This is a genomic window from Lysobacter sp. Root667, from assembly GCF_001427715.1.
Taxonomy (GTDB): domain Bacteria; phylum Pseudomonadota; class Gammaproteobacteria; order Xanthomonadales; family Xanthomonadaceae; genus Lysobacter.
The window spans coordinates 243,895-297,907 of the sequence record NZ_LMHF01000010.1 but is presented as its reverse complement, the minus strand read 5'-3'; the positions used below and the strand labels follow the sequence as shown (position 1 = coordinate 297,907).

General features: G+C 68.1%; 60 protein-coding genes and 2 tRNA genes (2 of these 62 running past the window's edge). 33 read left to right on the top strand and 29 right to left on the bottom strand.

Features of this window, described 5'->3' with window-relative positions; genetic code table 11:
• Positions 1 to 73, top strand: partial view of a hypothetical protein gene (locus ASD78_RS09220; protein ID WP_056100487.1) — the end only. 1,430 nt of this gene lie to the left of the window's left edge; the window shows 73 of its 1,503 coding nt (coding positions 1,431–1,503); its start codon lies off the left edge, out of view; it ends in the stop codon at positions 71 to 73.
• A gap of 366 nt (positions 74 to 439) precedes the next feature.
• A complete protein-coding gene (locus tag ASD78_RS09215) occupies positions 440 to 1,423 on the top strand; it encodes an NAD(P)-dependent oxidoreductase (RefSeq protein ID WP_055904598.1) in 984 nt (327 codons plus the stop codon).
• Between the two features lie 17 nt (positions 1,424 to 1,440).
• Here ASD78_RS09215 and ASD78_RS09210 read toward each other — a convergent pair whose 3' ends face one another.
• On the bottom strand, positions 1,441 to 2,121 hold the full coding sequence (locus tag ASD78_RS09210; protein WP_056100484.1) for a YoaK family protein: 681 nt from the start codon (positions 2,119 to 2,121) through the stop codon (positions 1,441 to 1,443).
• A 50-nt stretch (positions 2,122 to 2,171) separates the two neighbouring features.
• Positions 2,172 to 2,576 (bottom strand): DUF3224 domain-containing protein, encoded by a 405-nt coding sequence (locus ASD78_RS09205; RefSeq protein WP_055904592.1) that lies wholly within the window; start codon positions 2,574 to 2,576, stop codon positions 2,172 to 2,174.
• 683 nt (positions 2,577 to 3,259) lie between these two features.
• Here ASD78_RS09205 and ASD78_RS21190 point away from each other — a divergent pair.
• Positions 3,260 to 5,683, top strand: a complete 2,424-nt coding sequence (locus tag ASD78_RS21190; RefSeq protein ID WP_056100481.1) for a PKD domain-containing protein — start codon at positions 3,260 to 3,262, stop codon at positions 5,681 to 5,683.
• Here ASD78_RS21190 and ASD78_RS09195 read toward each other — a convergent pair.
• Positions 5,605 to 6,648, bottom strand: coding sequence for a lipid A deacylase LpxR family protein (locus tag ASD78_RS09195; RefSeq protein WP_056100478.1), 1,044 nt, complete (start codon positions 6,646 to 6,648; stop codon positions 5,605 to 5,607). The genes ASD78_RS21190 and ASD78_RS09195 overlap by 79 nt on opposite strands.
• Before the next feature lie 379 nt (positions 6,649 to 7,027).
• On the opposite strand from ASD78_RS09195, the gene ASD78_RS09190 reads away from it, so the two are divergent.
• Positions 7,028 to 7,723 (top strand): glutathione S-transferase N-terminal domain-containing protein, encoded by a 696-nt coding sequence (locus ASD78_RS09190; RefSeq protein WP_056100475.1) that lies wholly within the window; start codon positions 7,028 to 7,030, stop codon positions 7,721 to 7,723.
• 10 nt (positions 7,724 to 7,733) lie between these two features.
• On the opposite strand, the gene ASD78_RS09185 is transcribed toward ASD78_RS09190, so the two are convergent.
• The 4 genes from ASD78_RS09185 to ASD78_RS09170 form a co-directional block, all read right to left on the bottom strand.
• Positions 7,734 to 8,885, bottom strand: coding sequence for a DUF2235 domain-containing protein (locus ASD78_RS09185; protein WP_056100472.1), 1,152 nt, complete (start codon positions 8,883 to 8,885; stop codon positions 7,734 to 7,736).
• A 73-nt stretch (positions 8,886 to 8,958) separates the two neighbouring features.
• The gene (locus tag ASD78_RS09180) at positions 8,959 to 9,543 is read right to left on the bottom strand and encodes a nucleoside 2-deoxyribosyltransferase domain-containing protein (RefSeq protein ID WP_082575514.1); all 585 of its coding nucleotides are present in this window, start codon (positions 9,541 to 9,543) and stop codon (positions 8,959 to 8,961) included.
• A 66-nt stretch (positions 9,544 to 9,609) separates the two neighbouring features.
• Positions 9,610 to 10,428, bottom strand: coding sequence for a hypothetical protein (locus ASD78_RS09175; RefSeq protein ID WP_055904574.1), 819 nt, complete (start codon positions 10,426 to 10,428; stop codon positions 9,610 to 9,612).
• A 78-nt stretch (positions 10,429 to 10,506) separates the two neighbouring features.
• A complete protein-coding gene (locus ASD78_RS09170) occupies positions 10,507 to 11,925 on the bottom strand; it encodes a PLP-dependent aminotransferase family protein (RefSeq protein WP_056100469.1) in 1,419 nt (472 codons plus the stop codon).
• A gap of 85 nt (positions 11,926 to 12,010) precedes the next feature.
• Between ASD78_RS09170 and ASD78_RS09165 the strand changes: the two genes are divergently transcribed.
• Positions 12,011 to 12,928, top strand: a complete 918-nt coding sequence (locus ASD78_RS09165; protein ID WP_056100466.1) for a DMT family transporter — start codon at positions 12,011 to 12,013, stop codon at positions 12,926 to 12,928.
• 19 nt (positions 12,929 to 12,947) lie between these two features.
• On the opposite strand, the gene ASD78_RS09160 is transcribed toward ASD78_RS09165, so the two are convergent.
• The 9 genes from ASD78_RS09160 to ASD78_RS09125 all read right to left on the bottom strand — a co-directional run bounded on the left by ASD78_RS09160 (position 12,948) and on the right by ASD78_RS09125 (position 18,957).
• Positions 12,948 to 13,184, bottom strand: coding sequence for a hypothetical protein (locus ASD78_RS09160; protein WP_056100462.1), 237 nt, complete (start codon positions 13,182 to 13,184; stop codon positions 12,948 to 12,950).
• A 289-nt stretch (positions 13,185 to 13,473) separates the two neighbouring features.
• Positions 13,474 to 14,688, bottom strand: coding sequence for an RtcB family protein (locus ASD78_RS09155; RefSeq protein ID WP_056100459.1), 1,215 nt, complete (start codon positions 14,686 to 14,688; stop codon positions 13,474 to 13,476).
• A gap of 63 nt (positions 14,689 to 14,751) precedes the next feature.
• Positions 14,752 to 15,657 (bottom strand): hypothetical protein, encoded by a 906-nt coding sequence (locus tag ASD78_RS09150; RefSeq protein ID WP_156087677.1) that lies wholly within the window; start codon positions 15,655 to 15,657, stop codon positions 14,752 to 14,754.
• Positions 15,658 to 15,661: 4 nt separating this feature from the next.
• A complete protein-coding gene (locus ASD78_RS09145; RefSeq protein WP_056100451.1) occupies positions 15,662 to 16,792 on the bottom strand; it encodes a slipin family protein in 1,131 nt (376 codons plus the stop codon).
• 393 nt (positions 16,793 to 17,185) lie between these two features.
• A tRNA-Leu gene (locus ASD78_RS09140) sits at positions 17,186 to 17,251 on the bottom strand.
• Between the two features lie 2 nt (positions 17,252 to 17,253).
• Positions 17,254 to 17,323 (bottom strand) — tRNA-OTHER (locus tag ASD78_RS09135).
• A gap of 403 nt (positions 17,324 to 17,726) precedes the next feature.
• Positions 17,727 to 17,849, bottom strand: coding sequence for a hypothetical protein (locus ASD78_RS21675; RefSeq protein ID WP_255355382.1), 123 nt, complete (start codon positions 17,847 to 17,849; stop codon positions 17,727 to 17,729).
• Positions 17,850 to 17,974: 125 nt separating this feature from the next.
• Positions 17,975 to 18,547, bottom strand: coding sequence for a cysteine hydrolase family protein (locus tag ASD78_RS09130; protein WP_055904553.1), 573 nt, complete (start codon positions 18,545 to 18,547; stop codon positions 17,975 to 17,977).
• A complete protein-coding gene (locus ASD78_RS09125) occupies positions 18,544 to 18,957 on the bottom strand; it encodes an antibiotic biosynthesis monooxygenase (protein WP_235566474.1) in 414 nt (137 codons plus the stop codon). Before ASD78_RS09125 ends, ASD78_RS09130 begins: the two co-directional genes overlap by 4 nt.
• 75 nt (positions 18,958 to 19,032) lie before the next feature.
• Here ASD78_RS09125 and ASD78_RS09120 point away from each other — a divergent pair, with 75 nt between their 5' ends.
• The gene (locus ASD78_RS09120) at positions 19,033 to 19,473 is read left to right on the top strand and encodes an Lrp/AsnC family transcriptional regulator (protein ID WP_056100445.1); all 441 of its coding nucleotides are present in this window, start codon (positions 19,033 to 19,035) and stop codon (positions 19,471 to 19,473) included.
• A 79-nt stretch (positions 19,474 to 19,552) separates the two neighbouring features.
• On the opposite strand, the gene ASD78_RS09115 is transcribed toward ASD78_RS09120, so the two are convergent.
• A complete protein-coding gene (locus ASD78_RS09115) occupies positions 19,553 to 19,879 on the bottom strand; it encodes a hypothetical protein (RefSeq protein ID WP_056100442.1) in 327 nt (108 codons plus the stop codon).
• A gap of 184 nt (positions 19,880 to 20,063) precedes the next feature.
• On the opposite strand from ASD78_RS09115, the gene ASD78_RS09110 reads away from it, so the two are divergent.
• The gene (locus ASD78_RS09110) at positions 20,064 to 20,651 is read left to right on the top strand and encodes a sigma-70 family RNA polymerase sigma factor (protein ID WP_055904544.1); all 588 of its coding nucleotides are present in this window, start codon (positions 20,064 to 20,066) and stop codon (positions 20,649 to 20,651) included.
• Positions 20,648 to 21,127: a hypothetical protein gene (locus tag ASD78_RS09105; RefSeq protein WP_055904541.1), complete on the top strand. Its 480-nt coding sequence runs from the start codon at positions 20,648 to 20,650 to the stop codon at positions 21,125 to 21,127. The genes ASD78_RS09110 and ASD78_RS09105 overlap by 4 nt, the downstream gene beginning before the upstream one ends.
• A gap of 9 nt (positions 21,128 to 21,136) precedes the next feature.
• Here the strand turns inward: ASD78_RS09105 and ASD78_RS09100 are convergent, their stop codons facing one another.
• The gene (locus tag ASD78_RS09100; protein WP_055904538.1) at positions 21,137 to 21,733 is read right to left on the bottom strand and encodes a glutathione S-transferase family protein; all 597 of its coding nucleotides are present in this window, start codon (positions 21,731 to 21,733) and stop codon (positions 21,137 to 21,139) included.
• Positions 21,734 to 21,925: 192 nt separating this feature from the next.
• On the opposite strand from ASD78_RS09100, the gene ASD78_RS09095 reads away from it, so the two are divergent.
• On the top strand, positions 21,926 to 22,480 hold the full coding sequence (locus ASD78_RS09095; RefSeq protein ID WP_055904535.1) for a sigma-70 family RNA polymerase sigma factor: 555 nt from the start codon (positions 21,926 to 21,928) through the stop codon (positions 22,478 to 22,480).
• 235 nt (positions 22,481 to 22,715) lie between these two features.
• Positions 22,716 to 22,937, top strand: a complete 222-nt coding sequence (locus ASD78_RS09090) for a RebB family R body protein (protein WP_235565844.1) — start codon at positions 22,716 to 22,718, stop codon at positions 22,935 to 22,937.
• A gap of 25 nt (positions 22,938 to 22,962) precedes the next feature.
• Here ASD78_RS09090 and ASD78_RS09085 read toward each other — a convergent pair whose 3' ends face one another.
• Positions 22,963 to 23,529 (bottom strand): hypothetical protein, encoded by a 567-nt coding sequence (locus ASD78_RS09085; RefSeq protein ID WP_056100438.1) that lies wholly within the window; start codon positions 23,527 to 23,529, stop codon positions 22,963 to 22,965.
• On the opposite strand from ASD78_RS09085, the gene ASD78_RS09080 reads away from it, so the two are divergent.
• From ASD78_RS09080 to ASD78_RS09050, 7 genes are all read left to right on the top strand, one after another.
• A complete protein-coding gene (locus ASD78_RS09080) occupies positions 23,522 to 23,983 on the top strand; it encodes a hypothetical protein (RefSeq protein WP_055904527.1) in 462 nt (153 codons plus the stop codon). The genes ASD78_RS09085 and ASD78_RS09080 overlap by 8 nt on opposite strands.
• An 86-nt stretch (positions 23,984 to 24,069) precedes the next feature.
• Entirely contained in the window at positions 24,070 to 26,313 is a 2,244-nt protein-coding gene (locus tag ASD78_RS09075) for a hypothetical protein (RefSeq protein WP_056100435.1), read from the top strand.
• Positions 26,314 to 26,395: 82 nt separating this feature from the next.
• On the top strand, positions 26,396 to 26,614 hold the full coding sequence (locus ASD78_RS09070; RefSeq protein ID WP_055904520.1) for a hypothetical protein: 219 nt from the start codon (positions 26,396 to 26,398) through the stop codon (positions 26,612 to 26,614).
• A 33-nt stretch (positions 26,615 to 26,647) separates the two neighbouring features.
• Complete coding sequence (locus ASD78_RS09065) at positions 26,648 to 27,226, top strand: hypothetical protein (RefSeq protein WP_156087676.1); 579 nt, start codon at positions 26,648 to 26,650, stop codon at positions 27,224 to 27,226.
• A gap of 73 nt (positions 27,227 to 27,299) precedes the next feature.
• Positions 27,300 to 27,620, top strand: a complete 321-nt coding sequence (locus ASD78_RS09060) for a RebB family R body protein (protein ID WP_055904514.1) — start codon at positions 27,300 to 27,302, stop codon at positions 27,618 to 27,620.
• Positions 27,621 to 27,705: 85 nt separating this feature from the next.
• Positions 27,706 to 28,065, top strand: coding sequence for a RebB family R body protein (locus ASD78_RS09055; RefSeq protein ID WP_055904510.1), 360 nt, complete (start codon positions 27,706 to 27,708; stop codon positions 28,063 to 28,065).
• Between the two features lie 451 nt (positions 28,066 to 28,516).
• Complete coding sequence (locus tag ASD78_RS09050; RefSeq protein ID WP_055904905.1) at positions 28,517 to 29,272, top strand: Crp/Fnr family transcriptional regulator; 756 nt, start codon at positions 28,517 to 28,519, stop codon at positions 29,270 to 29,272.
• Here the strand turns inward: ASD78_RS09050 and ASD78_RS09045 are convergent.
• Positions 29,269 to 30,003, bottom strand: coding sequence for a YafY family protein (locus tag ASD78_RS09045; RefSeq protein WP_200944146.1), 735 nt, complete (start codon positions 30,001 to 30,003; stop codon positions 29,269 to 29,271). The genes ASD78_RS09050 and ASD78_RS09045 overlap by 4 nt on opposite strands.
• A gap of 202 nt (positions 30,004 to 30,205) precedes the next feature.
• Positions 30,206 to 30,925, bottom strand: a complete 720-nt coding sequence (locus ASD78_RS09040; protein ID WP_082575513.1) for an arylesterase — start codon at positions 30,923 to 30,925, stop codon at positions 30,206 to 30,208.
• 164 nt (positions 30,926 to 31,089) lie between these two features.
• Here ASD78_RS09040 and ASD78_RS09035 point away from each other — a divergent pair, with 164 nt between their 5' ends.
• Together ASD78_RS09035 and ASD78_RS09030 are read left to right on the top strand one after the other, a co-directional pair.
• The gene (locus ASD78_RS09035; RefSeq protein WP_055904504.1) at positions 31,090 to 31,761 is read left to right on the top strand and encodes an ABC transporter ATP-binding protein; all 672 of its coding nucleotides are present in this window, start codon (positions 31,090 to 31,092) and stop codon (positions 31,759 to 31,761) included.
• Positions 31,758 to 34,253, top strand: a complete 2,496-nt coding sequence (locus tag ASD78_RS09030) for an FtsX-like permease family protein (RefSeq protein WP_056100430.1) — start codon at positions 31,758 to 31,760, stop codon at positions 34,251 to 34,253. The genes ASD78_RS09035 and ASD78_RS09030 overlap by 4 nt, the downstream gene beginning before the upstream one ends.
• A 54-nt stretch (positions 34,254 to 34,307) precedes the next feature.
• Here ASD78_RS09030 and ASD78_RS09025 read toward each other — a convergent pair whose 3' ends face one another.
• Positions 34,308 to 34,565, bottom strand: a complete 258-nt coding sequence (locus ASD78_RS09025; protein ID WP_055904498.1) for a hypothetical protein — start codon at positions 34,563 to 34,565, stop codon at positions 34,308 to 34,310.
• A gap of 149 nt (positions 34,566 to 34,714) precedes the next feature.
• Here ASD78_RS09025 and ASD78_RS09020 point away from each other — a divergent pair, with 149 nt between their 5' ends.
• The 3 genes from ASD78_RS09020 to ASD78_RS09010 all read left to right on the top strand — a co-directional run bounded on the left by ASD78_RS09020 (position 34,715) and on the right by ASD78_RS09010 (position 37,320).
• Complete coding sequence (locus ASD78_RS09020; protein ID WP_056100426.1) at positions 34,715 to 35,824, top strand: class I SAM-dependent methyltransferase; 1,110 nt, start codon at positions 34,715 to 34,717, stop codon at positions 35,822 to 35,824.
• Positions 35,821 to 36,522: a pseudouridine synthase gene (locus tag ASD78_RS09015; protein ID WP_056100422.1), complete on the top strand. Its 702-nt coding sequence runs from the start codon at positions 35,821 to 35,823 to the stop codon at positions 36,520 to 36,522. The genes ASD78_RS09020 and ASD78_RS09015 overlap by 4 nt, the downstream gene beginning before the upstream one ends.
• 81 nt (positions 36,523 to 36,603) lie before the next feature.
• A complete protein-coding gene (locus ASD78_RS09010) occupies positions 36,604 to 37,320 on the top strand; it encodes an HAD family phosphatase (RefSeq protein WP_056100419.1) in 717 nt (238 codons plus the stop codon).
• A gap of 116 nt (positions 37,321 to 37,436) precedes the next feature.
• Here ASD78_RS09010 and ASD78_RS09005 read toward each other — a convergent pair whose 3' ends face one another.
• Both ASD78_RS09005 and ASD78_RS09000 read right to left on the bottom strand, forming a co-directional pair.
• Entirely contained in the window at positions 37,437 to 37,979 is a 543-nt protein-coding gene (locus ASD78_RS09005; protein WP_056100416.1) for a DUF1415 domain-containing protein, read from the bottom strand.
• A 10-nt stretch (positions 37,980 to 37,989) separates the two neighbouring features.
• Positions 37,990 to 38,472 (bottom strand): YajQ family cyclic di-GMP-binding protein, encoded by a 483-nt coding sequence (locus tag ASD78_RS09000; RefSeq protein WP_055904483.1) that lies wholly within the window; start codon positions 38,470 to 38,472, stop codon positions 37,990 to 37,992.
• 144 nt (positions 38,473 to 38,616) lie between these two features.
• Between ASD78_RS09000 and ASD78_RS08995 the strand changes: the two genes are divergently transcribed.
• From ASD78_RS08995 to ASD78_RS08975, 5 genes are all read left to right on the top strand, one after another.
• Positions 38,617 to 39,672 (top strand): NAD(P)-dependent alcohol dehydrogenase, encoded by a 1,056-nt coding sequence (locus ASD78_RS08995; protein WP_056100413.1) that lies wholly within the window; start codon positions 38,617 to 38,619, stop codon positions 39,670 to 39,672.
• A gap of 171 nt (positions 39,673 to 39,843) precedes the next feature.
• A complete protein-coding gene (locus ASD78_RS08990) occupies positions 39,844 to 40,371 on the top strand; it encodes a hypothetical protein (protein ID WP_056100411.1) in 528 nt (175 codons plus the stop codon).
• Positions 40,372 to 40,475: 104 nt separating this feature from the next.
• The gene (locus ASD78_RS08985; RefSeq protein WP_056100408.1) at positions 40,476 to 41,360 is read left to right on the top strand and encodes a DMT family transporter; all 885 of its coding nucleotides are present in this window, start codon (positions 40,476 to 40,478) and stop codon (positions 41,358 to 41,360) included.
• A 116-nt stretch (positions 41,361 to 41,476) separates the two neighbouring features.
• Positions 41,477 to 42,301, top strand: coding sequence for a hypothetical protein (locus ASD78_RS08980; protein WP_156087674.1), 825 nt, complete (start codon positions 41,477 to 41,479; stop codon positions 42,299 to 42,301).
• A gap of 92 nt (positions 42,302 to 42,393) precedes the next feature.
• A complete protein-coding gene (locus ASD78_RS08975; RefSeq protein ID WP_056100405.1) occupies positions 42,394 to 42,843 on the top strand; it encodes a DUF1801 domain-containing protein in 450 nt (149 codons plus the stop codon).
• Between the two features lie 89 nt (positions 42,844 to 42,932).
• Here the strand turns inward: ASD78_RS08975 and ASD78_RS08970 are convergent, their stop codons facing one another.
• Both ASD78_RS08970 and ASD78_RS08965 read right to left on the bottom strand, forming a co-directional pair.
• Positions 42,933 to 43,730 carry a LytTR family DNA-binding domain-containing protein gene (locus ASD78_RS08970; protein WP_056100403.1) on the bottom strand — a complete coding sequence of 266 codons (798 nt, stop codon included), beginning with the start codon at positions 43,728 to 43,730 and terminating at the stop codon, positions 42,933 to 42,935.
• Positions 43,727 to 44,815, bottom strand: a complete 1,089-nt coding sequence (locus tag ASD78_RS08965; protein ID WP_056100400.1) for a histidine kinase — start codon at positions 44,813 to 44,815, stop codon at positions 43,727 to 43,729. The genes ASD78_RS08970 and ASD78_RS08965 overlap by 4 nt, the downstream gene beginning before the upstream one ends.
• Positions 44,816 to 44,993: 178 nt before the next feature.
• Between ASD78_RS08965 and ASD78_RS08960 the strand changes: the two genes are divergently transcribed.
• The 5 genes from ASD78_RS08960 to ASD78_RS08940 all read left to right on the top strand — a co-directional run bounded on the left by ASD78_RS08960 (position 44,994) and on the right by ASD78_RS08940 (position 49,984).
• Positions 44,994 to 45,428 carry a nuclear transport factor 2 family protein gene (locus tag ASD78_RS08960; RefSeq protein WP_056100398.1) on the top strand — a complete coding sequence of 145 codons (435 nt, stop codon included), beginning with the start codon at positions 44,994 to 44,996 and terminating at the stop codon, positions 45,426 to 45,428.
• Between the two features lie 148 nt (positions 45,429 to 45,576).
• Positions 45,577 to 46,500 (top strand): PD40 domain-containing protein, encoded by a 924-nt coding sequence (locus tag ASD78_RS08955; RefSeq protein ID WP_162250152.1) that lies wholly within the window; start codon positions 45,577 to 45,579, stop codon positions 46,498 to 46,500.
• A 232-nt stretch (positions 46,501 to 46,732) separates the two neighbouring features.
• Complete coding sequence (locus ASD78_RS21185; protein ID WP_200944145.1) at positions 46,733 to 48,139, top strand: ATP-binding protein; 1,407 nt, start codon at positions 46,733 to 46,735, stop codon at positions 48,137 to 48,139.
• Positions 48,140 to 48,805: a response regulator gene (locus tag ASD78_RS21180; RefSeq protein WP_056100393.1), complete on the top strand. Its 666-nt coding sequence runs from the start codon at positions 48,140 to 48,142 to the stop codon at positions 48,803 to 48,805. It begins immediately after the preceding gene.
• An 87-nt stretch (positions 48,806 to 48,892) separates the two neighbouring features.
• Complete coding sequence (locus ASD78_RS08940; RefSeq protein ID WP_082575511.1) at positions 48,893 to 49,984, top strand: S41 family peptidase; 1,092 nt, start codon at positions 48,893 to 48,895, stop codon at positions 49,982 to 49,984.
• Positions 49,985 to 50,102: 118 nt separating this feature from the next.
• On the opposite strand, the gene ASD78_RS08935 is transcribed toward ASD78_RS08940, so the two are convergent.
• The 3 genes from ASD78_RS08935 to ASD78_RS08925 form a co-directional block, all read right to left on the bottom strand.
• Complete coding sequence (locus tag ASD78_RS08935) at positions 50,103 to 50,549, bottom strand: hypothetical protein (RefSeq protein WP_055904442.1); 447 nt, start codon at positions 50,547 to 50,549, stop codon at positions 50,103 to 50,105.
• Positions 50,550 to 50,717: 168 nt separating this feature from the next.
• Positions 50,718 to 52,055, bottom strand: a complete 1,338-nt coding sequence (locus ASD78_RS08930) for an amidohydrolase family protein (protein WP_082575510.1) — start codon at positions 52,053 to 52,055, stop codon at positions 50,718 to 50,720.
• Between the two features lie 209 nt (positions 52,056 to 52,264).
• On the bottom strand, positions 52,265 to 52,903 hold the full coding sequence (locus ASD78_RS08925; protein ID WP_055904439.1) for an OmpW family outer membrane protein: 639 nt from the start codon (positions 52,901 to 52,903) through the stop codon (positions 52,265 to 52,267).
• A gap of 530 nt (positions 52,904 to 53,433) precedes the next feature.
• Here ASD78_RS08925 and ASD78_RS08920 point away from each other — a divergent pair.
• Positions 53,434 to 54,013, top strand: the 5' portion of a protein-coding gene (locus ASD78_RS08920; protein ID WP_055904435.1) for a DUF2884 family protein. It continues 209 nt past the right edge of the window; the window shows 580 of its 789 coding nt (coding positions 1–580); its start codon is at positions 53,434 to 53,436; the stop codon falls past the right edge of the window.

The window sequence follows — 54,013 nt, the reverse complement described above, 5'->3', positions numbered from 1 at the left end:
GGCACCTGCAACAGCACCCGCGACGGCACCCGCGACGGCACCCGCAACAGCTCCTGCATCGCCTCCGCATTAGCGTCGCCGCGTCCGACTGCATCGCGCTCAAGCGAAAAACGCCGCCTATCGCAGGCGGCGTCGCCAGCAGGCAGCAGGCCGCCCCAGTCGCCGTCTATAGACGAACCTGGGCATCTCCCAGTGGTAGCGGATCGTTATCACCCGCACCGCCAAGCCGATCGCAGCAGCATCGGCACGCTCCCCCACAGCCGCGCGCCGGCTCGCGGCCTGTCGCATGCGGCCGTGCCATACCCTCACGGTCATGGTCTCGCCATCGCTGGCCCGTTGCGACCTGAGCCGCCGCGCAGGGACATGACGCCCGCGCTCGCGATGAGGGAGAATGACGCCACGGGCCGCCGTCGCGTCCCGCGCCTTCGGAACGCCCCGCATGAAAATCCTGGTCACCGGCAGCGCCGGCCACCTCGGCGAAGCGCTGATGCGCCGCCTGCGCCACGACGGTCACGAAGCCCTCGGACTGGACGTGATCGCTTCCGCCTACACCGACGCGGTCGGCTCCGTGGTCGACCGCGGCCTGGTCGCGCGCTGTATGCGCGGGGTCGACGCGGTCCTGCATACCGCGACCCTGCACAAGCCGCACGTGGCTACCCACAGCCGCCAGGATTTCGTCGACACCAATATCTCCGGCACCCTCAACCTGCTTGAGGAAGCGGTGTCCGCCGGCGTCGGCGCGTTCGTCTTCACCAGCACCACCAGCGCTTTCGGCCGCGCCCTGACCCCGCCGCCGGGCGCGCCCGCGGCCTGGGTGACCGAGGATGTGGTGCCGGTGCCGCGCAATATCTACGGCGTGACCAAGATCGCGGCCGAGAGCGTGTGCGAGCTGTTCCAGCACAAGCAGGGCCTACCGGTGCTGGTGCTGCGCACCTCGCGCTTCTTCCCGGAAGAGGACGACCTCAAGTCGGCGCGCGACGCGTTCGAGGACGCCAACATCAAAGCCAACGAACTGCTGTACCGGCGCGTCGACATCGAGGACGTGGTCGATGCCCATCTGCTCGCGATCGAACGCGCGCCGGCGATCGGCTTCGGCCGTTACATCATCAGCGCGACCACGCCGTTCACCCGCGACGACCTGCAGCAGCTGCGCGAGGACGCACCGGCGGTGGTCGCGCGTTATGCGCCAAGCTACGAGGCCGAGTATGCGCGCCGCGGCTGGCGCATGTTTCCGGGCATCGAGCGCGTCTACGTCAACGAGCGCGCGCGCACCGAGCTGGGCTGGCGCCCGCGCTACGACTTCGCCTACGCACTGCAGCGCCTGCGTGCGGGCGAGGACGTGCGCAGCGATCTGGCCCGCGCGATCGGCCGCAAGGGTTATCACGCTGAAACGTTCGCCGAAGGGCCCTATCCGGTCGATTGAGCGCCGATCGGCACCGTTCAGTCGGACAACGGCGCTGGCGGGTGGAGGTGGCGGTACAGGGCGTAGAAAATGCCGGTGATACCGGTCAGTGCGGCGGGCAGGTACAGGGCGTCGTAGCCGAAGCCGCGGAACGAGAGCGCGCCGATCAAGCCGCCGGCGAAGAAGCCCGCGACGATCAGGGCGCTCAGCGACAAGCGTTGCCGCGACAACGGCCGCCGTCGCAGGGCATGCCCCAGGCCGATGCCCAGGTCGGTGATCATGCCGCTGAGGTGTGTGGTACGGACCACCGAACCGCTGTAGGTGCTCGCCATCGCGTTCTGCAGACCGCAGGCGACCGCGGCGAGCAGAGCGCCGAGGATCTGTTCGCGATGGAACAGGGGCACCGCCGCGAACAGCAAGGCCGATTCGATCGCCAACGCAACGCCGTAGCGACGTCCCAGACGCAGGGTGCTGTCCTGCACGATCATGCCGCTCAGCGCGGCACCGGCGAAGAAGGCCAGGATCATGCCCGACAGATGCGCCGCCGCGCGCAGGTCGGCGCCGGCCAGTGCCGCGGCGAGCAGGGAGGTGGTGCCGGTGAGGTGGGTGATTGCCTGGTGTTCGAACCCCAGGAAGCCGATCACGTTGACCATGCCGGCGACGCAGGCCAGCGAACTGGCGCCCAGCCAGACCCAGCGCGGCAGATGCTGTAGACCCACTCAAGCCTCCTGGGTGTGGGTGAGGTCCGCTGGCCGCACGCACGCCTCGCTCATGGTTCGGTCGGCAGGCTGTAGTCGAAGTCGTAGTAGTGCATGCCGTCGGCGATCTCGATCGCCATGGTGCCGCTCAGGCCGGTCAGCTCGTCGCTGCCGGAATCGGGCACGACCTGCAGGACCAGATTGGGCGTGCCGCGATCCATGACGGCGCTGTGCTGCAGCACGAAACTGCCGCGGCGGCCGCCCAGCGTGCCTTCGACGCGCTCCATCGCGACATAGCCAGCCGAGCCGGCGACCACGCTGCGGAAGGCCAGCATCTGGCCCTGGCTGCCGCCCTCGAGTTCGCCGTGGTAGTGCTTGTCCAGCCACATGCGGCCGATGTACTGACCGGCGGCGGCATCGTCGGCGGGTTGCGGAATCATCTTGACGTCGAAGACACCGCGGATACGCGTGCTCATGGCCTGTCCTTGCATGTGCGCGTGGTCCGCGCGAAGCATCCGATGCTCGCTCCGGCCGTGGCAGGCGTCAATCGCCGCCGTCGACCACCGGCCATGCATCGGTCGCGAACCGACGGACGGCCGCGCATTGCGTGCCGTGCCACCCGATCGCCGGCAACGGTCTGATCCCGGCATTCAACGTGCCTTGCACACTTGTTGCTGATACAGCTCGACGACACGGCACATAAAAGATGCATTTCGACGGAGTTTCCGGCCCAAACGGCCAGGTTAAAGGCAGATTGCAACAAACCGCCACTACCATCGCCGGCGTGAACGCGGCCAACCGCGGACGCATCGCACACTGGCGCCCAGCGGCGCATCGCGTTGTGACGCCGGCCGCAGTTGCGTGGCCGCAAGGCGACGATGATCCGCTGCATTGTTGCCGGGCCCCCGAAGACGGCGCAGTCCGTCGGGGGGCGCGAACACGCATCGCAGGCGCTGGGGACGCTTGCGGGCGATTGCACCGGCGGCTCGCAAGGGCCGCGCCGTCGGTGAACTGCAATTCGTCACGCCGGCGCGCAGCGTCCGGCGGCGATCGGAACCGCGTACGCGGCCGGGCCTGTGCCCGCCGCGCGCCTCGCCCTGATGACAGCGATCCGGTGCGACCCGCGCGCATCCCCTTGCAACCAATCAGGAAGATTCCAGTGAACAAGACGCACAAACAACGGCCGGGCCGCGGCGCGGCCGCGACGCTCGCGCTGGCCGCAGCGTTCGCGATCGCCCCCAGCGCCGGCGCCGCGCAGCGCACCCTGCAATTGGCGGAAGACGGTACGGTCACCGAGCGCATCGCGCCCGCGCGCGCCGCCTCGATGCTGGCCGCGCCGAGCAACCGCGTATGCCGGCCGGGCGCCAAATGGATACGCCTGGGCTTCAAGTCGCTGGAACTCAAGCCTTACGACTCCCTGGTCATCCGCAGCTCCGGCGGCGATGTCTACAGCTTCGAAGGCAATCACTGGAACGGCCGCGCCTTCCACGCCCGCGCGCTGCGCGGCGATTGCGTCGACATCCAGCCCTACTTCGGCAACCCCGACAGCGGCTACGAGGTGGAAAGCTACGACTACGGCCTGAGCGCGCTGGAAGCGACCCCGGTCGTGGTGGCCGGCGCCGGCGACATCTGCGACTCCAGCGGCAACGCCTGCGCGGGGACCTCCGACCTGATCGTGGCGATCGCCCCGGTCGCGGTGTTCACCGCCGGCGACAATGCTTACAGCAGCGGCACGCTCAGCGAGTACAACAACCGCTACGCGCCGACCTGGGGCCGCTTCAAGGAGTTGACCAGCCCGACGCCGGGCAACCACGAGTACAACACCACCGGCGCCAGCGGCTACTTCGACTATTTCAACGGCGTCGGCGCCCAGACCGGTCCGGCCGGCGACCGCAGCAAGGGCTATTACAGCTGGGACGTGGGCGAGTGGCATTTCATCGCCCTCAACACCATGTCCGGCGGCACCGTCGCCAGCGCTCAGGTGACCTGGCTGCAGAACGACCTGGCAGCGAACACCAAACCCTGCACCGCGGCCTACTTCCATCACCCGCTGGTGAGCCGCGGCAACTACACCGGCTATAGCCAAGTGAAGCCGTTCTGGGATGCGCTGTACGCGGCCAAGGCCGACCTGGTGCTGGTCGGTCACGACCACAACTACCAGCGCTACGGCAAGATGAATCCGAACCAGGCCGCGGCTAGCGACGGCATCCGTCAGGTCCTCATCGGCACCGGCGGCCGCGCCTTCTACGGCCTCAACGGCAGCCATCCGATGCTGGAAGCCAGCAATGCCAGCACCCACGGCGTGCTCAAGCTGACCCTGAGCGCGACCGGCTACACCGGCGAGTTCGTGCCCAAGGCCGGCAGCAGCTACACCGACAGTTTCAGCGGCACCTGCAACAAGGGCGCACCGCCGGCCAACAACATGACCCTGGACGCGGTGCGCGACGTGACCGTGAAGTCGAACGGCACCCGCGACAATGGCGCCATCCTGTACGCCGACGGCGACGATGCCGGCCTGCAATTGCGCGGGCTGATGGGCTGGAACCTGAGCGCCGCGGCCGGCCTGGACATCACCTCGGCCACGGTCTCGCTCAACGTCAGCAACCTGTCCACCGGCGCCTACGACCTGTACCAGGTCACCGCTGCGTGGACCGAGGCCGATGCCACGTATGCCGGCGCGACCCTGGGCACCAAGCTGGGCGCGGTCACGCCCAGCGGCACCGGCGTGCGCACCATCGCGCTCAACGCGGCTGGCGTGCAATTGGTCGAAGACTGGGCATCGGGCGCGGTCGCCAACCACGGCGTCGTCCTGGTCAACACCTCCGGCGTCATCGACGGCGTCGACTGGAGCTCGCGCGAAGGCGCCTCGGCTCCCAAGCTGACCCTGAGCTACAACGGCAGCGGCGCCAACGCGGCGCCGGTCGCGAACTTCAGCGCGGCGGTCAGCGGCTTGAGTGCAAACTTCACGGATAGTTCCACCGACAGCGACGGCACGATCGTCTCGCGCGCCTGGAGCTTCGGCGACGGCACCACCTCCACCGCGACCAACCCGAGCAAGACTTACGCGACCGCCGGCAACTACACGGTGAGCCTGACCGTGACCGACAACGGCGGTGCGACCCATACCAAGACCGCCACGGTCACGGTGACCGCCGGCGGCGCGCAGACCTACAGCAACACCGCCGACTACACCGTCAGCGACAACGCCACGGTCGACAGCCCGATCACGGTCTCCGGCCGCAGCGGCAATGCCCCGAGCAAAGGTGGACCTGGTGGCTCCGGACGGTTCGCTCTACAACATCCACAACCGCAGCGGCGGCAGCGCCGACAACGTCAACAAGACGGTCACGCTGAACCTTTCGAGCGAAGCCTTGAACGGCACCTGGAAGCTGCGCGTCAACGACAACGCCAACGGCGATGTCGGCTATATCGACAGTTGGAGCGTGACTTTCTGAGCGCGCGCGACAAGGCGAACGCTCCGGCGGTGCCGGGGCGTCCGCGGTCTCAGAGCGAGCGGCTGATGGTGAAGCTGCCGAAGACCGGGGTCTGCTTCTGGCCCTCGAATTCGCGGGTGCGGTGGTAACGCGCCAGGGCGAACTTCCAGCGTCCGTACATGAAGGCCATGCCATAGCCGGCGTCGGCGACGAAGGGCCGTTTGTCGACGCTGTGGCTGTCGCGGAAGCTGTTCCCGTCCAGGGTGATGTCGTACAGCACCCAGCGTGCGTCCACGGTCAGGAACAGGTGCGCACCGAACTGGTTGGGGCCGCGGGTCCTGCGCGTCGGCGCGGTGTTCTCGCCGGCCGGACGCAGCGGCGTGCTGCCGAAATCGTCGGGCAGGTGGCGGCCGAAGCGCCATTCGGCACCGAGGTTGGCGTAGGTCGCCAGGTTGCCGACGCTGCCGCCGTAGTGGCCGATCGCGTCCCAGCCCCAGGGGCCGTTCTCTTCGTCGCCGGCCGAATAGCGGCGCATGCGCTCGTGGACCAGGCGCACCACCGGCTCGTCGTGGAGCTGGTTGTCCCAACCCTGGAAGGTCTCGTCGCCGAGCAGCTTGTGGACTTCGTTCTGCACCTGCTTACCGTAGGCCGAAGGCCCGACGATGCCGAACTGCAGCTGGGTGGTGCGCAGCCGGTCGCCGTTGCGCGCGTTGTAGCCCAGGCTGGCGAGCAGCGCGCCGGCGTAGGGGCGGTCGTCCTCGATCAGGTCGCGGCGGCTGTAGTCGGTCGGGGTGAAGATGCCCTGGGCGAAGCTCACCACCATGTTCTGTTGCTCGAAGCCTTCCGGCGTGAGCGCGCTGACGTGGCGATTGATCCAGCGCGCCAGGCGCGGCAGGCAGGGATCGTCGGTGTAGTCGACCAGGTTGGGCGAGACCAGGGTCAGCTGCACGCCGTTGCTGTAACCCTGGTCCTGACCGCCGAACAGGTCGTTGTCGACGCGGAAGTTGACGGTGGGCGGGAGCTTGGTATGGCCGGTGACGCAGGTTTCGCGATCGGCGGCGTGGGCGCAGGCGGCGCTCAGCAGAAGGAACAGCAACAGGGCAGTGCGGCGCATGGGCGGGGACTGAAAGCGTGAGCTGATGGGCGTGCGGATGTCGCGAGCCGCGCAGTGCGGCTGCGTTCGCGACCCGTCGGCTCCGGATGGGGGCGTCCCCGCTGCAAAGGAAGCGCAGGAATGCGACGCAGCGTCCCACCGGTGTGTTCCGTTGCGGGCGCGCGGCCCTTATGCTCGAAAATCGGTACTCGGCATCGACGAGATGCAGGAAGATGCATCGGACGAGCTTGACCGCGCCGGGACTTCGTCGTCGAGGTTCGCAGGATCAAAGTCCGCGATGCTGAGGCCAGCATGTCAAAGCCCGCATGTCGAAGCATGCACGTCGAAGCACGCACGTCGAAGGCCGCGACCCCCATTTCTCCCACGCCGGAGCCTGCACATGATCGATCTGTATTTCTGGCCCACGCCCAACGGCCTCAAGCTCAAGCTATTCATGGAGGAGTCCGGGCTGGCGCACCGGATCGTGCCGATCAACATCGGCAAGGGTGAGCAGTTCGAGGCCGAATTCCTGAAGATCTCGCCCAACAACAAGATTCCGGCCCTGGTCGATCACGACCCGCCCGGCGGCGGGGCGCCGCTGTCGCTGTTCGAATCCGGCGCGATGCTGCAGTACCTGGCCGAAAAGACCGGGCGCTTCCTGCCCGCCGATCCGCGCGGCCGCGCCGAGACTCTGCAGTGGTTGTACTGGCAGGTCGGCGGCCTGGGGCCGATGGCGGGGCAGATCGGCCACTTCAATATCTACGCGCCGGAGAAGGTGCCGTACGCGATCGACCGCTACACCCGCGAGACCCATCGCCTGTACGGCGTGCTCGACCGGCAACTGGCCGGGCGCGCGTTCATCGCCGGCGAGTACTCGATCGTCGACATGGCCTGCTACCCCTGGATCGTGCCGCATGCCTCGCACGGGCAGTCGCTGCAGGACTTCGCCGAACTGCGGCGTTGGTTCGAGGCGATGCGCGAGCGTCCGGCCGTGCAGCGCACCTATGCCGAGACGCCCCAGTCCTACGCGCCGAACACCCAGGTCAGCGACGAGGAGCGCCGGATCCTGTTCGGCCAGGGCGCGCCGTCGCGTTGAATCGCGGCCTTCAGCGCACCAGCACGACGTCGTCGCGCAGGTTGCTCGGGCGATAGGCCGAACACAGGCGCAGGCGCTGGTACACGCTCTCGTGCACCAGCGCGCCCGGGCGCAGGATGCGCGCACGCGCGCGATGCGGGCGCCAGTGCCGCTCCCAGCGCCCGTCGGCGCTCTGCGACCAGCGCGGTATCGGCAAGCGTTCGGACAGCTGCCACAGCCAGTGATGGATCTCGTCGTGACGCGGCGCCAGCGCGAACCGCTGCATCGCTTCGTCGTCGCTCAGGTCGGGCAGGCCGGCCTCGGCGCGTGCCTGGGCATCGGTCAGCAGGCCCGCGGCCTCGGCCTCGCGCAACATCCAGGCCAGCGGAATCCGCGCCAGCTCGATGTCGCGACCGCCGGTGGGGTAGCCGCCGCCGACATCGCCGTGACCGCCCGCGAACCAGACTTCGCGCACGTCCTGCTGCGGCGACGGCTTCGGCGTCCACAGGTTCTGGACGAAATTGCCGCGGTGCTCGTCCAGCGCGACCGCATGGCGCACCGTGGCGACGATGGGGTTGGACGCGGTATGGCTGTAGACCCGCGGCAGCCACGGCAGGCCGACCGAGCTGACCGTGTCCCACAAGCCGAGGAAGTGCACCGGCACGCGTCGCGAGTAGCTCTTGCGGAAACTGCGGATGCGCCGGAAGTAATCGCGCAGGGCCTGCTGGCGCCGCGGCGAGGCCGCATCGGCCTGCGGCGGGAATGCGGGCAGGCTTTCGTAGGCCTGCCACGCGAATGCGACCATCTCGCGCATGCCCGGATGCAGCAGTCCCACGGTAGCGAGCATGCCGGCCAGCACCCGCACCGAATAGGCGCCTCGGCTGAAGCCGAACAGGTAGAGGCGGTCGCCTTCGCGATAGACGTCGGACAGGAATTGGTAGGCCGCGCTGACGTGGCGCTGCAGCATCCAGCCGCTGCCGGAATCCAGGCCCATCAACGCGCGCCGACGCAGCGGCCCGAGCACGCCGATCGGTTCCAGCGTACCCACGCCGGGCTGATAGTAGGTCAGCTGCGCGGACGATTTCTCGATCAGCCGGTACAGCCGCTGCACATGGGTGCGGGCGTCGGCGGGGGAGTTGTTGGTGCCGTCCAGGCAGACGACGATATTGCGCGGTGCGGTCATGAACTGCCTCGCGTGGGCCGCTCATTATGGCGCGCGCCCATCGCACAGACTGCGACGGGGTGCCGCCCCGCGCTCAGCGCTGACGCCGCAGCTCGGCCAGGCGCTGGCGCACGCCGGCGATCAAGGCGTCCAGGGATTCGTAACGCGGCACGCCGTAGCTGTCGGCGGTGATGTCGACATTGCCCTTGCGCCAATAGCCTTGCGGGCAGGCCAGCAGGACCTTGCCGGAGGGCGCGTGCAGGCCCAGTTCGAGCAGGGTGATGGGGCTTTGCGAGGACGGCGCGAAGTACATCAGGATCACGTCGGCGCGGTTGAGCGCGGACAGTTCCCATTCGACCTGTTTGCGGAACTCCGGCTCGGCGGCCGAGGGCTTCCAGGCCGGATTCCAGTCGTCGCGGCGCGGATTGAGCAATACCACGCCCTCGTCGGCCAGTGCCCGTTCGACCCGCGCCTGCCAGTTCTCCGAACCGCCCATGTCTATGCTGCCGGCCAGGAACACCTTGATCCGCTCGTCGTCGGGCAGGGCCTGCGGGGATTTGATCGTGACCGACGCGGTCGTGACGGGTTCGGCTGCGACGGGTTCGGCCGCGGCAGGTTCGGCTGCGGCAGCAGGCAGCGTTGACAACAGCAGCAGCGGCCAGAGCAATAGGGCTTTCATCGCGACCTCGGGCGAAACGGCGGGACGCACCTTTCGGCGCGCCCGCAGTCTAGCCCAGGGCCAGCTCTATTCCAGTACGCCGGTCAGCGCAGGCTTCCAGCATTTTTTGGCGATCGCCTCGAAGCCGCTGGCCACCGGATGGATCTCGTTTTCCCATTGCGAGACGGTCTTGAGCGTGTCGCGCGAATCGACCAGACGCATGTTGGCGTTCTGCGACACGAACGCACGCAGCGCGCGCGCGAACTGATCGACCAGCCAGGTCGTGAGCACGCGCTGGCGCTTGGGATCGGTCAGGCCGACGTTGTCCAGGAACGGCTTGACCCACGGCCCCATCGTGAACGGGCCGAGCTTGAACGCCTTGCCGCTGGGGAAGATGTAGTCGTAGGTGTGGACGTAGATGATGGTGTCGCGCGACAGGAGGTCGCGGATCTGCACCACTTCCTTCATGTCCTTGATCGCATAACGCAGCGCGTGTTCGAAGGTCTCCAGACGGATGTGGTCGAACACCTCCGGCGGAATCTCGCCCCAGGGCCCGGCGCCCGTGGACTGCGGTTGCGCGGCGGTCTTGACGAACTCGCGCAGCTCCTCGCCGACGATGTCGTTGCCGCCGTTGGACAGCAGGATCGCGTCGAAGCCGAAGGTGCCGATCTCGCGCTGGATCCGCGGCAGCGCCGCCTTCCACATCGCGCTGTCGCGACCGGCCACGCCTTCGCGCAGGAACAGCGTCTTCTTGAACAGGCGCGCGATCTGCTTGTTTAGGTCGGTCGGATGCGGCACGTACTGAAACCAGGAGTCGCCGAAACACAATGCGCGCTTGGCGTCGGGATGCTTTTCTATCGCCGCCGGATACTTGCTCAGGACCAGATTGTTGTTGCCGATGTTCATGCTGCACTCCTTGTGCGGGTGGTTCCTTCATGCTCCAACGCCGGCCGCGGGGGCGGCCGGACAGCGCCCGCGGCCCGTTTAGCCGGCCAGATCGCCGGCCAAGGCGCCGACCGTACGCAGCGCGGTTTCGACCGGCTCGCCCCAGGGCTGGCCGCAGCTCAGGCGCAGGTGATGGCCATAGTCGCCGCGATTGGAGAACAGATGACCGGGCAGGATGCCGATGCCGCGCGCCATTGCGGCCTCGAACACGGCCTGGCCCTCGATCTGCGGCGGCAGTTCGATCCACAGCGCCATGCCGCCGGCCGGCGCGCTCACGCAGGTGCCTTGCGGCCAATGCAGCGCGATCGCTTCGCGGTAGCGCTGGGCGTTGACCGCCAGCTCGCGGCGCAGGCGGCGCAGCCCGCGCTCGAAGTCGTGACGCGCCAGGTATTCGACGATGGTGAGCTGCGACAAGGTCGAGGTGGCGACGGTGGAGAAGCACTTGGCGCGCAGCAGCGCCGGCGCCCAGCGCCCGCCCAGCATCCAGCCGACGCGCAAGCCGGGCGTCAGCATCTTGGAATAGGAGCCGCAGGTGATGACGCCGCCGCGTTCGTCGTAGCGGCGTAGCGGACTGGGGCGCTCGCCGGAGTACGACAACTCGCCGTAGAGATCGTCCTCGATCACCACCGTGCCGTGCGCGGCGCAGGCGGCGACGATCGCGCGCTTGGCCTCGTCGCTGGTCAAACTGCCGACCGGATTGTTGAAATTGGGCACCAGCACCGCCGCGCGCACCGCGTGCCGCTCCAGCAGTTCGGACAAGCGGTCCGGGTCTATGCCCAGGCCGGGGCGGTTCGGCACTTCGATCACGCGTAGGCCCTGCTCGGACACCGCCTGCAGCAGGCCGTAGTAGGTCGGGGTTTCGACCAGGACCACGTCGCCGGCGCGCGCCACCGTGCGCAGGGCCAGGCTGATCGCTTCCATCGCGCCGGCGGTGATCACGATCTCGTCGGGATCGACGTCGACGCCGCATTGCACGTAACGCTGCGCGATGCGTTCGCGCAGTGCGGCCAGGCCCTGCGGGATGGCGTAGCTGAGCGCGGCCTGGGCGTTGCGCCGCATCACCCGCGAGGCGGCGGCGGCGAGCGCGGCGGTCGGCAGCAGCGAGGGCGCGGGCGTGGCCGCGTGCAGCGAGATCAGGTCGCAACGGCCGAGTACGTCGAGCACGCCCAGCAGGGCCGGGTTGCGGATCGGCTGCGGCGCGCGGGCGCGATGGCGAGCGCTGGCGCGCGGCATGGGCGCGGCCGGTGCGCGCACGTAATAGCCCGAACGCGGACGCGCCTCGATCAGGCCTTCGCGTTCCAGCTGCAGATAGGCCTCGACCGCGGTGGCCAGGCTGATGCGCTGGTCGCGGCCGAGGCGGCGCAAGGACGGTAGGCGCTCGCCGGCGCGCAGGGTGCCGCGCTGGATCTGATGGCGCAGGCGTTCGGCGAGCCGTTCGTAGAGCAGGTCGCTGGCCATGGCGTGGGGCCGCCCGATCTGTACTGGTGAAATCCGAGTCTAACTGAATCTGTACCGGTCGCCAGCCGGGGCCTAGCCTGACCGCATGAACCCGACCGCCTCCGCGTCAGAGTCCCGCACCGCGCTGATCCAGTTGTTCGTCGCCGAAATCCTGATCGGGTCGGTCGGCGTGTTCGCCCACGAGGGCGGCCAGGACGCGATCACCACGGTGTTCTTCCGCTGCGTGTTCGGCAGCGCGTTCCTGATCGCCTGGGGCCTGGCGCGCGGTCATCTGCGCGGGCTGATGAGCGAACCGGCGCTGATCCGCGGCGCGATCGTCAGCGGCGTGCTGCTGGTGCTGAACTGGGTCGCGCTGTTCGCCGGCATGGCGCGCTCGTCGATCGGCGTGGCGACCATGGTCTACCACTTCTTTCCGTTCGCGATGCTGGCGATGGCGGCGCTGTTCTTCGGCGAACGCACCCGTCCGGCCGATTGGGCCTGGACCGTGGTCGCGTTCGTGGGCGTGGCCTGCTCGGCCGACCCGATCAAGCTGTGGCGCAGCGCCGATGCCGGCTACCTGATCGGCATCGGCCTGACCTTCGTCGCCGCGCTGCTGTGCGGAGCCTCGTTGATGCTGTCGCGCCGGATCAGCCGCGAGCGGCCGTTCGCAGTGGTGCTGATCCAATGCCTGGTCGGCGTGGCGATGCTGGCGCCGTTCGCCGACTACGCTGCGATCGCCCACGTCGGACCGCATTGGTATTGGCTGGCCGGGCTGGGGCTGATCCACAGCGGCGTGTGCTATGTGCTGTTCTATTCGGCCTATCCGCGCCTGCCGGTGGTGACGATCGCGGTGCTCGCCTTCGTCTATCCGGTGATCGCGCTGCTGCTCGACTATCTGCTGTACGGCAGCACGCTCGGTCACGTGCAAATGCTGGGCGTGGCCCTGATCGTGCTGGGCACGCTGGGCGTCAACCTGAAATGGCAATGGGCGCGACGGCCGCAAGCGGCCGAGGCCAAAGCCTGAGCCTGCCGCGTCCGCCCGGCTAGAGGCGGATCGAGCCGTGCCAGGCGGCTTCGACGTGGTCGACCACCTCGGGCCATTCCGCGCGCCGGTAGCCGCGCATGCGCGCCCAACCCGCGGCCAGTTCGTGTTGTATGTCGGTCCACGCGCGTCCGGCGTGGTGCTGACGTGCTTCGATGCCGTAGGTGACGGCCAGTTCGCGGTCCTCGTGCGACAAGGTCGCGCGGGACGACGCGGCATCCAATGCCAGATCGTTCATGGCTCCACCTCTCCTTGAGCGGGCCCCTGCCAGGCGACGATACGCCCGGTCGGTTAACTATCCGTTACCCGCGCGGCCTTGACGAGGGGGCGAATCGCGCACCGTGTCGCAATCCCGCTGTTACGTTTTGTTGCGATCGCGAAATTGCGACGGACGGCGGCCTCGCGGCGCTTTCCAGGCCGTGCGGGCCGGCCTTTTCCGGCCGAACCCGTCGACTGGAATTAGGAAACCGGTGGTCAAAGAAAACGCCGCCCCTCGCGGAGCGGCGTGCAATCGTCGGCGATCGGCCTCATCCCTTGATGCAGATCACCTGACGCAGGGTGTGCAGCACTTCGACCAGGTCGGTCTGCGCGGCCATGACCGCGTCGATCGACTTGTAGGCGGCCGGCGACTCGTCGATCACCGCCGCGTCCTTGCGGCATTCGACATGCGCGGTCGCCTCGCGGTGCTGCTTCAGGGTGATGCTCGCGCGCGCCTGGGTCCGGCTCATCACCCGGCCGGCGCCGTGGCTGCAGCTGTGGAAGCTGTCCGCATTGCCCTTGCCGCGCACGATATAGCTGCAGGTACCCATGCTGCCGGGAATGATCCCCAGCTCGCCGGCCCGCGCGCTGACCGCACCCTTGCGGGTGACCAGCAAGGACTCGCCGTGATGCTGCTCGCGCTGCACGTAGTTGTGGTGGCAGTTGACCGCCATCTTCTCCAACTGGAACTTGGGCAGGCGCTGACGCATCTCGTGCAGGACCCGCGCCATCATCGCCTCACGGTTCTCGCGCGCGTAGTCCTGGGCCCAGGACACGGCCTCGACGTATTCCTCGAACAGCGGCTCGCCTTCCAGGAAGAACGCGAGGTCCTTGTCCGGCAGGCGATAGCCCAGCACGCGCCGCTCCAGCTGGCGCCGCGCCTGTTCGATGAAGTAGGTGCCGATCAGGTTGCCGGTGCCGCGCGAACCCGAGTGCAGCATCACCCACATCGCATCGGCCTCGTCGAGGCAGATCTCGATGAAGTGGTTGCCGCCGCCGAGCGTGCCCAGCTGCTTGTCCAGCTTGTCGTTGCGGACCTTCGGGTGCTTGGCGCGCACCGCCTCAAGGCGCGGCACCAGGCCCGACTGCGCGATCCGGGTGTCGATGCTGTCCGGGCGCTTGCGGTGATCGCCGCCGGGGCCGTTGCCGACCGGCACGCTGCGTTCGATCGACGAACGCAGCAGGGCCAGATTGTCGGGCAGGTCCTTGGCCCGCAGCGTGGTCCGCACCGCGGCCATGCCGCAGCCGATGTCGACGCCGACCGCGGCCGGGATGATCGCACCGCGCGTGGGCACGACCGATCCCACGGTCGCGCCCTTGCCCAGGTGCACGTCGGGCATCACCGCCAGCCACGGCCCGACGAAGGGCAGGGAGGCGATGTTGCGCAATTGCTCGTGCGCCTGCGATTCCAGCGGCACGCCGCGCACCCAGCCCTTGATCGGGGTGGCGCCTGGCGCGTGCAGCAGTTCGTATTGATGACTCATAAGGTTCTCCTGAACGGCGGCGCCGCGGTTTCCGCGACGCCACCGGTTTGCTCCATTGTTTACTCAATGCAGGCGTTCGGCCTCGTGATTTCGCAGGCTATAACGCTGCAGCTCGTGCCGGTTCAGCTGGCGCTTGCTGCGGGCGTACAGGCCGGCGCCACCGTAGGGACGGCACGCTTCGCAGCCGCGATGGCCGCAGGGCTTGCCGATCCATCTGGCCGGACGCCGCGCGATCACGTCGTAGGGCATCACCAGCCTCGGCGATTTCCTGTGTCGGTCCACGACCGCGACGGGGCGCGGCAGTTCCGCCAGCTCGACCTCGTACCAGATGCCGTCGATGCGGCGCAGTTGGTGAAACTCGTCCAACGCCCGTACATCGACCTCCGGCTGCGCACGCCGCGCTCGTGCGTACTCGCGCTTCGCTTCGCGCCTGGCCTGGATCCCCGCATGGTTGATCAGCAGCAAGCCGCTGACCGGGTCCACGTAAAGCTTCGGCGCCCAGCTCCGATCCAGCCGCTGCAGACCGCCGTAGCCGCGCTCGTAGTGCAACGCGCCATCGAGCGCCTGCACCCGCAGCGCCACGAAATCCTCGAGATGCTCGTGGATGTGTTGCTGCACGGTGTTGCGGCGGTCGATGTTCGCGCACAGCTCCGAGTAGACCTCGTCCCAGCGGCGGCCGGCCTGGCGGCCGAGATAGCGCCGCAGCGGGTTGAGGTTCTCGTTGAGCCATTTACGCGAGCGATGGCGGAACTTGAGGCTTTCGTGTTGCGGTTGGTCTTCGGGATCGGACGGCGGGCGGAGTTCTTTGCTGTAGCGGCCTCCGCGCCGCGGCCGTTCCACGATCACTTTGTACATGTCCTTGCGCATGGAATGATTCCGTAGAAATAGGATGCGATGGCCGCTCCCTGGGGAGCGGCGTTCTCGGTTCTTGTTCGCGGCCGAGTCGTCATCCGGGATTCCACGGATCACGCCTTCAGCCGCTCGTCTTGAGGCTGACCAGCTGCTTGAGCACGCCGTCCAGACCGCCGAAGACGGTGAGCTTGTCGATCTTCTCGGTGACCTTCTCCAGCGCCTCGAGCTCCTTGAGGCGCATGAGCACCGGGCTGTCCTCGATCAGCTTCGCGGTGTTGAGCAGGCTGCGCGTGGCGTTGGCCTCCTCGCGACGACGGATGACGTTGGCCTGGGCCGACTTCTCCGCCTGCACGACGCCGTTGAGGATGTCCTTCATCTCGCCCGGCAGGATCACGTCCTTCACGCCCACGCCCAGCACTTCCATGCCGAGCTCGCCGACCTGGCCGCGCACGTAGCCGAAGATGTCGGCGTCCAGCGAAGCCTTGTCGCCCAGCAGTTCGTCCAGGGTCTTGGCCGACACCGCCTTGCGCAGGCCGTACTGCAGCTCGCGATACAGGTAGTCGCTGTACTTGGCGACCTTGCTGCGCGCGGCGACCGGGTCGGTCACGCGCATGCTGGCCGCCAGGTTCACGCGCAGCGATACCTTGTCGCGCGTGAGCAACTCCTGGCCCGACACTTCCACCGACTGCACGCGCAGCTCGACGAGCTCGACGGCGACGTTCTTCTGGAAGTTCCAGAAGGCGTAGCTGCCGGCGTCCAGGGTGCGCACCAGCTTGCCGTCGACGTAGAGCAGGCCGGCGGACTCGTTGGGCACGGTGACGGCCATGGCGATGCGATCGAGCAAGCCGATCTGGCGCAGGCGCTGCGCGATCTCGCCGCGCAGCTCCAGCCCCGCCGACAAGGTCGTGGCGACGATCTCGATCGGGACCAGGCCCTTCCAGTACAGCTTGCGCGAGCCCGGCGCGAGCAGGTCCTCGAGCTTGCCGTTCTTCATCACCAGGCCGACCTGGTCGACGCCGATGTCGGCCAGCACGAAGCTGTCGCCCAGGCGCTCGCCCAGCGCGGCCACCAGCACATCGGTGTCCTTGCCGGCGTACTCCGGCTTGGCGATGTCGTGCAGCACGACTTCGGTGCGGCCCAGCCAGTCGCCGATGCGGTAGACGCCCGGTCCGAGCACGCGCTCGAAACGGCGGTTGCGGTAGATCAGGGCGCGCTCGGCGTCGCCGACCACGACCCGCTTGTTCCAGAACATGACGCTTTCTCCTTAGTGTTCTGCGGGTTTCGATCCGGTCGTAAGGGGCGGCGCGCGACCGGATCGTTCGTCGCGCGCTGCATGGGTGCCGCGGCCGCGCGCAGGCGGCGACCGCGAAGCGGAATGGGGTGGAAGCGCCCCCGACGGCGTCGGCGCGGAACCCGTGGGCGCTCGGCGCGGAAGCCGCGGCGGGGTCGGTGCGCGACGATGTTCTGTCGCGTCCGGCCAGCCGCCGCGGTCCGTCGCCTCGCGGGCGCGGGTCCGGCGTCGTCTCCGCTGCGGCGTTCCGTCCTCCGCCGCGCCTGAGCGCGGCTTCGTCCGCAACGCCGCAAGGGGCGTTTCCGGGTGGGGACTTGCGTCCCCGGTATCACTCACTGCGTGAAAGGCAGTTTTTGGAGCGGGAGTCGAACCCGCGACAGTCGGAATCTGAATCCGATGCTCTACCCGTCTGAGCTATCCAGTGGTCGACGTGCCGGACTCGAACCGGCGACCTGCGTACATGCCGCTGCTCTTTCCTCTGAGCTAACGTCGCTTCCGAAACACCGTCTTGCGCTCTGCGGCATACGCCACGGCAGGGCCGCGCGCACCGGACGGGATCAAAACCCGTGCCGCTGCAGAACGTTCGCTCGATGTTTCGCATTGGCGTCTGTCGCCAGACGCCAATCCGTTTGGGCGCATGCGCCCAATGCATTGCGATCGCCAACCGCTCCGCCCGCGCCGAAGCATCCAGGCACGACGCCTTGCGGCGCCTCGACGGCATCGCCCCTGCGGCGCGCAAGCGCGCGGATGCTTCGGGGCCGGCTGGAAATCGCTGATTTCCAGGGGAAAACTGGTCCTTTGCGAGCGCCGGAAACAAAACGCCCCCGGGTGGTGAACCCGAGGGCGTTCGCGTTCCTCGGGAGGTCGGGGTCACCGACCTCCCGCATAGGCAAGGTCAGTGTGGAGTGCGCGGCAGCGCTTCGTCGCGACCGCCGACGTTCATCGGCGCGCACGCATCCGCGTCGTGGCGCTGAGGCCGCGACTGCTGCGATTTGGCGATGTCGATGAAGAGGTTCATGGCGGAAGTTTTGGATTCGGTATGTGGCCGCAGTGGGCCGAGGTCGCGCACATTACGCTCGTTAAAAAATAGTTGCAATACCGTTCGTCGCCTCGCGAGCGGTCGTTGCGACGCGCATGCGATCGTCAGGCGGCGCGTCGCTGCACGGCGGCGAGCATTGCATCGGTATCGACGACCTCGGCGAACTCCGCGCGCAACGTCGCCAGGTGCGCGCGTGCGATGTCGTCGGCGGGAATGGCGACGCCGCGTTCGTCGCGCAGATCGAAACAGGCGCAGGCGTCGGCGACGACGATGGTGCGATAGCCCAGATTGGCGGCAACGCGCGCGGTCGTCGATACGCACATGTCGGTGCTGATGCCGAACAGCACGACGCTGCCGACGCCGAGCCGGCGCAGGCGCAGATCCAGGTCGGTGCCGATGAAGGCCGCGTTGACCGATTTGCTCACCAAGGCCTCGCCGGGCCGGGGTTCGAAACCGTCGCGGAAAGCATTGCCGGGATGCGAGGGATGCAGCGACGACCCGGCCAGCACCGAATCGTGGCGCACGTGGATTAGCGGCAGGCCGTGCTCGCGCCAGGCCGCGAGCAGGTGCCGGCCGTTGGTTTCCATGGCCGGGTTGTTGCGCGGTCCCCAAGGCGGGTAGTCGAAGCCGCGTTGCACGTCGATCGGGATCAGTGCGGTGTTGGAATCGAGCTTCATGGTGTGGTCTCGGAGGCTGGGGAAGAAGAGGGCTGCGGTCCGCCGTAGGCGCGCTCGACGCGCGCGACCCGTTGCTCGAAACGGCGGTACCAGAGGCGGCGGCCGCGGTTGCGCGCGAGCGCGTGTTCGGCGTGCTCGCGCCAGGCGGCGATCGCGGATTGGCTGTCGAAGTAGGCGACGGTGATGCCGAATCCGCTGCCGTCGCGCGTGGATTCGTAGCCCAGGAAGCCGGGCTGGCCGCGCACCAGTTCGTCCATGCGCTCGGCGGTGGACGCGTAGCCGGCTTCGTCCTCGCCGTTGCGCTGGGAGGAGAAGATCACCGCGTAATACGGCGGTGGCGGCAGGGTGGCGAAGCGCTCGGGGTCGGAGTGGCTCATGCTGCGGCTGGCGCGCGCCTTGGAACGGGCCATCACTGTGCGCACTCGCCTGCGCCGGTCTCAACCCGGCAGAATGCCGGTCCTGCCGACTTATCGCCGGATCCGACCATGAAAGCGCTGGACGACATCGATCGCCGATTGATCGCGCTGCTGCAGGACAACGCGCGCCTGTCCACCGTCGCCCTGGCCAAGGCGGTCGGGCTATCGCGCAGCACGGTGCAGGAACGCCTGCAGCGGCTGGAGTCGGGCGGGGTGATCGCGCAGTACACCGTGCGCCTGGGCAGCGGCGGCGATCCGCTGCAGGCCTGGTTGCTGATCCGTTACGCCGACGGCTTCAGTTGCGACGACGTGATGCCCTTGCTGGCGCAGCTGCCGCAGGTGCGGTTCTGCCACAGCGTCGCCGGCGATGTCGACCTGATGGTGCTGGTGCAGGCGCCCACGCCGGGCGCGCTGGCCGATCTGCGCGAGGCGGTGATGTCGATGAAGGGCGTCGACGACGTGACTACGGTGCCCGTGCTGCGCACGATGCTGGACCGGATGGGGCCCTGACTACGCGGTTACGGGCGTCGCCTCGGCGAGCCCGTAGCGGTGGCGGCGGACCCGGCCATCCGGGTCCGCCTGCCCGCATTCACGAAAGGCGGCGCGAAAGCGCGTAGTAACCGAGGTTGCCCAGGCCGGTCGCGCCCAGCAGCACGGCGATCACGCCAGGGGTCACATCCCGCCAGCCGAAGGCTTCGATCAGCGCGAATGCGACGGCCAGCGCCAGCGCCAGCAGGCCCCAGCGCAGCGAGGCGTGGCGGCGGCGCTGGTCTTCGCTCTGCACCAGCGAGCGGATCAGCTCTTCCGAGCCGCCTTGCTGGATCAGTTTGCTGCGGAAGCGCGCGTCGATCACGAACTTGATCGCGTAGGTGATGCACAGGAACAGGGTGATCGGAATGAGGATATCGACATCCATGGCACGGTCTCGGGTTTGGGTCTTGGGGCAATGGATACGGCCGCCGTCGGAACGGTTGCAGGCGCCAGCATGGACGCCCGCCGGGCCCCGGTCCACCCGGCCCGGCGCAGCCGCCCGGCGGCTGGGCGACGATCCAGTACAGCCGTTGCAACCATCGGCCCCCTGGCCGTATCCATCTGCCTAGATGACCGACTCGCCGTCCCCTGCCAACGACGATCGCGCGCTTGTGGCCGCTGTGCTGGCGCGCGCGCCGGGCGCGTTCGAGCGTTTGGTGCGCGAGTACCAGGGCCTGTGCTGGCACATCATCCAGCGCATGGTGCGCCAGCCCGACGACACCCGCGAGCTCTGCCAGGAGGCGTTCCTGCGCGTGCACCAGTGCCTGCACCAGTACCGGCACGAGAGCGCGCTGAAGTCCTGGATCGGCCAGGTCGCCTACTCGGTGGCCAAGCGTCACCTGGAGCGCAAGCGGATCCCGATCGCCGAGGTCGCCGACGACGAGGATGCGCTGTCGCCGCTGGATCAGGTCAGCGACGGTTTCGACCTGGAAGCGGCCTGCGCCGACGCCGAGGTCGCCGCGGCGCTGCATGCCCAGATCGAGGCGCTGCCGCCGCTGCAGCGGACCCTGTTGACCCTGTATCACCTGGATGAGGTGCCGATCGTCGAGATCGCGCGTATCACCGGCCTGGCCGAGGGCACGATCAAGAGCCATCTGTTCCGGACCCGGGCCTTGCTGCGCGAGCGCCTGCAGTCCAGCATGGGAGTCACCGCATGAACATGTCCCACACTCCGCCGCCGCCCGACGACCGCCAGCAGCGCGAAGCGCAGGAATGGCAGGCGCAGGAGCGCGCGCTGCGCGAGGAGCGCGCCGGCCTGCCGATGGACGCCAGCGATGCGCGCGTCGGCCAGTACCGCTTGCTGGTGCGGGCGTTGCGGGCGCCGGCGATGGAGCCGCTGCCGGCGGATTTCGCGGCCCAGGTGCTGCGCCGGGTCGAAGCCGACGCCGGCCTGGGCGACCGGGTCGAGCGATGGCTGCTCAACGCATTGGTCCTAGCCCTGGGCTGCCTCGCCCTGTACGCGATCGCCAACTACGGCGACGCATGGTGGGCCGCGATCGCCGCGCCCTTGTCGCGCATGCCCTCCGGGCTGGGCAATTGGCTGCCGGTGCTGGCGCTGTGCGCGGGCGGTACCTGGTTGTGGGATCGGCTGTCCGACCTCGGCAGCGGCGGCGCGCGCGGTCGCACCGCCTGAGCTGCGCGCTCAGGCATGGTCCAGCGCCATCGCGCGCTGGAATGCCGGTCGCGCCGTGATCCGGGTCAAATAATCGGCGAACACCGGCCGTTCGGGTATCAGCCCCCGTAGCCGCATGCCCCAATGCAGGGCACAGGCCCACTGCGTGTCGGCGGCGCTGAAGCGCTCGCCGGCGGCATAGGCTTGCGCGCTCAGGCGTCGCTCCAGATAGGCCAGCATGTCTTCGTAGACCCCGAACGGGAAAGCGCGGGACGCGTACTCCCAGGCGTGCGCATGTGCCGACAGGCACGGATCCAGCACCGAATCGCAATACACCAACGCGCTCAGATAAGGCCCGCGCATCGGATCGCCGATGCCCGGCGCCAGGCCCTTGTGCGGGAACGCATCGGCCAGATACGCGCAAATAGCGGCGCGCTCGATCACCACCACGCCATCGTGCACGATCGCCGGCACCTTCTTGCTGGGCTGGATCGCGCGATAGCTTTCGGGCGCGCCGTCGTCGGCGTGGATGTCGATTATCTGGACGGAATAAGGCGCTTCCAACTCCTCCAGCAGATAAAGAATGCTCGAAGAGCGCGATCGCGGCGCGTGATAGAAGGTCAGCATGGTCGGCCTCGGGGCGTTGGCAGGGATGGGCGGGCCGCCGGGGCGTGGCCGCCGTCCGAACCTTGTAGGCAGCGGCGCTGACAGGTTTTGTCAGCAGCGGCGAATGCGCTCGCCGTGTCACCCAGGTAACAGCCTTTCCCTGAGCGTCTCACCAGACTCGCCTGTGTGTACTCAACACAGGAGGTGTTGGTGATGAATAAGCCGGGCGATGGATCGCAGGAATTCGGAATTGCAGATGAGATGTTCGTCAAGGCTTGGCGTACGACCAAGCCCGAGCTCGACCGGCGCGCTCGCCGGCTCTCGGACGGCCACCGCGACCGCGCCGACGACTTGCTCGCCAACACCGCCATCAAGGCCCTGTTGTTCATGCGCCGCTCGCCGGACGCGATGAGCGACCCCGAGGGATTCCTGTTCGTGGTCCTGCGCCACGTGTTCCTGGACAGCGTGCGCCGCAACGGCCGCGACGGCGAGGTCTTCGACCGCGGCGTCGATATCGAGGCCGAGGGCGTGGCCCAGGGCCTGGACTTGTCCGCGCTGCAGCGCATGGAACTGGAGGAGCAGCTCGGCCGGGTGATCACCGCGGTCGCTTCGCTCAGCCGCGACCAGAAGCGCCTGTTCGTCTACCGCTTCATCGACGACCTGCCGTACCCGGCGATCGCCGAACGTCTGGCGATCAACCAGCCGCTGGCGCGCAAGCGGGTGCAGCTGCTGCGCGAGCGGATCCGGGTGGCGGTGGACCGCGATTGAGCGCATGGCCGCGTTCACAGAGCCGCGTTCACAGAATCGGACGCGGTGCGTTTAACCCATAGCTATCGCATCAAACGCCGTACGCCGACGCCGCCTCCGCGCCGTCGTACGGCCACAGGACGCCGCGCGTGCCGGGTTTCGGGCACGCGCGGCGGAACGCCTCGGCGCGGCGCCGGTCGGGGACTCCATCCAACACGCGACTCCCAAGGACAGGTCCATGGCCGACACCACGCCCGTGAATTCGCAAATTACCGATGCCGTCACCCAGACCAACGTCAAGGTCGTGGCCGAGGCCCCCGCCCAGGCGATCGCCGCGCTCTACCAGGTCGCCAGCCACTCCGCCGGCCTGTCGCTGCAGAACGCCGTGCACAGCCAACAGGTGCTCAACCAGATCTCGACCGCGGTGGTGTCCAAGGCGGTCGGTCTGATCATGGCCATAGGCGAGAAGTCGTCATGACGGCCCCCGCAACAACGGACGTTGATTAGGGGAGTAGCGCCATGCCTTTCTGGAACAGGAACAAACCGCCGACCGCACCCGCCACGACGCCGGCGACGCCCGCGACGCCGGTAACTCCAGCGGCGCCCGCGAGCCCCGCCGCTCCGGCGACCGCGGCGATGCCAGCAGATCCGGCGACGCCCGCGACGCTCGCGGCTGCGGCGACCCCGCCCCCCGCGGACACGACCACCGCGGAAACGGCTGCGACGCCGGCGGTCACGCCTGCCGCGGATGCCGACGCAGGCGCGACGCCGAGCGCGACCACTGCCGCGGCCGATGCCGCGAGCGGGTCCGGCACGACAGGATCTGGCACGACAGGGTCGGGCACCACCGACTCGGGCACGACCGGCAGCGGTGCGGCGGGATCGGGCACGAGCGGCAACGGCACGACGGGGTCCGCCACCACTGGCGCAGCGGCCACCGGCTCGGGGTCCAACGGATCGGGCAGCGGCGGTTCCGGCACGACCGGCTCCGGCACGGCATCGGACCCGCCGGCGCCGCCGGCCACCCCGCCCGCGCCGCCGCCGCCGAGCGTGCTGGCGACGATGAACACGCAGATGCTGGCCCAGTCCGCCGCTGCCAGCCCGCCGACCGACGCGCTCAATCAGAAGATCGTGCAGGCGGTGCAGCTGAGCAACGCCGAGACCGCGCAGTACGCGCCGTCGCAGATCGCGATCCCGCCCAACATGATGATCACCCAGGCCGCCGGCCTGGTCGCGCAGTCGGCCGCAGCCTACTTCGACGGCGTCAGCAAGCTCGCGCTGGCCAGCCAGGGCATCCTGCTCAAGGAAATGACCCAGAACCTGGTCGAGAACCAGCTGGAGAAGGCCGCCGAGGACGCGCTCGGCGTGCTCGCCACCGACATCCTGATGGGCGCCGCCGCCGCGGTCGCCGCCGCCGCCGGCGCGATGGAGGCCGAAGCCGCGAGCTTCGCCATCGATCGCATCGACCAGAGCATCTCCAAGTACGCCAGCGTGCTGCAGAACCACAAGAGCGCGTCGTCCTGACCTGAAGACCACCGCGAGAGCGCGTCGCCGCGATGCGCTCCGGACCCGAATGCCGCCTTGCGGCGCAGACCTGAGGAGCCTTGCTCATGGCCTTTTTCGAACTGACCTCGCCCGTGAAGATGCAGCGGTACCCGTTCGACTACCACAGCCACTTCGGCGGCATCCTGCCGGTCGAGGGACGCCTGGATGCGTCCACCGACTACCAGATCGACTACCAGCCGCCGAAAGATGGCGCGACCCCCATCAAGGTGACCGTGCCCAAGGGCCAGCGCCTGTCGCTGGTCGGGATCATGGGGGGCGGAACCGGCGAAGAGGCGATCGTGGAAGGCACGGTGGCGCTGTTCGATCTGGCCCTGCAGATGATGATCGAGAACGGCAATCCGCTCAATTCGCTGGCCGGAAAGGCCAACAAGGCCCAGTACGAACGTGGCGAATGCGCGGCCGAATCCATCTATATCGCCTGCGTGGTGCTGGCGCGGCGCTGGTCCCTGTCGCCGAATCTGATAAATGCCTTCGCCTCCAGTCCGGAGCTGTACGAGGAGATCCGCGGCCAGTTGCGCACCCGCGTGCAGGGCAACCCGGAATTGATCAAGGTGCTGCGCTATTTCAACAACAAGATCTACAGCGCCAACAAGTACACGCCCTTCGACGACTGCTACAAGACCCGTTCCAGCCTGATGAAGGCGGTGAAGCGCGACCCCAAGTACGCGGGCCGCTATGAGCAGTGGATGCTGGCGACCTACGCCTTTCTGTACCAGAGCGGGGTGCGCTGCAACCAGGCGGCGATGGGCGCCGACGAAATCGCGGCCGCCGACCAGATCGCCCAGGCGTTCAACAAGCTGAACCCGAAGGATCCGAGCAGCTATCGCCTGCTGGTGCACACTTCGGCCGGTTACATGCCTGGCGACAGCCTGAGCAAAGAGTTGAAGGGGACGATCCTGCCGCTGCTGACCCAGTCCGGCCCGAGCACGGTGATCGGCATCGACCTGCTCGGCACCGAGACCAAGGTCGCCGACTTCAGCCAGTTCTTCCAGTTCCTGTTCGACAACCAATCGGAGCTGGGCAAGTACTTCGGCCAGGCAAAGGGCGCGCGCTCGCAGCAGGTGATCTGCCACATTCACTGCGGCGAGGGTGCGGCGTCGACCGCCGATAACCGATCGATGATTGGCTATTACTACGTCAATGCCGCCGAGCCGCCCGGCGAAGACTTCTATCGCGCCTACTCAGCCTACATCGCGCGCTGCGTGGCCACCGCCCAGGGCCGGCTCGCCGACGAGCCGCGCGGCAGCCGCGGCGCCGCGCCGCGCAAGAAGAGCGACGTGTCCGGCCTGTTCGACGAGCTGTTCCGCAGCGATTCGCTGACCCATGCCGGCTGCACCCTGCGCCGCTTCGACATCAACAGCCCGGCCAGCATCGCGATCGTCGCCTACAACGGCAAGCGCAGCGAGATGGCGATGAGCGAGACCCTGGACACCGTACCGCCGCCGCAGAGCCAAAGCTGGTACGCCTTCTTCGCCGGCAGCCCGCAGTTCGCGATCCGGCTCGGCCACGCCTACTACTACCGCAACTATATGGCGGCGCGCTATCCGGCGATCGCGTTCGACACCAACATGGGCAGCAACGCGATCACCGGCGCCTCCGGCCTGTTCGACTCGGTCGAGGGTTACCGCATCAACCGCGGCTTCCGCCATCTGGACGGCTACATCGACACCGACGTGTTGCACCAGGCCGGCAACGCGGTGGCCTACCTCGGCGCGAACGCGCTGGAGCAGCCGCAGGTCGAGAAGTTCATCGCCATGGTGCGGGCCCAGACCAGCCTGGCCGACGTGCTGAGCAACCAGGAGAACAAGGTCTGGCTGTACAGCCAGCTCAACGCGGGCCTGGCACCGATCTGCAACCCGGCCAACATCTCCGACTACTACGCGCTCTACGCCAAGCTGGTGCTGCAGCTGGCCGGCCAGACCACGATCAAGTCCTATTGGTTCGACGCCCTGACCCGGTCGCTGACCCTGTTCAACAACTGGCGCTCCTATCTGTTGGGCGCCGACGGACAAGGCGTGGAGCACACCGATGTCCAGGACGAGTTCCTGCGCATGGTGATCCTGCTCGCCTATCAGTTGCTGCCCGCCGGTCAGACTCGGGTGCTGGACGAAACCATGGTGTCGCTGCAGCAGCTGGTGCTGTCGATCGCCACCGACTATTGGGAAACCACGGTCGATTCCTCGCTCACGCTGATACCGGACACCGCCCAGGGCCTGCAGACGATGTACGGCTTCAAGTCGCCGGCCTCGGTGGTCGCGTTGACCCGATCCAAGCCGGACAAGACGTGAACGCAGCCGTATCCGTCTGCGGCGCGGACGCATTCCATACCGGCCGCGCGGCACGCGCCGCCGGCACCGCCAGGAGCTTGCGATGAACGATCTCGTCGAACACCTGCTGCACGAAGAGATAGACGGTCCCGATACCCCGGCCGCGCCCGGAAAGTCGGCGGACCCACCGTCGCCCGCATCGACACCCGCCACCACCGCGGCCGCCGACAAGGCACTGGACCCCGAACTGGTGAAAGTGCTCGAGCGCCTGATGCAGCCCGACGTGTTGCGCGCGCTCAGCCAGCTTCTGCGTTCGCGTTGAACGCCCGTCCCCCCAACGCTCGCGAGTAGTGCCATGACCGTAAGTCGGAACGAGTTGACCGAGCAGGTGCATCAGTTCGCGCGCCAGTGGCTGGGCCACGACCTGGACGAGAACGAGCGCAGGGAACTGGCCGAGTTTCTCGCCACCCTGAGCGCGGACGAGGCCGTGCTGGGCGGCTACACCGACCAGGCCCGGCGCCACGCCGCAGACATCGTCGATCAGGGCCGGCAGCGCGTGGAGGCGGCGATGAAGACCGTGCTCGGCGCCGCCAAGGCACCGCCCGGCGATGCCGCCGCGCCCGCCAAGGGCGCCGCGCCGGCGGCCCCGCTGACCCGCGAGGAGCAGGCGATCCTGCGCTTGCTGGAGTCTTCGCGCACGCTCGGCGACCTGCGGCCCTCGCACTTGAAAGGCGCGGGCGAGGGCGAAACCGCGGCCGCGCAGTTGGCGATCGCGCAGATCGCCGACCGCCTCGCGATCCTGATCAAGGCCGAAGTCGAGGCCTGTTTCGAGCGCCAGTACGGCCCGCTCACGCGCCAGATCGAGGCTGTGCTCGAAGCCGGGCGCGCCGAGGCCAGCGCTCGCAAGTCCCCGTCCGCCGCGTCGTCCGCCTGATTCACAAGGCGGGTTCCGCAGCGTTCTTTGAAACGTACGGCATGGGCCGTACACGACCCCGAGGAGTTAAACCATGGCTTTCCCGACCGCCGTCAACGATCAGATCACCGATGCCGTCACCCAATCCAACGTCAAGGTCATCGGCGAAGCGCCGGCCTTCGCGATGGGCTCGATCTACCAGAGCCTGGCGCACTCGACCGGCATCCTGTTCCAGAACGCCATCGCCGCGCAGCAGCAGCAGAACACGCTGGCGCAGGCCGCCGCCAACCAGGGTGTGATGCAGATCTACAGCCTCGACACCACGGCTGCCGCGGGCGCGACCGAGAAGGTCGCCCAGACCGGCGTCTCCGACAACCTGACCAGCCTGCTCACCGTGCTCAACGCCTTCAAGTGAGAGAACCCCGGCCGATGGCTCCGCGCCATCCGCCGGATCTCACAGGCGCGCATGTTCCTGACGACCGCATAACGAGGATTACCTCATGGCATTTCCAACCGCCGTCAACGACCAGATCACCGATGCCGTCACCCAGTCCAACGTCAAGGTCATCGGCGAAGCGCCGGCCTTCGCGATGGGCTCGATCTACCAGAGTCTGGCGCACTCGACCGGCATCCTGTTCGAGAACGCCGTCGCCGCGCAGCAGCAGCAGAACACGCTGGCGCTGGCCGCGGCCAACCAGGGCGTGATGCAGATCTACACGCTCGACACCACGGCCGCCGCGGGCGCGACCGAGAAGGTCGCTCAGACCGGCGTGTCCGACAACCTGAGCAGCCTGATGACCGTGCTCAAGGCCTTCACCGGCACCAAGCCGGTAAAGGGTTTGAACAGCGGTTCTCCGTAAGGCGGAAGGCGTCGGGCGCGACACCCGACGCCGGACGCTAGGGATGCGGCGGCCCCCGATGCCGCGTCCGCGAGGCAGTCCGCCGGCGATCGCGCCGGCAGCTCGCCCCGCACGAGCCCGGACTCGTCGCGGCAGCGGCGTCGTTCCGGACCCAGGGAACGACCGCGAACGTAGTGCAGGCGGCTCCGTGCACAGAGCGCGCCGGCCGATCGCGGCACAGGCCAGTGCGGCTCCGTCCGCGACGGCAGGGGATGAATATGGATCGTTCGTCACGCAGCTGCGGCCGGCAGCACCGGTGCCGCGTCGGTTGCATGTTTTCAGTTCGCATATCTATCGACAGCGGCAGCCCTCTTGCGGCGGTCGCTTTCGCGTTGCAGGGCAGTCGAACCGCCGTCGGCGGTGAACGCGCCGATGCGCGTCGCACCTCGCGAGGGTGGTCGCGCGCATGTGCATGACGCTGGACCGCTCCGCGAATGCACGTGCCCGGCAGTTGATACTCGAGCAATCGCCGCTGTTCCAGGGCTTGCCCGCCACCTTGCTCGATCACGTCGCCCGCAACGCCACCGAGCGCACTCTGCGCGACGGCCAGGCCCTGTTCCTCAAGAACGATCCCAGCGATTTCCTCGCCCTGGTCGCGCGCGGACGGATCTACAAGATCCTCTACGGCCCGGACGGCCAGGAACTCATCGTCGATACCATCGAGGCCGGCGAGACCGTCGACGAGACCGCCTTGCTGGACGCCCAGGACCGCAACTTCACCGCCATGGCCTACGGTCCGGCGCGGGTGCTGCTGCTGGCGCGCCGGCATTTTCCGGCCCTGACCTCCGAACCCGTCCTGCTCGAGCGAGCGCACGCGACCCTGTGCGTGCGCCTGCGCAAGGCCGTCGACAGCCTGGAGACCATGTGCCTGCACCGCCTGGAATCGCGGCTGGCGCGCTATCTGCTGTCGATGATGCACGACGGCGGCCGCGCCGCGGTCGACGGTTTCGAAGTCGCGCTGCCGCCGACCCAGAGCATCCTCGCGGCGATGGTGAACGCAAGCCGGCCGAAGTTGAACGCACAGTTGCAGACCTGGCACCGCAGCGGACTGGTGAGCCGGCGCCGCAACATCCTGCGCATCAACGACATCGATCAGTTCCGCTGCAAGGCTTACCTGGGACGCGACTTCGTGCGCGCCGAGCCGCGGCCGCGCGCCAAGCCCAACTAGCGTGCGTCGCCGGTCTGGTGGGGTTCGTACAGTTGCGCGACCATGGCCTTGAGCAGCGCGCTGCGACGCTGCGGCATCGGTTCGGGCAGCACTTCGAGCGCGGCGATGCGGTCGAGACGGAAATGGCGGAAGTCGCCGCGCAGTTCGCACCAGGCGCCGACCACGCGGGCGTGGTCGAAGAAGGCCAGGGCCAGCGGCCAGATCGTGCGCTCGCTCTCCTGGCCTTCGCCGCTGCCGTAGCGGATGCGCAGCTTGCGCTCGTCGCGCATGGCGTCGCGGATGCGCTGCATGGTGCTCGGCGCGGCGGGGTAGGCGTTGCTTGGCGATACCCACAGTCCGATTTCGCCGATCGCATCGCGCAGGTCGCGCGGCGCGGCGGCGGCGATCTTCGCCAGGGCATTGCTCGCCGCCAGCGACAGCGCGCGGTCGTCCTGGCGCTGGACCCAGCGGGCGCCCAATACCAGCGCTTCGATCTCGTCCTGGGCGAAGTTCATCGGCGGCAGGAAGAATCCCGGCCGCAGCAGGTAACCGACGCCGGCTTCGCCGTCGATCGGCGCGCCCAGGCTTACCAGGGTCTGGACGTCGCGGTAGATCGTGCGCAGCGACACGCCCAGTTCCTGCGCCAGGGTCGCGGCCGCGATCGGCTGGCGGTGCCGGCGCAGGGCTTCGATCAGGTCGAACAGGCGTTCGGTGCGGCTCATGCGGTCGCTGCGGCGGGTGGAGCTGCGCACGATAGCAAGCGCGCTCGATTCCTGCGGAAATGGACACCGCGGCTCTTGCCGGAAGAGCCGTCGCGTCGGCTTTCTGTGGGAGCGACGTAAGTCGCGATCGCCGTTGGCCGGAGTTGCGCAATCGCGACTTACGTCGCTCCCACAGAACCCAGGGCCGCGTCGCTCGTGCTGCCCCGCTCATGCTGCCCGTACTGGCCCCTCATCAGCGCAGCAACGGCCCCAGCTTGGTCCACACGTGGTCGCGCAGCTTGGGCTGCGCGCTCGCGATCGGATGCAGGTTGTCGTCCTGGAAGGCCTGGCGGTCGAGCGCGATCGGTTCCAGCAGGAACGGCAGCAGCGCGGCGCCGTGGCTACGCGCGAGTTCGGCGTAGTTGCGCTCGAAACCCTGGGTGTACTCGCGGCCCAGGTTCGGCGGCATGCGCATGCCGATCAGCAGCACCCGCGCCTTGGCGGCCTGGGCGGCGGCGATCATGCGCTCCAGATTGGCCCGGCTCTGGCTCAGCGGCAGGCCGCGCAGGCCGTCGTTGGCGCCCAGTTCGATCACCACCACCGCGGGCTTGTGCCGGGCCAGCTCGCCGGCGATGCGCGCGGCGCCGCCGGCGGTGGTTTCGCCGCTGATGCTGGCGTTGACCACGCGCCAGCCCGGACGGGTCTGGGCCACGCGCTGCGCAGTCAGCGACACCCAGCCCTGCGAGGCCGCCAGGCCGTAGCCGGCCGAGAGCGAATCGCCCATCACCAGCACCGTGCGCGCCGCTTTGCCGGTCGGGGCGGGGGCCGCCGCGGCCGGCCGGGCATGCGCTGACTGAGCCTGCAGCGGCGCCGCGATCAGCACGCAGGCCAGGACCAGAGCCAGGGACCCGGTACCGATGGCCCATTGAAGCCGGCGCCGCGATGCCGCATATCCCTCTTTATTAAGCGTCATTAATAAGGTCTCCGGATGATGTCGCTGGAGCAAGCATAAGGACGATCATGGCCGATTCCATTCAAGTGCACGCGGTTCGCGCCGATTCCGTTCAGCGTGATCCCGTTAAGCGTGACGCGAGCCGACGCGGCGCCAACAGGCGCGGCCCCGGCGCAGCCCCCGCCGTGAATGCGCCCGCGTTGCGGGTCCAGGACCTGGGCAAGCGCGTGGCCCTGCCGGGCCAGGAGCTGACCATCCTCGATGGGGTCGGTTTCGAGATCGCGCGCGGCGATACCGTCGCCATCGTCGGCGCCTCCGGCTCGGGCAAGAGCACCCTGCTGTCGCTGATGGCCGGTCTGGACAGCCCCAGCAGCGGCAGCGTCGCCCTCGACGGCGAGCCGCTGTCGGCGCTGGACGAGGACGGCCGCGCGCGCGTGCGCGGCGAGAAGGTCGGCTTCGTGTTCCAGAGCTTCCAGCTGCTGCCCTCGCTGACCGCGCTGGAGAACGTGATGCTGCCGCTGGAACTGCGCGGCGACCGCGAAGTCGAGGGACCGGCCAAGGCGATCCTGGACAAGGTCGGCCTGGGCCAGCGCCTGGGCCATTACCCGCGTCAGCTGTCCGGCGGCGAGCAGCAGCGCGTGGCGCTGGCGCGCGCGTTCGTGACCCGGCCCTCCTTGCTGTTCGCCGATGAGCCCACCGGCAATCTCGACACCCACACTGGTCAGGCCATCATCGAGCTGCTGTTCGAACTCAATGCCGACGCAGGCACCACCCTGGTCCTGGTCACCCACGACGAACACCTGGCGCAGCGCTGCGGCCGCATGCTGCGACTGGACAGCGGCAGGCTGGTGCCGTGAGGACCTGGTCGCTGGCCTGGCGCCAGCTGCGCCGCGACTTCAGGGCAGGCGACGTGCGCATCCTGTTCGCCGCGCTGGTGCTGGCCGTGCTGGCGGTGACCTCGGTCGGCTTCGTCACCGATCGTGCGGAACGCGCGCTGGCGATCGAAGCCAACCGCCTGCTCGGCGGCGACGCCGTGGTCCGCGCCGATGCGCCGATCGCCGGTGCCGTGCACCGGGCCGCGCAAGCCGGCGGGCTGCGCCGCACCGAAACCATGGAACTGCAAACCATGATCCGGGTCGGCGAGCGCCTGCAGCTGGGCGAATTGCGCGCGCTGGGCGAGGGCTTTCCGCTGCGCGGCGCGTTCCGCATCGCCGATCGCGGCGGCGAACGCGATGCCGGCGGCGTGCCGGCGCGCGGCACGGTCTGGATGAGCCGCGCCGGCGCCGACACCCTGGGCGCGACGCTCGGCGACAGCATCGCGATCGGCGACGCGCGTTTCACCCTGGCCGCGCTGGTGGTGCAGGAGCCCGACGCCGCACTCGACTATTTCAACATCGCGCCCAAGGTCTTCCTCAACCTCGGCGACGTGCGCGCCACCGGCCTGGTGCAGGAAGGCAGCCGTATTCGTTATCGCCTGGTGATCGCCGGCGACGCCGCCGCGGTCGAACGCTTCGTCGCCGCCGCGCGTCCCGCGCTGGGACGCGGCCAGCGCTTGGAAACGATCAGCGACGCGCGTCCGGAAATCCGTTCCGCGCTGGACCGCGCCGGCCGCTTCCTCGGCCTGGCCGCGCTGGTGTCGGTGGTGCTGGCGGCGGTCGCGGTGGCGATGGCCGCGCGCCGCCACAGCGAGCGTCACCTGTCCGGCACTGCGGTGATGCGTTGCCTCGGCGCCAGTCAGCGCACCCTGGTCGGCGTGCACGTCGGCGAATTGCTGATGCTGGGCCTGGTCGCCTGCACGGTCGGCGTGGCGCTCGCATTCGGCTTGCAATGGCTGGTCGGCAGTTGGCTGTCGCAGGCCCTGAAACTATCGATTCCGCCGGCCGGTTTGATGCCGGCGCTGCAGGGCTACGGCGTCGGCCTGGTGGTGCTGCTCGCGTTCGGCGCGCCGCCGGTGCTGGCACTACGGCGGGTGCCGGCGCTGCGTGTGTTGCGTCGCGATCTCGATCCCACCGAGCCCAGCGCCTGGCTGGTCGCGCTGGCCGGTTTCGCCGGCCTGGGCGCGCTGCTGTGGTGGAAGGCCGGTTCGGCGACCCTGGGCACCGCGATGCTGCTCGGCATCGCCAGCACCCTGGCGGTGTTGGCGACGCTGGCCTGGCTGCTGATCGTGGCGGTGCGGCGCCTGCGTTCGCGCCTGCGCGGCAGCCTGCGCTACGGTCTGGCCAACGTCAGCCGCCGCGCCGGCACCAGCATCGCCCAGGTTTCGGCGCTGGGTCTGGGCCTGATGGCCTTGTTGTTGCTGACCTTCGTGCGCACCGATCTGCTGGACCGCTGGCAGCTCGCACTCGCCGCCGATGCGCCCAATCGTTTCATCATCAACGTGCAGGACGACCAGCTCGCGCCGGTGCGCGGCTTCATGAGCGAGCAGGGCATCGCCGCGCCGACCCTGTACCCGATGATCCGCGGCCGCCTGGTCGCGCGCAACGGCAAGCCGGTGACCGGCGCCGACTACGCCGGGCAGGGCGAACGCGCGCAGCGTCTGGCCGAGCGCGAGTTCAACCTGTCGGTGGCCGCGAGTCTGCGCGACGACAACCGCGTCACCGCTGGTAAGTTCTGGGGCAGCGCCAAACCGGCGCGGCCGGAAGTGTCGGTCGAGGAGGGCTTCGCCGAGCAACTGGGCTGGAAACTCGGCGACCGCGTCGCCTTCGACATCGCCGGTCAGCCGTTCGAGGCCACCATCACCAGCCTGCGCAGCGTCGATTGGGAGAGCTTCCGTCCCAACTTCTTCGTGATCGCATCGCCGGGTTCGATGGACGGCTACCCGGCCAGCTACATCACCGCGGTCAGCGTGCCGCCGCAACGCACGCGCTTCACCGCCGATCTGGTCTCGCGCTTCCCGAATCTGTCGGTGATCGACGTCGACGCCGTGCTCAAGCAGGTGCGAGGCACCGCCGACCAGGTCTCGACTGTGGTCGAGGTGGTGTTCTATTTCTCGCTGGTGGCCGGCGTGCTGGTGCTGATGGCCGCGGTCAGCGCGAGCCAGGACGAGCGCCTGCTCGAAGGCGGCGTGATGCGCGTGCTCGGCGGCAGCCGGCGTCAGCTGCGCTTGGCCCAGGCTTCGGAGTTCGCGGCGATCGGCCTGTTGTCGGGCCTGGTCGCGGCGACCGCGGCGTCGGTGCTGGCCGGCGTGATCGCGACCCAGGTGTTCGACCTGCCCTGGCGCGTGGATTGGACCATGGCCGTGGTCGGCGCGGCCTTGGGCCTGATCGCGGCCCTGCTCGCAGGCCTGTACGCGACCCGGCGCGTGCTCGACGCACCGCCTTCGGTGACCCTGCGCGAACTGCAGAACTGACGGCGGCTCTCTGACGCCTGCGACGCACCAACGGCGCGCAGGCGTGAGCGGCGTTCAGCCGCTCAACTGCGCCTCGGCCTGGAACCTGCGCGCGTAGCCGCGTTCCTCCGCCACGCGTTCGATTTCCTCGTCGGCCAGCTCCGGCGGGGCGTAGACCGCGTAGGCGACCGCGCCGTCGCGCAGGCCGGTATGGTGCAGGCGGTAGCGCGGATGACCGCTGCCGGTGTTTTCGGGGTAATGGCGCGGCGGCTGCGCGCCGTCCAGATCGAGTTCGCTGTTGTCGACCGTGCCGCCGATGAAAAGGGCTCGCATGCGTGTGCTTCCTCTGTTTTCGGCCAGCATGGCGCCGGCGGCGTTGCGACGGCATGAAACCGGCGTTGCCGGGCCGTGGACGCGCCGATACGGGCGCCGATGCGCGGCGACGGGTAAAATGACCCCGATGATCCGTATTCGACCCTGCCGTGCGCGCTGACGCACCCGATAACGCGCTCGAAACCCTGTTCCTGCCGTTCGCCGATGGCCGGCTGAGCTGGCCGGCGCAGGGCGGCGCCCTGTTTCTGCGCGCGCGCGACGGCTGGCCGCTGCACGCGCAGCCGCGCCCAGGCCTGGTCTGCGAGCAGAGCTTCAAGCCCGAGGTCGAGGCGCTGCAGCGCTCCGGCCTGAGCCTGGACGGGGACGACGGCGCGCATCGCTATCCGCTGGTACTGGTGCTGCCGCCGCGCCAGCGCGACGAGGCGCGGGCGCTGTTGGCGCGCGCGATCGCGCGCACCGCGCCGGGCGGGCGTGTGGTCGCCTGCCTGAGCAACGACGAGGGCGCGCGCTCGGGCGAGGCCGATCTGGCCAAGCTCGCAGGCCCGGTCGGGCAGCTGTCCAAGAACAAATGCCGCGTGTTCTGGACCGCGCCGCTGGACGGTCCGGCCGATGCCGAGCTGGCCGCGCAGTGGCGGAACCTGGATGCGGTGCGCCCGATCCTCGGCGGCCGTTTCCTGAGCCGGCCCGGCGTATTCGCCTGGGACCGCATCGATCCGGCGTCGGCCCTGTTGGCCGCGCACCTGCCGGCGGATCTGAGCGGGCGCGCGGCCGATCTCGGCGCGGGCTACGGCTATCTGGCGGCGGAGCTGCTCGCGCGTTGCCCCGGTATTGTCGCGCTGGACCTGTACGAAGCCGAAGCGCGCGCCTTGGATCTGGCGCGCGCGAATCTCGCGGCCGAGCGTCTGCCGGCCGCGGCCGCGCAGGTCGCGATCGACTACCACTGGCACGACGTGACCGCCGGGCTCGGTCAGCGCTACGACGTGATCGTCAGCAATCCTCCGTTCCACGGCCAGGGCCGCGCCGAGCGCCCGGACATCGGCCGCCGCTTCATCGAAGTCGCCGCGCAGGCGCTGAACCCCGGCGGCCGCCTGTGGCTGGTCGCCAACCGCCACCTGCCTTACGAAGGCGCGCTCGACGCCGGCTTCGGCAGCGTGCGCACGGTCGCCCAGCAGGGCGGGTTCAAGATCGTCGAAGCGATCAGGCATGCCGCGCCGGCCAGGCCCGCCGCAGCGGCGCGAACCCGGTCGGGGCGCGCATGAAACTGATCAAGCTGATCGCCAACCTCGGTTACGGCAGCCGCAAGGACGTGGCGACGATGTTCCGCGAAGGCCGCATCACCGATCCCGAGGGCGACGTGCTGTACGCCGACGATCAGGTCGGCCAAGAGCGCATCCATATCGACGGCAAGCCGCTGGATCCGCCGGCGGGTCTGGTGCTGATGCTGCACAAGCCGACCGGCTATACCTGTTCCACCAAGGATCCCGGCCGCATCGTCTACGACCTGCTGCCGCCGCGTTTCCGCTTGCGCTCGCCCTTGCTGTCCACGGTCGGCCGGCTCGATCGGGACACCAGCGGCCTGTTGCTGCTGACCGACGACGGCGGCCTGCTGCATCGGATCGTTTCGCCCAAGGCCAACCTGGCCAAGGTGTACGAGGCGAGCCTGGCCTCCGATTTGCGCGGCGACGAAGCGGCGACCTTCGCCAGCGGCACGCTGATGCTGGAGTCGGAAAAGACGCCGCTGGCGCCGGCCGCGATGCAAACCCTGGCGCCGCGCCAGGCGCGTCTGATCCTGACCGAAGGCCGCTATCACCAGGTGCGGCGGATGTTCGCCGCGGTTGGCAATCACGTCGAAGCGCTGCACCGCAGCCGCATCGGCGGGCTGGGCCTGGACGATCTGCCGTCCGGCCAATGGCGCGCGCTCGATGCCGCCGACCTGGAGCGTCTGTTTGCCGGCTGAACGCGCTCGCCGTGTTCGCCGCCGGTCGCGCCGCGCGCGATTGCCGTTATTGTCCTCGTAACCTCAGCGAGTTCCGTACAGATGTCGATCGAAGCTTCCGACCACGCCGCCGCCGTGCTCGAATTCGAACCCGCCGCCGTGCTGTTCGACATGGACGGCACCATGATCGAGAGCGAAGCGGCCCTGCTGGAGTGCTGGCGGCAAGCCGCGCACGATCTGGCGCTGCCCTTGGAAGACGGCCTGTGGCTATCGATGGTCGGCCTGCACGACAGCGCCTGCCACGACCTGCTGCGCACGCGCCTGGATGAAGAACAGGTGCAGGCCTTGCTGCACACGATGCAGGCGCTGTACGACGTACGGGTCGATGCCGGACTGCCCTTGAAAGCAGGGCTGGTCGCCCTTTTGCAGCGCCTGGCCGCGCATGGGATGGCGACCGCGGTCGTCACCTCCACGCGCCGGCCGCGCGCGCTGTACAAGCTGGAGCGTGCGGGCCTGCTCGCCCATTTCGCACTGGTGGTCGGCGGCGACGAAGTCTCGCACCCCAAGCCGGCGCCGGACATCTACCGTCTCGCTGCGCAGCGCCTGGGCGTGAGCGCCGAGCGTTGCGTGGTGCTGGAGGATTCGCCGGCCGGCGTGCGCTCGGCGCTGGCCGCGGGCATGACGCCGATCCATATCCCGGACCTGGTCGCGCCCAGCGACGAAGTGCGCGCGCTCGGGCATCGCATCGTCGCGAACATGGACGAGGCCCATGCCCTGTTGGCCCCGTGGTTGCGCGCTGAGGCGCTGGCGGCGCAGTAGGGCCGCGTCGCGGGAATCCCTATAAAGACGAATCTCCCCTGCGTCTCAAGAGGGGAATTCAAAGCGTTCCTGTGAGTGCCGGCGAGGCGCGCAGCCTCGGGCAGTGCCTCTCGGCTTCAAGGCGCCAGCAGCTTGCGCCAGCCCTCGATACCCAGCTTCTCCAACGTTTCCAGATTGCGTTCCACGATCACATCCGGGTCCGGGAACGCCGCAACCGCGCGCTCGACGCTGGCCTCGCGCAGCAGGTGCAGCATCGGGTAGGGCGAACGGTTGCTGCAGTTGCCGACATCGTCGTAGGCGGCGTCGGCAAATTGGTAGTCGGGATGGAAGCTGGCGACCTGGATTTCGCCGTCCAGTTCCAGTGCCTCGACCGCGGCGTCGGCGGTGTCGAGGAAATCGTTGTAGTCGAGGAAGTCGGTCAGCACCTGCGGATGGATCAGCAAGGTGGTGTCGACCTGCTCGGGCTCGGTCTGCTGCAGGCGGACCAGCTCGTAGGCCAGTTCCTCCAGCAGTGCATCGGGCGTGGTCGCGGCGCTGAGCACGTAGCGGACCTGGTCCTTGGCCACCACGGCCTTGGCGAACGGGCACAGGTTGAGCCCGATCACCGCGCGCTCCAGCCAGCGGCGGGTGGCGATGATCGGTTCGGCTTCGCTGCTCATGGTTGGATGCTCAGTCGCGGAAGTTGTCGAACTGCAGGGGCCGCTCGAAATCGCCGGCCTTGAGCAGGGCGATCGCGGTCTGCAGGTCGTCGCGCTTCTTGCCGTTGATGCGCAGCTTGTCGCCGTTGATCTGGGCCTCGACCTTGAGCTTGGCGTCCTTGATCGCGGCGACGATCTTCTTGGCCAGCTTCTGCTCGATGCCCTGCTGCACGGTGATCTTCTGGCGCGCGCCGGCCAGATTGGTCTCGATGTCGCCGAACTCCAGGCAGCGCCCATCGATGCCGCGCGCGATCAGGCGCGCGCGCAGGATGTCCTGCATCTGCTTGAGCTGGAACTCGCTGGGCGCGGACTGGTTGATGAACTTGTCGTCGAGCTCGAACTTGGCCTCCACGCCCTTGAAATCGAAGCGCGTGGACAGCTCGCGGTTGGCCTGGTCGACGGCATTGGTGAGTTCGTGGGTGTCGACTTCGGAGACGACGTCGAAGGAGGGCATGGCGGTATCCGGATCGATGCAGCGGGTGGGAACGCAAAGGGTAACGCAGGCGCGCGGCCGCGGCACGCAACGTTGCGTGCGCATTGACGCCGGGGCGGTCTGGCGCGGCTAGACTGCCGGTCTTCCCTCAGCCCGGATCCGCGCATGCTCAAGACTGCCGCCTACGCCGCCGCCAGCGCCCAGTCGCCGCTGGCCCCGCATTCGATCGAGCGCCGCGAACCCGGTCCGGAGGAGGTGCTGATCGATATCCTCTATTGCGGAGTCTGCCATTCCGACATCCACCAGGCGCGCGATGAATGGGGCGGGTCGATCTTCCCGATGGTGCCGGGCCACGAGATCGTCGGCCGGGTCGCCCGGGTCGGCGCCGACGTCGTCGGGTTCAAGCCCGGCGATGCGGTCGGGGTGGGCTGCTTCGTCGATTCCTGCCGCGAGTGCCCGCAATGCCGCGACGGCCTGGAGCAGTACTGCGACCAGGGCATGACCGGCACCTACAACTCGCGCGAACGCGCCAGCGGCGTGCCGACCTACGGCGGCTACTCGACCCGGATCACGGTCGACCAGGCCTACGTGCTGCGCATCCCCGAGTCGATCCCGCTGGACCGCGCCGCGCCGCTGCTGTGCGCCGGCATCACCACCTATTCCCCGCTCAAGCATTACGGGGTCAAGGCCGGCGACCGCGTCGGCGTGGTCGGGCTGGGCGGCCTGGGCCACATGGCGGTCAAGCTGGCCGCGGCGATGGGCGCGCAGGTCACCGTGCTGAGCACCTCCGAATCCAAGCGCGAGGCCGCCCTGGCCCTGGGCGCGCAGGACTTCGCCGCGACCCGCGACCCGTCGGTGTTCAAGCGACTGGCACGCTCGTTCGACTTCATCATCGACTCGGTGTCCGGCGAGCACGACTACAACGCCTACCTGTCCCTGCTCAAGGTCGACGGCACCATGGTCCTGCTGGGCATCCCGGAAGCGCCGGCACCGGTCGCCGCGGGCGTGCTGATCTCCAAGCGCCGCCGGCTCGCCGGATCGATGATCGGCGGGATCGCCGAGACCCAGGAGATGCTGGATTTCTGCGCCGAGCACGGCGTGGCCTCGGACATCGAGCTGATCGACATCGCCCAGATCAACGAGGCTTACGAGCGCATGATCAAGGGCGACGTGCGCTATCGCTTCGTGATCGATATCGCCAGCCTCGAAAAGGCGGCCTGATCGGACGCACCGGCCGTCGCGGCGAGGCTTCCTGTGGGAGCGGCGTAAGCCGCGATCGAGCCCCGCCGGCCGGCGAAACCGATCGCGGCTTACGTCGCTCCCACAGTGGAGCGACTCGCCGCGTCGGACCGGCGCGGCCCTCCGCCGCGCACCATCGTCTAAGCTGGCCGCATGCAACTGTTGCTGATCCCGCTGCTCGTTCTGGTCATGGTCCTGCTGTGGGCCCTGCTGCTGCCGGTGGCGCTGATCCAGCGCTACCGCTATGGCAAGTCGCGGCGGCGCGCGATCGGCTGGGTAGTCGGGCTCAATCTGTTCGCGAGCTTCGTATCGATGCTGCTGTTCTTCTTCAGCGCCTGGATCGCCGGGCACTGGATCGCCGACGCACCGGTCTACGCCGCGATCGGCGTGGCCCTGGGGTTGTCGCTGGGCCTGGTCGGCTTGGCCCTGACGCATTTCGAGCCCGGGCCGGATGCGCTGTACTACACGCCCAATCGCTGGCTGGTGCTGGCGCTGACCGTGATAGTCGCCGCGCGCCTGGGCTTCGGGCTTTTGCAGGCGCTGCGTCTGTGGGGCGAACAGGCGGCGCGCGGCGCGTGGCTGTCGCGCCAGGGTGGGCTGCTCGCGGTCGGCGGCATGATGCTGGGCTATTACTTGAGTTATGCGCTGGGCTTGCGCCGCCGTTGTCGGCGCCGGGCCTGAGCGGCCCATGACGGCGAGCGCGATTGCCGGCAAGATGCGCCATCGCCTCCCCCGGCTGCGGACATGATCCACGCCTACTTCTCCACCGCCACGCGCGGCAGCGCATGAGCGCCGATCGCAAGCGCCAGACCCAGGCGGCCCTGCTCATGCTGGCCGCGGTCGGCCTGTTCGCGACCATGGACGCGGGACTCAAGCTGCTCAGCGCGCATTACCCGCCGTTCCAGGTCGCGTCCCTGCGCGGCACGGCCTCGCTGCCGTTCGTGCTGGCCTGGGCGCTGGCGACCGTGGGACCGCGTGCCCTGCTGCGTGTGCGCTGGTCCTTACACCTGCTGCGCGGCGTGCTCGGCATCGGCATGATGGCCGCGTTCGTGTATGCGTTGCGCACGCTGCCGCTGTCGACCGCGTACTCGATCTTTTTCGTCGCGCCCCTGCTGATCACCGCGATGTCGGTGCCCATGCTGGGCGAGCGCGTCGGTCCGCGCCGTTGGATCGCGATCGCGGTCGGCCTGCTGGGCGTGCTGGTGCTGCTGCGGCCGACCGGCGAGGGCATGCTCAGCCTGGCTTCGCTGGCGGTGCTGCTGGCGGCCGTGGCCTACGCGGTCAGCGCGATCACGGTGCGCTTGCTGGCGCGTACCGACAGCACTCAGTCGATGATGGTCTGGCTGATGGCGATGATCGCGCTCGGCTCGGGCGCGCTGGCCTGGCCGGATTGGGTGCCGATTCGGGCCGCCGATGTGTGGATCATCCTCGGGGTCGGCGTCGCCGGCGGCCTCGGCCAGTACGCGATCACCGAAGCCTTCCGCTTGGGCGAGGCGTCGCTGATCGCGCCCTTGGAATACACCGCGCTGGTCTGGGGCGTGCTGCTCGACCTCAGCCTGTGGGGCGTGCTGCCGGACGCGATCACCTGGCTGGGCGCGGCGATCATCGTCGCCAGCGGCCTGTACCTGCTGCGTCGGGAGCGCGTGCACGTCGAATCCGAACATCCCTGAATCGGGCTCTGGCCGGGCCAGCCCCGTCATCGCGTTTGCCTGTCTGTCCCCACATTCAGGCAGGATCGATGAAAAAGTTCAGGACGAACTCTGCGCTTGGAAAGCGCGCCGCGGCCGTGTTGTTGATTGCCGGTGTGGTCGCCACCGCCGCCACCGCCTGGGCCTACAGCCGCCCGGCCGAGCAGGTAAAACTGGAACCGGTAAAGCAGGGCGCGGACATTCCCGCCAGCAGTCGGCAACGCAAGCTCTCGCTCAGCGCCGCCAAAGCCGCTGCGCCGATCTCGATTTCCGCCGCCGCGGTCACCGATGAAGACGTCGGCGACAGCGATTCGTTCGGCCGCAATCTGCGCTGGCTGGGACTGGCCGACATGGCGGTCGAGCTCACCGACGCCTGCCCGGGCGTGGATCCGGATGCGGGCTGCCAAGTGCTCAACCCGGCGCCGGTAGCGACCCCGTTCGCATTCGAGGACCTGGGCCACATCACCCTGCCCGGCAAGTCGACCCAGTCGCTGCTTTGCTACTGGTTCTCGCCGGTGCTGACCGTTCGCTACGCCAATCCGACGCCCAATCAAGCGCTGGCGCGTCTGCGGTACACGCCGACGCTGACGATCGAGAATCCGGTGCTGGCGACACCGGGCCTGATCGATCCGACCACCGGCCTGCCGTTCGATGGCAAGCTGATCACCGGCATGACCTCGTCGGAACTGTTCGAGGTGCCGCTGGCGCCCGGCGTGGCCTTCAACGAACGCACGCGGGACTCGGCGGTATGCATCGCCGGCTCCATCAGCCGCAAGTCGCTGGCGGATACCTACGGACTCAGCGACGCCCAGATCAAGGAATTCTTCAAGAAGCCGACCACGGTGCGCATGAACATCAGCGGCAGCGCGCAATACGTGGAATCGGCCTCGCTGTACTTCGGCCTGCGCCTCATCGGCGACTGAAGTCGCAGGGGCTTCGCTGGCGGCGGGCGCGGCGATGGGGGCGCGCCTGCCGCCGGCTTCACTCCGGTCCGTTGGGCGGGTACCGTAGACCGATGGTCAGCAGTACCGCCGAAACCGTAGACGCCTATCTGGACGAACTCCCGCCCGAGCGCTGCGTCGTGGTCGCGACGGTGCGCGACCTGGTCAATGCGAACCTGCCGCCCGGTTACGCCGAGGAGATGGCCTTCGGCATGATCGGCTGGAACATTCCGCTGAGCCGATATCCCAAGACCTACAACAAGCAGCCGCTGTGCTATGCGGCGCTGGCGGCTCAGAAGAACGGCTATTCGCTGTATCTCAACTGCGTCTACGCCGACTCCGAACGAGAGCAGAGGCTGCGCGCGGCTTACGAGCGGGCAGGCCGAAAGTTCGACATAGGCAAGAGCTGTCTGCGTTTCAAATCGCCCGACGATCTGCTGCAGAGCGAGATCGCCGCGATCGTCGCATCGACCTCGGTGGACGAGTACATCGCCTTGTACGAGGCGGGCCGTCGCAAGGACTGAGCGGGCCGGCTACTGAAAAGGCCGCCGATACCAGCGGAAATTCGCAGGGAATGCGGCCCCGTCCGTAGCCGAAGGAGGACGGCGGCGACTCAGATGAACAGCTTTACCTTGTCGCGAAAGCTGCGCGAAAGCTTCAGCTCATGCCCTGAATCGAGCGTAAGAAAGTACTCGCCATTGACGTGCGGCCGCATCTCCTTGACGCGCCCAAGATTGACGATGGTGGAGCGGTGGATGCGCGCGAACTGCTGCGGGTCGAGACGTTGCTCCAGCTCCTGCATCGTGCCACGCAGGACGTGGGTTTCATCGCCTGCGTGGATGCACATGTAGTCGCCGGCGGCATCGATCCAACGGATCGCGTCGACATCGATCCGCAGCAACCGCGTTCCATCCTTGATCGCCAACTTTCCGCCGGTGCGTGGAGCCTCGTCGGCAAGAAGGCTTTCGACCTTGGATCGATGCGTGCCAGGCAGGGTCGCAATGAACTTGAGCAGGCGCTCGTAGTGGTCCTCGGTCTTTCGGGCGGACAAACGCGCGCGTGCGCGTTCCACCGATTCGTCCAAACGTGCGTCGTCGACCGGTTTTAGCAGGTAGTCGAGCGCGCTTGCGGCGAATGCGGCGAACGCATACTGGTCGTAGGCCGTGACGAAAACGGTCAGCGGAATCTGCGTTGCCGGCAGCATGTGCAACAGTTCGAAACCGTCGATGCCGGGCATCTGTACATCGAGGAACATCAGCTGCGGGCGCAAACTGGAAATAGCGTGGAATGCCTGGCGACCGTTGCCGGCCTCGCCGACGATCTCGATGTCGGCATGGCGACCCAGTCGCAGTTCCAGCCCCCTGCGCGCCAAGGGTTCGTCGTCTACGATAAGCGTGCGGATCTTCTTCACGGCCGTTCATCCTGCGCGGTGCTGAATGGCAGTCGCACATGGACATCCGCACCGCCGGATTCGCGGTTGCTGATGCCCAGGTGCTGGCGCTCGCCATACAGAACGCGTAGCCGTTCGCGCGTGTTGGCCAGGCCGACGCGCGAGTGACCGTTCGCCGCCAGATCGGCTTCCACGCCGCCGGGGCCGTCATCGCGTAGGTGCAAGTCGAGCATGTCACCGTCGATCCGTGCGATGAGTTCGATGCGGCCGCCCTCCTCGCGTTTTGATATCGCGTACTTGATCGCGTTCTCGATCAACGGTTGCAGGATAAGACTCGGAACCAGCGCGTCGCGCGCGGCGGGTTCGACATCCACCAGCATCTGCAGGCGATCGCCGAAACGAACCTGTTCGATGCCAAGGTAAAGATTGAGCGCGTCTACCTCCTGCATCAGCGTGACCTGCTGCTCCGGGTCGGAATCGAGGGAATGACGCAGGAATGACGAAAGACTGGCGACCATGCGGTACGCCGTATCCGGCTTGTCGTCGAGCACCAGGGTGGAGATCGCGTTGAGCGTATTGAACAGGAAGTGCGGATTGAGCTGGTAACGGAGCATCTTGATCTGCGCCGCATGCGCGGCGTTGCGCGCGCGCAATGCGGCTTCCTTCTGCTGCTGCAGCTGAAGCGCGATCTTTATTCCGAAATACAGCGCGCTCCACGAAAGCAGTATGTAGAGCGTCGAAGCGAAGTACCACAGGTAGCCGAACACGCTGCGGATTTCGCAATCGTCGCAGTAGCTGAACGCGATGGCGACGTAGAGCTTCATCTGCACGAGCGTGGCAAGCACGAGCAATCCGACCGCTGCCGCCGCCATCCGCGGGACGGGCAGTCCCCATAGGCGCCGATAACCCAGGCGCAGCAGGCTGGTGATGACGAAGCCGCAGGCGGTCACGGACAGCGAGGCGGTCACATAGTGCAACGGCTTCCCGTCGCCCATCGCCGCGGTGAAGTGGAGGATGAAATAGCCGAGCCAGCCGAGGCCCTGCAGCGGCCAGAACCAACGCCTCGAGCTTGTCGTGACCGGGTCGGGAAAGGCGTTGGAACTCATAGGAAGGTTCTTCACGAGCGATGCTAACTATGAACGACTCCATGCGCAGTTTGAAGGGGCTAGCGTGCGTTCAACGCCTCGTCGTGCGTTAGCAACGTTTCGTCGCATTGCCTGAAGACTCCGGCTTTTCTGTCCGGCCTAATGGCTGGATCGGGATAACTCGACGACAGGAATACCTATGTTGGCGCTTTCTTTGCTTCTTTCAGCGGCGGGCTCGGTCGCTCCCGGTCCGGCGAACGTCGATCCGGCGACCCTCACGGCCATTGAGGCCACTTGCTTCGACTATGTGGACGGCCAACTCGAGGCCGATCCGGCCCGCGTTGCGCGCGCCTTGCATCCTGACCTGGCCAAGCGCGCCGTGATCGGCGATACGCCCTATGAGCGGCTGGGCTTACGGCGCATGTCGAAGGAAGAGCTGGTCGCGCTCACCAAGGCAGGGGCATTGAAGACGCCCAAGGGGCAGTGGGATCGCAGTTGCCGCGTGCTGGACGTGACCGGCAATGCGGCATCGGTTCGCCTGGAAACGCCATGGTTTGTCGACTACTTCCACATGGGGAAGTTCGAGGAGCGATGGATCATCGTGAATGCGCTTTGGTACAGCAAGCCAAAATGATTCGATCCCCGTCTTATAAGTCGATGGTCGCCATATCCACGCGGGGTGCGAAATGAGAAGTGCGGGTCTGGCGGTGCTTTGCTTGCTGGCGTCCTCCTGTGCGCCGACAGATCAAGCCGAACCTGCGAGCGCTTCGCTCGGGTCGTCGATGCCTGCGCGCGTACAGGGTTCCGTCCCCGTCGCCGAACGGACCTTGCCATCGCCGCAAGCCGATGGTGCGCGCCTGGCGGGTGTGGACTGGTTGTCAGGTGCGCGCAACGATTACAACCTCAGCACGGATGCCGCACAGCAGCTCATGGTGTTCGCGCGTTCTGCGGCGAACTTCAAGGATAGCCGGATCTGGTTTGCGCGGCGCGACGGCGGCGGCTGGGGCGAGGTGGCCGAGGTGCCATTCTCCGACTCGCGCTACCGCGATTCCGATCCTTGGCTGACGCCCGATGGCCGGACGCTCTATTTCGTTTCCAACCGCCCAGTCGCCGGTGAGACGCCGAATACCAGCCTAGACATTTGGCGCGTTGCGCTGGAAGACGGACGTTTCGGCGTGCCGGAGCGCCTGGTCGCGCTCGCCAGCGAGGGCGAAGAGCTCGGCCCGGAACTGCACGACGGCTGGCTCTACTTCAATAGCTCGCGCAAGGGTGGGCCGGCGAAGCTGGCGATCTATCGGGCGCGTATGAATGGTCCGGCCTTCGAGGCGCCGCAGCCATTGGCCGCTCCGTTCAACGACGGTGCGATTCAAGGCGATTTCACTCTCTCTCCGGATGGCCGGATGGCCGTGTTCTGGAGCGCCCGTGACGACTCCTCGGATCCGGATCTGTTCTCGGCTTGTCGAACGGGCGACGGTTGGTCCGCGGCGGTACGCCTGCCGCCCCCGATCAACGCACCGGGCATGGACTTCACCCCGGCATTTTCCGCCGATGGTCGGGAGTTGCGCTTTGCGAGCATGCGCACCTCGGCACCCATGGACGATGCCGCCCATGTGTTGAACGGACAGGCCAACCTCTACGTGGTCCCGGCCGCCGTGGCGGTTCAAGCGATACGACTGGCGCTGCCGTCGGCCGGCTGTCGCGATTGATCCGCTGCCGGTGGAATCGGCCTCGCTGTACTTCGGTCTGCGTCTCATCGGCGACTGAAGTCGCGGGGGCTTCGCTGGCGGCGGGCGCGGCGATGGGGGCGCGCCTGCCGCCGGCTTTACTCCGGTCCGATCGGCGGATGCCGCAGGCTACGAGCCCGATTGCCGCCACGACATTGCCAGCCCTGGTGTTCTCCGGTAGCGTCAGCCGACTCCGGCTTGCGGCGGGCAAGGTGTGAAGGTTTCCATCGGTGTTCGCTTGTTCCTGATGGTGGCGCTTTCGATGCTGGCCGTCGCCGCGATCGGCATCGGTCTGGTTCGATGGAAGCTGACCGGGACGCCATCCACGCGAGTCGCGAATGCCGAGCAACGCCAGGTCGACGCATTGACTAAGCAGATCGCGCTGGATTACCGGCAGAACGAGGGATGGTCGTTCCTTCCTAGTGTCCCTGCGGCGCGCATGACATGGCTACAGCAGCTGATCGCGTCGCAGCCCGGGAACCAGAATACGGGCCCGGAGGAGCGAGCATGGTCGTCGACCTTGGCTTACAGATTCGCGTTGCTCGATGCGCAGGGCTATCGCCTCGCCGGCGTGGAGCCTCGCCGCCTGCTCATCGCCTTGGCCTCGATCGATACCATGCGCCGAGACATCGTGGTGGAAGGCCGGACTGTGGGCTTTGTGGCAGTCGCGAAGCCACGTGACCCGGACGATGGACTGACCGTCGCCTTTCTCATCCAGCAGCAGCGCAACCTGGCCTGGCTGGCGGGAATCGCCGCCGCCCTGGGCGCGCTGGCGGCCGGCTTGGTGGCGGCGGGCTTCAGGCGTCCGATTCGCGAACTGGTCCGCGGTGCGGGTCGGCTTGGCGAGGCCCGGTTCGACACACGCCTTGAGGTGCGTCGCAGTGACGAACTCGGCGTGCTGGCCGACACCTTCAATCGGCTTGCCGCTCGCCTGGAGAGTGCGGAGCAGGCGCGCAGGCAATGGGTGGCCGACACTTCGCATGAGCTGCGGACGCCGCTGTCGGTGCTCCGTGCGCAGACCGAAGCGCTGCACGACGGCATCCGCCCCTGCACCCGCGAAAACACCGCGCTGCTGATGCGGCAGATCGATTCGCTGGACAAGCTGATCGACGATCTCTACGCGCTGGCGCGCGCGGACGTCGGGCAGCTCCCGTACGTCATGGCCCAGGTCGATCCGTGTGGCTTGGTCCGCGACATATGGAGCGGGTTCGCTGCGAAATTCGATGCCATCGGCCTGCGCACGGCGCTGGCGGCGCCGGCTGACCGCGTCCGGCTGAGGGGCGACGAAGATCGGCTCCGGCAGGCGATCGTGAACCTGCTCGAAAACAGTGCGCGCTACACCGATGTGGGCGGACGGGTCGAACTCACGTGCGTCGCGACCGATGGCGCCTTTCGTCTGCAGTTGGACGATACCGCGCCCGGCGTTCCAGACAGCCTGATCGGGCGACTGGGCGACCGCTTCTTCCGCGTCGAGTCTTCGCGAAACCGCGAGCATGGCGGCGCCGGGCTGGGGCTGGCACTGAGTCGACAGATCGTCGAAGCGCACGGCGGGACGCTGAGCTTCGCGCCGTCGCCGTTGGGCGGCCTGCGTGCGATCGTGTCTCTGCCCTTGGAGGATTGAATGGCCGCGAAGATCCTGATCGTAGAAGACGAACACGAGCTCTCGGCCATCGTTCGCGACTATGTGATCGCGGCAGGGCACGAGGCGGAGGTGATAGGCAACGGGCAGGCGGCGCTCGCACGCGTGCGCGAAGCGGCTCCGGACCTGATCGTGCTCGATCTCATGTTGCCGGAACTGGACGGCCTGACCCTATGCAGGACGGTGCGCGAGTTTTCAGACGTGCCGATCATCATGACCACCGCAAAGGTGGAAGAAATAGACCGCCTGCTCGGACTGGAAGCAGGTGCGGACGACTATCTGTGCAAACCGTACAGTCCGCGCGAGCTGGTCGCCCGGATCGCCGCGCTCTTTCGCCGCGTGCGACCGTCGCAGGCGCATCCGTCGATCGTCGAGATCGACGAAGCCGCGCGCGCCGTGCGCGTGCGCTCCCGGCCGCTGGAGCTCACGGCGACCGAGTACGCGTTGTTCGTCCTGATGGCGAGGCGGCCCGGCGTCATCTTCTCGCGGGCGCAGTTGCTCGATGCGGCGAGTCGCGACAGCCTGGACGTCGCCGACCGTTCGGTCGACAGCCACATCAAGAATCTTCGGCGCAAGTTGGCGGAGCAGTGCGAGGGCAAGGACCTGATCCAGTCCGTGTACGGCGTCGGCTATCGAATCGAGTTCTGACCCGCCCGGGTTGGCTCTCCATATTGTCTCCACAGTCGCCCGCGAAGCTGGGTTCGTCGAATCGCGACGAACCTCAGGAGCAGGGAGATGGGCAGGACTTATGTGCGCGGCGCCGTGGCGGCGGGCGGCGGCTTGCTTGCGGTGGGCATATTGCTGTTCGGGGTCCTGGGCCGGGCTGAGCCCGGTCCGCCTCCGCAACGGGACATGGCCGTGGATGCGGCGATGCGCCGCGAAGTGATCGCCGCGACGGTGGCGAGCCTGGATCGCGCCTACGTCTTTCCGGATAAGGCGACGGCGATGGGTGCGTATCTGCGGAACCGGCTGCAGCGAGGCGACTTCGACACCATCACCAGCGCGGAGGAATTCGCCCGGACCCTGACCGAAGCGCTGCGCGAGCAGAGTCACGACCTGCACCTGGAGTTGCGCTACGTGGAGCAGCCGGTGCCCATGGAGACGCCGGGCCAGGCCGCTCCGGCAGGCGCGAGCGCCGAGGAGACGACCAAGCAGCGGCGACTCAACTTCGGCGTATCCACCGTCGGGCGCTTACCCGGTAATCTCGGCTATATCGATCTGCACCAATTCGGCCGCCCGGTCGGCGCGACGCCCAGAATCGCCGCGGCCATGGATCTGGTATCCGATACCGCTGCGTTGGTCCTGGACCTACGCAAGTGCGGCGGCGGCGATCCCGATACCGTCATGGCGTTCGCCAGCTATTTGTTCGACCGTCCCACGCACCTCAATGACGTCTACTGGCGCGACGAGAACCGCACGGAACGGCGCTGGACACAGCCCCAGGTTGCGGGCACGCGCTACGGTCAGGCGCGCAAGATATATCTGCTCACGAGCGGCGACACGTTCTCGGGCTGCGAAGATCTTGCCTACGCGCTGAAGAACAATCGCCGCGCGACCTTGATCGGCGAGACAACCGGCGGCGGCGCGCATGCGGGCAGTCCGCAGCGGCTGACGGCGCACTTCATGATGTTCGTGCCGTCGGGGCGGCCTATCAATCCGATCACCCACACGGACTGGGAAGGCGTGGGGGTTGTTCCGGACATAAAGGTGCCGGCGGAACAAGCGCTCGACGTGGCCCAGGTCGCCGCGCTCGAGGCGATCATTCCTGGCGAGCGCGATCGGCAATGGCGGTCGAAATTGCAGGAGCGGGTCGACGAGCTGAAGTAGGGGGTGATCGGGGCGATCACTCCGGCCGCTTCCGTGGCGCCGGTCGCAAGGCGGCGGCTACGTCCAAAGAAGGCGGCCCGGAGGCCGCCTTCGTCACCTTCAAGCGCACTTGGCGTACTTAGTGCATCGGTTCGATATTGAATGCGCCGACGTCGATACCGACGTTGACGCCTTCGCCGCCACCGGCCAGGGCCAGGGACACGGTGCCCTTGCTGAGTATCTGCGCCTCGCCCGACTTCACGATGCCGGCGTTGGCGCTGGCTTGCGCGTAGTGGCCCAGCACCTCGCGGATGTTGTGCACGTCGGTGAAGCGGCCCTTGCCGTTGTCGATCTTCCACTTGCCGGCCGTCACGCCGATGGCCTTGGCGCTCACGCGCACCGGCATCGATGCGCCGTTGTTGCAGGTCACGCGGCCGGTGCCCGTAGTGTGCTTGTAGACCAGCGACCAACCGGTGAGGTTGTAGTCCAGCTTGCAGTCGATGTCGGACGCGGCGCGCGCCGGTGGCATGGTGACGGCGAGGGCGCTGGCGAGCAGGGCGGACAAAACAATGCGATGCGAACTCATGGCGCAACTCCTCCTTGGGGGAGGTCTCGCAGTCTCCACCTTGCGGCTGAACGGATGCGGAGAATCGGCCTTCAGCCCTCCATCGCTTCAGGACGCAGAGGCGGAAGTCGCGGCGGCGTGAAGGAGATGGTCGAGCGCGCCGGCGGGGAATGCGGCGAGAATTCGGCCTTACGGCGCCACGACCTTCGCGTCCCGCATCACCACTTCGCCGCCCTTCATCACGAACACCGGCTGCGCGTCCAGGGCATGGATGTCGGCCAGGGGATCGGCGGCGACCGCGACCAGGTCGGCGTAGCGTCCCGCCTCGACCGCGCCGACCTTGTCCGACCAGCCCAGCAGCTCGGCCGCGTCCGAGGTCGCCGCGCGCAGCGCCTGCATCGGGGTCATGCCCCACTCGACCATCTTCGGGAACTGCTTGCGGTTGTCGCCGTGCGGATACACGCCGGCGTCGGTGCCGAAGCCCATGCGCGCGCCCGCGCGCACGGCCTTGCGGAAATTTTCGCGCTGGGTGCGGCCAACCAGCTTCTCCTTGTCGATCATCTGCTGCGGAAAGCCCAGGCGCGCGTACTCGGCCAGGATGTAGTCGTCGTTGTAGACGTCCATCACCAGCCAGGTGCCCTTCTGCTTGGCCAGGCGCAGGCCCTCGTCGTCGATGAAGCTGGCGTGCTCGACAGAATCGACGCCGGCCAGGATCGCCATGCGGATCGCTTCTGCGCCGTGCGCATGCGCGGCGACGCGCTTGCCCCAGCGGTGGGACTCGTCGACGATCGCGTTCATCTCTTCCTGGGTGTACTGCGGCGCGCCGACCGAGGCTTCGGCGCTGAGCACGCCGGCGCCGGCCATGAATTTGATCACCTCGGCGCCATGCTTGACGTTGTCGCGGACCTTCGCGCGCACCGCCTCGACGCCGTCGGCGACGCCGCTGGCGTTGTGGAACTCCAGATAGGGCGAGAAGCCGGTGTTGCCGTCGATATGGCCGCCGGTGGCGCCGATCGCCAGGCCCGAGGGCAGGATGCGCGGGCCCTGCAGGCGACCGTGGTCGATCGCGCGTGCCAGGGCGACGTCGATGTACTCGGCCGAGCCGACGTTGCGCACCGTGGTGAAGCCCGCACGCAGGGTGCGTTCGGCGTAGAGGTGGGCGGTGACCGCGTCGTCGATCGGGCTGCGCTTGAGGATGTCCTCGAAGTAGTTGCCGGTGCCGCTGGTGGAGTCGCCGGTGATGTGCACGTGCAGGTCGATGAAGCCCGGCATCAGGGTGGCCGTGCCCAGGTCGATCAGCTCCACGCCGGCCGGGGCCTCGCCGCCGGCGGACAGCGCGACGATCTTCTCGCCTTCGATCAGCACCAGCGGTCGCTCGACCACGCGCTGGTGGGCGGTGTCGATCAGGCGCGCGGCCCGCACCGCGACGCGCCTGGGCGCCGCGGACGCCTCGCTGGTGTCGTCCGCGTACGCGCCGGCGCTGGGCAGCGCGAGCAACAGCAGGGCAAGCAGGACGGGCAGACGCATGGTGGCACTCGCGGCGAGGACAGGAGCGCCGAGTGTAGCCATGCCCGCGCGGGTGCAGCAGTGCGTAGCGACCGCTTTCGGCATGCCCGCGCATCGGGCTCGAGCGGATGCGGCATCGCAAAAAGAAAGCGGACCCCGTCGCCGGGGTCCGCCTGGTGTTGCGGTCGCCGAGGTTCCGGCGACGGTGCTGCGGTTGTTGCGCGGCGGGCTTAGAAGCGCGCGCCCAGGCCCACGCCCAGGACCACCGGGTTGAGTTCGGCCTCGCCGACCTTGACGCCGTCGACGCGCGCGTCCGACTTGCCCTGCAGATAGCGCACGTCGGCGCGGGCGAACCAGGTCGGGTTGATGTTGAGGTCGACGCCGGCGGTGGCCATCGCGCCCTTGGCGGTTTCCACGCCGATGCGCTGGCCGGCCAGCACGCCGGCCGGCTCGGCCTTCTCGCCGCTGTAGTTGGACTCGTAGTAGCCCAGGCCCACGAACGGGCGCACGGTCTTGTCCGGCGCGCCGAAGTGGTACTGGCCGCTCACGGCGTAGGGCTGCGCATCGACGCTGCCGGCCTTGGCGCCGTTGAGGTTGACGCGGTGGCCGAACTTGTCGGCCGCGCCCCAGGCTTCGACCGCGATGTTGTCGGTGATGTAGTAGCTGGCGCTCAGGGTCGCAGCGCCGTCGCCGTCGACTTGGCTGCGGGCGCCGGCGATCGACGGATTCTTGGTCGGCTCGGACAGCGCATAGCCGCCGACGACGGCGAAGCGCTTGCCGGTAGCGGTGCCGGCGTCCTGGGCGAATGCGGCCGGGGCGATGGCCAGGGTGCCGAGGAGGGCGAGGGTCAAATGACGAAAGCGCATCATGGCGTGGACTCCTTGTTGTCTTATGTGGATGCCTTGGGGGAGGCGTGCGCAGGCTAGGACTTTGCGCATGAACGTTGCTTGCGCCGCGATCGCGCGACGCGGAACTTTTGCGTCGTGTGCGGAGCGCGTGGTGTCGCATGAGAATCACTACTGCGATGAACCGAACTTGAAGTCGTGACGATTCGCGTCGTTTCGTGGCTGAACGAGCGTGCCGACGGTATTGCTCGAATTTGTGCGCGATGTGCGCAGGCGGCGTAGCGACGGGCTGTGCGTGCGATGCCCGCTGGCGATGCGGCGATTCTGAATCGTTGCGGAAGCGCGCAGCGTATGGAGCGCGCTGTGGCGCCGCAGATGAACAAGAAACTCGAAACCTCGGCTATAAACGCAATGCAACCGTCCATGAACGCAGCCGGTTCACAGGGGAGTGCCGCGGCCGCCGTCGCATGGCGAAGGTCATGCTCCCCACCGGCAGGGGACGCCGGCCCCGGCGCGCGGCATCATGGCCTCACCCCGTCACATGGAGTCCGACGATGCGCCGCCCTGCCCAGAACCGTTCCGGTCGTTCCCTCTCGCCGCGGCTGCTGGCCTTGGCGGTGCTCGCGCTGAGCTGCGGCGCCGCCTGGGCGGACGAGATCGAGTGCAATGTCCAGAGCGACTACGAGCTGACGCTCAACGAGCGCAGCGTGATCTTCACCCGCGACACCGGCACCCCGAAGGCGATCGTGATGCGCCAGGGGCGCTTGTTCGTGGACGACAAGTGGCTGAGCCTGAGCGCGGCCGACAGCCGCCGCATTGCCGATTTCGAGCAGCAGACCCGGGCGGCGATGCCCGAGGCGCAGCGGATCGGTCGCGAGGCCGCCGAGATCGCCTTCACCGCCCTGGGCGAGGTCGCGGCCGGCTTCAGCAGCGATCCCAAGACCGCGCGGGCCAAGCTGGACAAGGCCCGTGCCCAGATCGACGCGCGCCTGGCGCGCTCCGTCACGCCCACCCATTTCAATGGCGACGACCTGGGCGAGGGCATCGGCGAGGCGGTCGGCGAGGTGATTCCGAGCCTGATCGGCGACATCGTCGGCGGCGCGATCGGCGCGGCCTTCAGCGGCGACGAGACCC

What these genes read in the sequence shown, in the direction of transcription:
- ASD78_RS09215 (WP_055904598.1), top strand. Translation starts at nt 440, where the DNA reads ATGAAAATCCTGGTCACCGGCAGCGCCGGCCACCTCGGCGAAGCGCTG.
- ASD78_RS09205 (WP_055904592.1), bottom strand. Translation starts at nt 2,576, where the DNA reads ATGAGCACGCGTATCCGCGGTGTCTTCGACGTCAAGATGATTCCGCAA.
- ASD78_RS09195 (WP_056100478.1), bottom strand. Translation starts at nt 6,648, where the DNA reads ATGCGCCGCACTGCCCTGTTGCTGTTCCTTCTGCTGAGCGCCGCCTGC.
- ASD78_RS09190 (WP_056100475.1), top strand. Translation starts at nt 7,028, where the DNA reads ATGATCGATCTGTATTTCTGGCCCACGCCCAACGGCCTCAAGCTCAAG.
- ASD78_RS09185 (WP_056100472.1), bottom strand. Translation starts at nt 8,885, where the DNA reads ATGACCGCACCGCGCAATATCGTCGTCTGCCTGGACGGCACCAACAAC.
- ASD78_RS09180 (WP_082575514.1), bottom strand. Translation starts at nt 9,543, where the DNA reads ATGAAAGCCCTATTGCTCTGGCCGCTGCTGCTGTTGTCAACGCTGCCT.
- ASD78_RS09175 (WP_055904574.1), bottom strand. Translation starts at nt 10,428, where the DNA reads ATGAACATCGGCAACAACAATCTGGTCCTGAGCAAGTATCCGGCGGCG.
- ASD78_RS09170 (WP_056100469.1), bottom strand. Translation starts at nt 11,925, where the DNA reads ATGGCCAGCGACCTGCTCTACGAACGGCTCGCCGAACGCCTGCGCCAT.
- ASD78_RS09165 (WP_056100466.1), top strand. Translation starts at nt 12,011, where the DNA reads ATGAACCCGACCGCCTCCGCGTCAGAGTCCCGCACCGCGCTGATCCAG.
- ASD78_RS09160 (WP_056100462.1), bottom strand. Translation starts at nt 13,184, where the DNA reads ATGAACGATCTGGCATTGGATGCCGCGTCGTCCCGCGCGACCTTGTCG.
- ASD78_RS09155 (WP_056100459.1), bottom strand. Translation starts at nt 14,688, where the DNA reads ATGAGTCATCAATACGAACTGCTGCACGCGCCAGGCGCCACCCCGATC.
- ASD78_RS09145 (WP_056100451.1), bottom strand. Translation starts at nt 16,792, where the DNA reads ATGTTCTGGAACAAGCGGGTCGTGGTCGGCGACGCCGAGCGCGCCCTG.
- ASD78_RS21675 (WP_255355382.1), bottom strand. Translation starts at nt 17,849, where the DNA reads ATGAACCTCTTCATCGACATCGCCAAATCGCAGCAGTCGCGGCCTCAG.
- ASD78_RS09130 (WP_055904553.1), bottom strand. Translation starts at nt 18,547, where the DNA reads ATGAAGCTCGATTCCAACACCGCACTGATCCCGATCGACGTGCAACGC.
- ASD78_RS09125 (WP_235566474.1), bottom strand. Translation starts at nt 18,957, where the DNA reads ATGGCCCGTTCCAAGGCGCGCGCCAGCCGCAGCATGAGCCACTCCGAC.
- ASD78_RS09120 (WP_056100445.1), top strand. Translation starts at nt 19,033, where the DNA reads ATGAAAGCGCTGGACGACATCGATCGCCGATTGATCGCGCTGCTGCAG.
- ASD78_RS09115 (WP_056100442.1), bottom strand. Translation starts at nt 19,879, where the DNA reads ATGGATGTCGATATCCTCATTCCGATCACCCTGTTCCTGTGCATCACC.
- ASD78_RS09110 (WP_055904544.1), top strand. Translation starts at nt 20,064, where the DNA reads ATGACCGACTCGCCGTCCCCTGCCAACGACGATCGCGCGCTTGTGGCC.
- ASD78_RS09105 (WP_055904541.1), top strand. Translation starts at nt 20,648, where the DNA reads ATGAACATGTCCCACACTCCGCCGCCGCCCGACGACCGCCAGCAGCGC.
- ASD78_RS09100 (WP_055904538.1), bottom strand. Translation starts at nt 21,733, where the DNA reads ATGCTGACCTTCTATCACGCGCCGCGATCGCGCTCTTCGAGCATTCTT.
- ASD78_RS09095 (WP_055904535.1), top strand. Translation starts at nt 21,926, where the DNA reads ATGAATAAGCCGGGCGATGGATCGCAGGAATTCGGAATTGCAGATGAG.
- ASD78_RS09080 (WP_055904527.1), top strand. Translation starts at nt 23,522, where the DNA reads ATGAACACGCAGATGCTGGCCCAGTCCGCCGCTGCCAGCCCGCCGACC.
- ASD78_RS09075 (WP_056100435.1), top strand. Translation starts at nt 24,070, where the DNA reads ATGGCCTTTTTCGAACTGACCTCGCCCGTGAAGATGCAGCGGTACCCG.
- ASD78_RS09070 (WP_055904520.1), top strand. Translation starts at nt 26,396, where the DNA reads ATGAACGATCTCGTCGAACACCTGCTGCACGAAGAGATAGACGGTCCC.
- ASD78_RS09065 (WP_156087676.1), top strand. Translation starts at nt 26,648, where the DNA reads ATGACCGTAAGTCGGAACGAGTTGACCGAGCAGGTGCATCAGTTCGCG.
- ASD78_RS09060 (WP_055904514.1), top strand. Translation starts at nt 27,300, where the DNA reads ATGGCTTTCCCGACCGCCGTCAACGATCAGATCACCGATGCCGTCACC.
- ASD78_RS09055 (WP_055904510.1), top strand. Translation starts at nt 27,706, where the DNA reads ATGGCATTTCCAACCGCCGTCAACGACCAGATCACCGATGCCGTCACC.
- ASD78_RS09050 (WP_055904905.1), top strand. Translation starts at nt 28,517, where the DNA reads ATGACGCTGGACCGCTCCGCGAATGCACGTGCCCGGCAGTTGATACTC.
- ASD78_RS09040 (WP_082575513.1), bottom strand. Translation starts at nt 30,925, where the DNA reads ATGACGCTTAATAAAGAGGGATATGCGGCATCGCGGCGCCGGCTTCAA.
- ASD78_RS09025 (WP_055904498.1), bottom strand. Translation starts at nt 34,565, where the DNA reads ATGCGAGCCCTTTTCATCGGCGGCACGGTCGACAACAGCGAACTCGAT.
- ASD78_RS09015 (WP_056100422.1), top strand. Translation starts at nt 35,821, where the DNA reads ATGAAACTGATCAAGCTGATCGCCAACCTCGGTTACGGCAGCCGCAAG.
- ASD78_RS09010 (WP_056100419.1), top strand. Translation starts at nt 36,604, where the DNA reads ATGTCGATCGAAGCTTCCGACCACGCCGCCGCCGTGCTCGAATTCGAA.
- ASD78_RS09005 (WP_056100416.1), bottom strand. Translation starts at nt 37,979, where the DNA reads ATGAGCAGCGAAGCCGAACCGATCATCGCCACCCGCCGCTGGCTGGAG.
- ASD78_RS09000 (WP_055904483.1), bottom strand. Translation starts at nt 38,472, where the DNA reads ATGCCCTCCTTCGACGTCGTCTCCGAAGTCGACACCCACGAACTCACC.
- ASD78_RS08995 (WP_056100413.1), top strand. Translation starts at nt 38,617, where the DNA reads ATGCTCAAGACTGCCGCCTACGCCGCCGCCAGCGCCCAGTCGCCGCTG.
- ASD78_RS08990 (WP_056100411.1), top strand. Translation starts at nt 39,844, where the DNA reads ATGCAACTGTTGCTGATCCCGCTGCTCGTTCTGGTCATGGTCCTGCTG.
- ASD78_RS08985 (WP_056100408.1), top strand. Translation starts at nt 40,476, where the DNA reads ATGAGCGCCGATCGCAAGCGCCAGACCCAGGCGGCCCTGCTCATGCTG.
- ASD78_RS08975 (WP_056100405.1), top strand. Translation starts at nt 42,394, where the DNA reads ATGGTCAGCAGTACCGCCGAAACCGTAGACGCCTATCTGGACGAACTC.
- ASD78_RS08965 (WP_056100400.1), bottom strand. Translation starts at nt 44,815, where the DNA reads ATGAGTTCCAACGCCTTTCCCGACCCGGTCACGACAAGCTCGAGGCGT.
- ASD78_RS08960 (WP_056100398.1), top strand. Translation starts at nt 44,994, where the DNA reads ATGTTGGCGCTTTCTTTGCTTCTTTCAGCGGCGGGCTCGGTCGCTCCC.
- ASD78_RS08955 (WP_162250152.1), top strand. Translation starts at nt 45,577, where the DNA reads ATGCCTGCGCGCGTACAGGGTTCCGTCCCCGTCGCCGAACGGACCTTG.
- ASD78_RS21180 (WP_056100393.1), top strand. Translation starts at nt 48,140, where the DNA reads ATGGCCGCGAAGATCCTGATCGTAGAAGACGAACACGAGCTCTCGGCC.
- ASD78_RS08940 (WP_082575511.1), top strand. Translation starts at nt 48,893, where the DNA reads ATGGGCAGGACTTATGTGCGCGGCGCCGTGGCGGCGGGCGGCGGCTTG.
- ASD78_RS08935 (WP_055904442.1), bottom strand. Translation starts at nt 50,549, where the DNA reads ATGAGTTCGCATCGCATTGTTTTGTCCGCCCTGCTCGCCAGCGCCCTC.
- ASD78_RS08930 (WP_082575510.1), bottom strand. Translation starts at nt 52,055, where the DNA reads ATGCGTCTGCCCGTCCTGCTTGCCCTGCTGTTGCTCGCGCTGCCCAGC.
- ASD78_RS08925 (WP_055904439.1), bottom strand. Translation starts at nt 52,903, where the DNA reads ATGATGCGCTTTCGTCATTTGACCCTCGCCCTCCTCGGCACCCTGGCC.